The organism is Terrilactibacillus tamarindi (genome assembly GCF_009718825.1).
GTDB classification, from domain to species: Bacteria; Bacillota; Bacilli; order Bacillales; family Sporolactobacillaceae; genus Terrilactibacillus; species Terrilactibacillus tamarindi.
The window spans coordinates 57,672-112,416 of record NZ_WNHB01000010.1 but is presented as its reverse complement, the minus strand read 5'-3'; the positions used below and the strand labels follow the sequence as shown (position 1 = coordinate 112,416).

Below are 54,745 nucleotides of genomic sequence, written 5' to 3'. Positions count from 1 at the left end.
GTTTACCATCATTTCTTTTCATATTGATTCACCCATCATTCTTTCCTATTCATAATTTCAACAGAATAGTTAAATTTCTTCCTATTGTAAACTGGATAATGGACTTTCTATATTTTTTGATATAGATAATAAAATCTGCTTAAGTTCTGTTCGAAAAAGAGCGCTTGAACTTTCTAACAATTCCTTGTAAGATAGGGATACTAGTAGAGCTTAGTTGAGATGAGTTAGATAGAAGAGCTGAGAATTTTATGTATAGCATACTATAATGGCATAAGTATTTTTAATTTCGTCATTTTCCCTATACCATTCTTGCTCTTTCTGTAAGTTTAAAAATTGCAGAGAGGATGTTACGCATGAAGCTATTATTTGACACAAATGAGGATACTCCAATTTCTTTCACTACCCCAGATGGACTTCAAATTACTCAAGCCAAACAAACATTAGAATTTGATTATCCAGTAACCTATTTATTAGAAAAACTTGATACGTATAAAGGTGCGTTGTTTTCGAGTACGTATGAATATCCTGGGCGTTATTCAAGATGGGATATTGGGTTTATTAATCCTCCAATTGAAATTATCGTTAAACAAAATACATTTACCATACATGCCTTGAATGATCGTGGAATTGTATTGATCAACTATATGATTAATACAATAGACCACCCTGCGGTCATATTTAATGATGTCACTCCTGAAACGATTGAAGGTACAATCAAATCAGAGAATTTCGTCGTAACAAAAGAAGAAGAACGAACCAAGCAGCCATCCATCTTTGAATTATTAAGACAAATTCAAGCGAAATTCTACTCTAATGATGAATTTCTTGGTTTATACGGGGCATTTGGCTATGATCTTATCCTACAATTTGAAAAATTAAACTTAAAAAAAGAGCGTGCAAAAGATCAATCTGATTTGCATTTATATTTGCCAGATGAATTTTATATTGCGGATCATGAAATTAAGCAAGCTTACAAACTAAGTTATGACTTTAAATACCGTGACCTTTCAACGCATGATTTACCGCGTACTGGTGTTGAAAAGCCTTATAAAATAAATCCTAACAGAGAAGAGGAGCCTTATAATAAAGGCTACTATGCAAGCCTAGTCAACGAGGCAAAAAAATCTTTCGCTGTAGGCGATTTATTTGAAGTTGTTCCAACGCAAGTCTTATCAAAGAAATGTGACATCAAACCGACAGAAGTTTTCCGCAACTTAAGAAGAATCAATCCGAGTCCCTATGGATTTCTTATTCATTTTGATGATGAATATTTAGTCGGTTGTTCACCAGAAATGTTTGTTCGAGTGGAAGATCATATTGTTGAAACTTGCCCCATTTCCGGAACGATTGCACGTGGAGCTTCTAGTATTGAAGATGCTGAACAAATTAAAACTTTGTTAAATTCAACGAAAGAAGAATCCGAATTGACCATGTGCACGGATGTTGATCGAAATGACAAATCACGCGTCTGTGTTCCTGGCACAGTTGAAGTCATTGGGCGGCGACAAATTGAAACCTATTCTCACCTCTTTCATACGGTCGACCATATTAAAGGTAAATTAAAAAAAGGATTCGACGCTTTTGATGCTTTCATGACACATATGTGGGCTGTTACGGTTACCGGCGCACCAAAGCTTGAAGCCATGTCTTGGATTGAAGAACATGAGGCAACACCACGTGGATGGTATGGTGGCGCCATCGGTTATTTCTGTTTCAATGGCAGCTTAAATACAGGTCTCACATTAAGAACAGTGAAACTTAATAGTGGCCTCGCTCAAATTCGTGTCGGAGCCACATTGCTATATGATTCCATTCCAGAAAGTGAGGAACAGGAAACATTAACGAAAGCTCAAGCTTTAATGGAAGCTTTACGTCCTGCACAAGAAAAAAGTGATCTTTTAGACCATAATCCTTTGAAAAAAGCGATTAAACATCAACATGTTTTACTTATCGATCATGAAGACTCATTTGTTCACACGTTATCCAGCTATATCCAAAGCTTAGGTGCCGAAGTCACTGTTATGCGAAGCGTTCATGCTCGCGAGTTATTAAAACGTATGGATGAACCGGTTGATCTCGTTATCTTATCACCAGGACCTGGTGATCCAGATCGATTTAACATGAAAGAAACGATTCAAATTTGCCTTGAAAAAGGATTGCCTTTATTTGGAATATGTCTTGGCTTGCAAGGACTAGTAGAATATTTTGGCGGAGAACTTGACTTCTTATCTTATCCGTCCCATGGTAAAAAGTCGCTTGTAAAACAAACAGGAGATTCAAAAGTATTTCAGGAAATTCCTAAATTCTTTTATGCTGGGCGGTATCATTCCATCTATGCTAAAAATCTTCCAGATGACTTAACGGTCACAGCTTGCACTGAAGACGATTATGTCATGGCGATAGAACACAAAACATTACCAATCGCAGCCGTGCAATTTCATCCTGAATCCATTATGACAATGAACGGAAATGCAGGTCTTCAAATGCTCGAGAATGTCTTAACGAAGTTATAAAATTTAGATTGCAAATAAATATCAAAACAAACACGTTTCAAGGACGTACCATCTTTGAAACGTGTTTATTTTATCCTCGTTAGATAAGTTAGTTTTATCTGCTGGAGTGATTATTCCATTTTACTTTTACTAAATACTCCTAACCTTAACCTTCCTTTTCCAATAATCCCCTATTTACTATTTCAGCAAAAATAGATATAATATGTTTTTCACCTTTCCTCACAATATTAAATATAGGAGGATTAGAATTATGGCAAAAAAATCATTACTCATTAAGCATAGCAGAGAACAAAAATTTAATGTAAGAGAATATACACGCTGCGAACGTTGTGGACGTCCACATTCTGTTATTCGCAAATTTAAACTTTGCCGTATTTGTTTCCGAGAATTAGCCTACAAGGGTCAGATTCCTGGAGTTAAAAAGGCAAGTTGGTAAAAATCCCTCAAATATTTTGAGGGATTTTTTTATGCATCGTGCTCAAATGGCACTACCTCGTATCCGAATTGCACAACATCTAATTTCCATGCATCCATCTGAATTCGCATATTAGATGGCACCTCTTAATAATGTAATAATGTAAAAAACACTCAATTCCACATAGAAATTGAGTGTTTCTAATTTTATAATTTACTTTCAGCTAACTGAATTTGTATCTTAATTTGATCAGGACCTGTTCCGCCCTGACTATGTCTTGCACGCATGACATTTTCAGGAGCTAGGATATCAAAGATATCTTCTTCAAAAAGTGAGCTAAATTCTCTAAACTCATCTAATGTTAAATCTAATAAGTACTTGCCATGTTCAATCGCATATAAAACAACTTTTCCTGTTACTTCGTGCGCTTGTCTAAATGGCAAACCTTTTGTAGCAAGGTAATCAGCCATATCCGTTGCATTAGAATAGTCCTGAGTGACAGCTTTACGCATGTTGTCTTTTTTGACAGTTAACGTTTCAAGGATTGGTGCAAGGAGATCAAGAGCACCTTCTAAAGTATTAACCGTATCAAAAATGCCTTCTTTGTCTTCTTGCATATCTTTGTTATAGGCAAGAGGAAGGCCTTTTAAAACGGTTAACATGCCCACTAAATGACCAAATACACGGCCCGTTTTCCCTCTTAATAGTTCAGGTACATCTGGGTTTTTTTTCTGCGGCATAATACTTGAACCGGTGCAAAACGCGTCATCAAGTTCAACAAATTGAAACTCCTGGCTGCTCCAAGTAACCAATTCTTCAGATAAACGTGACATGTGAACCATCATCAAAGAACAAATGGATAAGGCTTCGACAACAAAATCACGATCACTTACGGCATCCATGCTGTTTGGATAAACGAAATCAAAATCCAAGAGCTCTGCTACACGTTTACGGTTAATTGGGAACGTGGTACCTGCCAAAGCACCGGCACCAAGTGGCAGCCAATTGATTCGTTTTAAGCTGTCTCTTAGACGATCTTTGTCTCGTTCAAACATCCAAAAATAAGCCATTAAATGATGGGCAAAAGAAATAGGTTGAGCACGCTGGAGGTGCGTATATCCCGGAAGAATCGTTTCGATGTTTTCTTTTGCTTGACTAAGTAAGGCATATTGCACGTGTTCAACTAACTCAATTAGTCGTTTTGTTTTTTTCCGCATATATAAATGCATATCCGTTGCAACCTGGTCGTTTCGGCTTCGTCCTGTATGCAGTTTCCCACCTACAGCTCCTATCTCATCAATTAACATTTTCTCAATGTTCATATGGATGTCTTCATGCTCGGTTAAAAATTCAACGTTCCCAGATTCAATTTTTGCTAATATCGTTTTCAATCCATTTTGAATCGTTTCAGCTTCTTCAGTTGATACAATCCCGCATTCACCTAGCATTTGCACGTGAGCGAGACTTCCTTCAATATCTTCTTTAGCTAGTTGTCTGTCAAAACCAATGGATGCGGTGAACGCATCCACTTGTTTATTTGTTTCCTTCGTAAACCGGCCGCCCCATAGTTTTGCCATTGCCATCCTCCTGTTGATTCTCTTTATGAACTTCTGCATAGACTTTTGTTGGAAGGCCCCAAAGTTTAATGAACCCTACTGCTGCATTATGGTCAAAGGCATCACCTTTTGTATACGTCGCAAGTTCTTCATTATAAAGACTTTTATCTGCTTTACGTCCCACAACAACATGTGTGCTTTTGTGTAATTTCACACGCACTGTTCCTGTAACATGTTTTTGCGTATCATCGATGAAGGCTTGCAGTGCTGTACGGATTGGTGAATACCAAAGTCCATCATAGACGATTTGTGCCATTTGTTGTTCAATGATTGGTTTGAAGTGAGCCACTTCACGAGTCAACGTTAAGGCTTCAAGTTCTTTGTGTGCGTTGATCAAAATAAGCGCCGCTGGATTTTCATAAACTTCACGTGATTTAATCCCAACCAAACGATTTTCAATATGATCAATACGTCCGATACCATGTAAGCCACCTTTGTCGTTGAGTGCTTCGATGATTTCAACAAAGCTTAAAGACTCACCGTTCAATGACACGGGCTTACCTTTTTCAAAACCGATTTCAATATATTCTGCCACGTCAGGTGTATTTTGAATAGGATTTGTCCATTCATAAGCTTCTTCTGGCGCTTCGTTCCATGGATTTTCCAAGACACCAGCTTCACATGCACGTCCCCAGATATTGGCATCGATGGAGAAAGGATTATCTAAATCAATAGGAATTGGAATACCATTTTCCTCGGCGTATTTAATTTCTTCATCACGTGTCATTCCCCATTCACGAACAGGTGCAACAACTTTTAATTTAGGATTAAGCGCTTGGATAGATACCTCAAAACGAACTTGGTCATTTCCTTTACCGGTACATCCATGAGCGACAGCTGTTGCCCCTTCTTTTTCAGCAACATCAACGAGAAGTTTAGAAATAAGCGGACGAGAAAGTGCTGAAGATAATGGGTATTTGCCTTCATATAATGTGTTCGCTTTAAGAGCTGGCAGAAGATAGTCTTCAGCTAACAAATCTTTAGCATCCACAACATAAGAACTTATAGCCCCTACGTCCAAAGCTTTTTGTTTTACCGTTTGGAGATCTTTACCTTCACCTACGTTAATACTGAGGGCAACAACATCATAATTGTATTTATCTTGCAACCATTTAATGCAAACAGATGTATCCAATCCTCCTGAATAAGCGAGAACAATTTTTTCTTTTGCCATCACAAATTCCTCCTTTTATTATCCTTAGTCGATTCTATTAGTTTACCTTATTAGTGTAAAAAAGTCTTTGGTATTTCAATAAAAATATATTAAATTAGTTGCTTTCCATCAATACTTTAAGAATGGCTTTTTGTGCATGTACACGATTTTCAGCTTCATCAAAAACAACTGAATGCGGGCCATCAATGATGCTTGCCGTCACTTCTTCTTCCCGATGAGCAGGTAGGCAATGAAGGAAAATAAAGTCTTGTTTTGCATAAGAACATAGTTCGTCATTGACTTGGTAAGCCTTGAATTGTTTTATGCGTTCTTCTGCTTCAGCCTCTTGGCCCATACTCGTCCAGACATCCGTCACAATCACATCTGCATCTTTTGCTGCTTCAATTGGATCATGTCCGCATGAGACAATGCTTCCTGTTTTCTCAGCGATTTGGTTTGCTCCCTGAACAATACTGTCTAATGGTTCAAACCCTTCCGGAGAAGCCGTTGAGATATGCATGCCAACGCTTGCTGCTCCTTCAAGAAGTGAATGACACATATTGTTATTGCCATCTCCAACATAACACAGCTTGAGTCCTTTTAAGTCTCCCTTATGCTCATAGATCGTAAGTAAATCCGCCAAAACTTGAGCGGGATGATGCGTGTCTGTTAAACCATTGATAATCGGAATATCGGCATTATCTGCAAACTCTTCAACAATATTGTGTCCAAATGTCCTGATCATTAGGCCATCAACATAGCGAGAGAGGACCTTTGCTGTATCAGCAATCGTTTCACCCCGACCGAGCTGTATATCCTTATTACTTAAGAAAATCGCTTGGCCGCCAAGTTGAATCATCCCTACTTCAAAAGAAACACGTGTCCGGGTGGATGATTTTTCAAAAATCATCCCCAGGACCTTTCCGCTTAAATAAGGATGTGGAATCCCTTTTTTCTGCAAAGCCTTCATTTGAACCGCTTCATTTAATAAATGTTGAATTTCTTCTGGTGAATATTCTGCTATTGTTAGAAAATCCTTCTTTTTCACTTCTTTTATCTCATTCACTTTTAGCATCTGTTTCACTCTCCATGATTAATCATCATTTTTTCTTTTTTATATTCTTCTAACGATAAGACGCTGATGTCTTCATTCGTATTCGTTAAGGATAAAATTTGGTTGAGCGTATCTATAGCCGTGTACAAAGGAACTTGGTACCTTACCGCCATCTCCCTAAGTTTAAACCCAAAGGTTGAAAGGTTTCTTCCTTGGACAGGGAGATTACAAACAGTCGCAATTTGTCCTTGTACGAAGCTTTGTTTCAGCTCCTCTAAATCTTGTGGAATCTGTGTAACCTGTATGCCATGTGCCTCTAGGTATTTCGCTGTTCCTTTGGTAGATGCAATTTTAAAACCTTTATTTACGAGTAGTTGAACATACGGTAAACACTCATCTTTGTCTCGGTCATTTATAGAGAATATGACGACTTTCCCATCGCTTTTACCGTCTAATAAAGGATGACCTTTTCCTAATAGTAGGGCTTTATTCAATGCTTCATTCGGAGTTTTTCCGAGCCCGAGCAATTCACCTGTTGATTTCATTTCAGGCCCTAAAACAGGATCAACACCTTTGAGTTTTGAGAATGAAAAGACCGGAGCTTTAACAGCATAAAGGGCAGGTGGTTCTAATAGCCCTAATTCATTGTATTGTCCTTTCAGTGTTTCACCTAATTGAACGCCAACAGCTAATTCAACCATTGGAATACCTGTCACTTTACTCATGATAGGAACCGTTCTTGATGCTCGCGGGTTCACTTCTAGAACATATACAACGCTACCCGAGATAACAAATTGAATATTGATAAGTCCATTTATTTGTGCTTTTTTACAAATACGCATCGTATAGTCAACTAATGTTTCTTTTTGTTCTTTCGTTAACGTCATGGATGGGAAAATGGCGATGCTATCACCAGAGTGAACACCTGCTCTTTCAATATGTTCAAAGATGCCAGGGATGATGACGTCCTGTCCGTCGCTAATGGCATCAACTTCACATTCAAGTCCTGGCTCATAACGGTCAACAAGAAGTGGGAAAGAAGAAGCACTGATTCCTTCCTTATTCTCCTGAATATACCGTTTTAGCTCCATTTCATTATAGAAGATCACCATGGATTGGCCACCAATAACATAAGATGGGCGAACAAGAACTGGGTAGCCGAGTTTTTTAGCTGCTGGAATCAATCCTTGGAGCTCATGAACCGTATCTCCTTTAATATGAGGAATATCAAGTGAGCTTAATAGATCATAAAATTGCTCCCGATCCTCTACTTGATCAATACCAGACAATGATGTTCCTAAGATTTTGACCCCTGCCTCTTCTAATCCCTTGGCTATATTTATGGCCGTCTGGCCGCCAAATTGAACAAGGACACCCTCTACCTTTTCTTTTTCGACAACGTTCAGAATATCTTCAAGAGCCAACGGTTCAAAATATAGTCGATCCGCAATTGAATAATCCGTACTCACGGTTTCTGGGTTATTATTCATGACAATCGCTTGATAGCCTTTTTCTTTAACTGCAAGAGCAGCTTGAACGGAACAATAATCGAATTCAATTCCTTGCCCTATTCGGATTGGGCCAGAACCTACGACTAATATTTTTGGAACCTGGCTTACTTCAGCTTCATCTTCACCAAGCCAAGTTGAATAATAGTATGGCGTTTGGGCTTCAAACTCTGCCGCGCAAGTATCAACGAGTTTGTAACTCGGAGTAATGCCTAAGTCGATTCTTTTTTTACGGATCTCCATTTCACTTACTTTAAAAATTCGGGCAAGCGTGGCATCACTTACATTGTATTGCTTGGCTATTTGCCAATGCTCTTTTGTTAATTCATCTATTGATTTATTTGAAAGCGTCTTTTCAAACTCAACCATGTCTTTGATTTTATTTAAAAACCAAAAGTCGATTTGCGTTTCTTTATGAACCATTTCGACCTTGTATCCTTTTTTCATTAACGCAGCAATCGCAAAGATTCTTAAATCCGTTGCTTCTTTTAAATGATAAATAAGTTCATCTTCTGGTGCTTTTTCGAACGGAGAATAAGTCAAATCCTTGATGCCGGACTCAAGAGATCTGAGGCCTTTATTTAGAGCACCTTGAAAGGTTCGATCGATCGCCATGACTTCTCCCGTCGCCTTCATTTGTGTTCCTAAGCTTCTTTCTGCTTCAGTGAATTTATCAAATGGGAATCGTGGAAGTTTCACAACGATATAGTCGATCGCAGGTTCAAAGGACGCATAGGTTGTTCCTGTAATCGGATTAATGATTTCATCCAAATGATAGCCAATCGCACATTTAGTCGCGATACGGGCGATCGGATAACCTGTCGCTTTCGAGGCAAGGGCTGATGAACGACTAACCCTTGGATTAACTTCGATAATCACATAATCATTTGAGTCTGGGTTTAAAGCAAATTGAATGTTACAACCACCGACAATTTTTAGTGATCGAATGATTTTTAATGAAGCATGACGTAGCATTTGATATTGGACATCTGTTAATGTTTGAGATGGAGCGACAACAATGGAATCCCCTGTATGAACACCCACTGGATCTAAATTCTCCATATTACATACAATGATGCATGTATCGTTTGCATCCCGCATCACTTCATATTCAATTTCTTTCCAGCCTTTGATGCTTTTTTCAATTAAAACTTGATGAATGGGACTGAGCTTAAGACCTCTTTTTAGGACAAGCTCTAATTCCTTATCGTTATTAGCAAATCCGCCACCTGATCCACCAAGTGTATAGGCCGGACGAATAATCACAGGATAGCCAATTTCTTGGACGAACTCATACCCCTCTTCAAAAGTATGAATGATCTTTGAGTCAGGAATCGGTTCATGAATATCGATCATCAATTGTCTGAATAACTCGCGGTCTTCCCCGTGTTGGATCGAATCAACCGATGTGCCTAAAAGTTCAACCTGATATTTTTCAAGAATATGATGTTGATATAGCTCAACAGCTAAATTCAATCCTGTTTGCCCACCTAATGTTCCAATCACACCATCTGGTCTTTCTTTTTTTATAATGGCTTCGATTGCTTCAATCGTAAGTGGTTCAATATATATTTTGTCAGCAATTTTCTCATCCGTCATAATGGTCGCAGGATTGTTATTGATCAGGATAACTTCGATACCTTCTTCTTTAAGAGCAAGACAAGCCTGCGTTCCCGCATAGTCAAACTCGGCTGCTTGCCCAATGACAATCGGACCCGAGCCAATAACAAGGATTTTTTTTATGTCAGTACGTAATGGCATTGGTCCGGTCTCCCTTGCATGCTTTCATTGATTCAACAAATCGATTAAAAATATGTTGTGTATCATCTGGTCCTGGATGAGCCTCAGGATGAAATTGAACCGTTTCAATCGGTAATTGATTATGCTTTAACCCTTCAATTGATTTATCATTTACATTTCGATACGTCACTGTAAAAATCTCTTCATTAATACTATCCTCAGTCACCACGTAACTGTGATTTTGCGAGGTCATCCATACCTTCCCGGTTAAAACTTCCTTAACAGGATGGTTCGCTCCTCGGTGCCCGAAGAGTAGTTTATCTGTTTTAGATCCATAGCTTAATGCAATCATTTGGTGTCCGAGGCAAATCCCTAAAGACGGATAATGTTCTGTCATCGCCTTGACTTCTTTAAATAAATAAGCGAGTTTCACGGGATCATCTGGGCCGTTACTAAACATGACACCATCAGGATTTAATGATTTGACCTTATCATAGGTTGTATCATATGGAACGACCGTCACCTTACATCCTGCATTGGTTAAAGCCGTTAGCATGGATTTTTTAAAACCATAATCGACTAGTACAACATGTAGACCGTCATTTTCAATCGTATAAGATTGTTTGGTAGATACTGTTTGTACTAATGAAGCGGAGTCATCCACAGATGTATCGAATTGTACATCCGGTGTTTTCGATATAATAGCTTTCATTGTTCCTTGCTTACGAATTTTCTTCACAATTGCTCGTGTATCTACGCCACAAAGGCCGGGAATACCTTCGCTTTCAAGGTGATCAGAGAACCCTTTAATTGATAAATAATGACTTGGCATAGTGCACAAATCACTAATGATGACGGCTTCAGGATGCAAAGCTGCACTCTCATTATCCAATGAATTAACGCCATAATTGCCAATCAAAGGATAACAAAATGTCATAATTTGTCCGGCATAGGATGGATCTGTTAATATCTCTTGATAGCCTGTCATACTTGTGTTAAAGACCAATTCTCCAGAAGCTTTAGCCTGAGAACCAATCCAAGTTCCCTCATAAATATCTCCTGTTTCCAATACCAGATAACCTTTATCCATTAGGATTCACCTCTTTTCATAATTGACTTAAAACTAGATCCATCGTTTGAATGAATGTATCAATTTCCTCTTTATTTGTTGTCAAAGGGGGTAAAATACGAGCAACCTTCTCACCAGCTGTTAAAATGAGTACTTGATGTTCTCTCATTTTAGTGACCACATCAGCGGCTGGTATCGCTGTTTCTAAACCGAGTAAAAGACCTTTGCCTCTTACGCTTATAATAAGTTTTTTATATTTATCTTTTAACTCACTCAATTGTTCACTTAGATAGTTTCCATTTTCGATACTTTTGGATAAGATATCTTCTTTATCAAATGTCTCAAGTGTTGCTACCCCTGCCGTAGTTGCAAGTGGGTTGCCCCCAAAAGTACTCCCATGGCTTCCAGGTTCGAAACCTTTAGCAGCTGCTGACTTAGCAAGCATCGCCCCAATCGGAAATCCTGAACCTAGTCCTTTGGCTGAAGTTAAAACGTCTGGCTCGATTCCGTATTGTTCATATGCATAGAGTGTTCCTGTTCTCCCAACACCCGATTGAACCTCATCGACCATAAAGAGAATGTCATTGTCTTTACAAATCTGATGCAACTCATTAACCCACTCTTGATCTGCTGGAATGACGCCTCCTTCACCTTGAACGAGTTCGAGTAACACAGCCGCACAGTGATTGTTGTGTGCAAGATAGGAAAGAGCATCTAAATCGTTATATGGCAAGTACGTGAATCCTGGCATTAAAGGTGAGAAACCATCTTGTATTTTCTTTTGGGCTGTTGCAGTCAACGTTCCAAGTGTTCTCCCATGAAATGAATGAGTAAACGTCACGATGGTGGGATCTTTGATTCCTTTAATTTTATTCGCATAGCGTCTGGCTAATTTAATAGCTGCTTCATTCGCTTCTGCCCCGCTATTACAGAAAAACACTTGATCAAAACATGTTTTTTCCGTTAACAGATGGGCCAGCTTTTCTTGGCTCGGAATATGATATAAATTGGAACAATGCCATAGGTTTTCAAGTTGTTCAGAAACGGCTTCCTTTACTGAATCCGGAACATGACCAAGATTGCATGTTGCAATCCCTGAAGTAAAATCTAAATATTTTGTGCCATCTGCGTCCCACACATAACTTCCTTTTCCTTTTTTCATTTCAATTGGAAACCGTTTGTACGTCGGCATAACCGATGATAAAAGTGATGTTTGACTATCCAACATATGTTACTCCCTCCTCAAGGAAAATTTTTGTTCCAACATTTTCACCGCTGGTTAAGGCTTTAATGCTTTCTTCCTCATGACCACTAATAATAGAAACTTCTTTCACATCATTTTGTAAACTCTCAATAGCAGAAATGACCTTCGGGACCATGCCGCCACTAATGATCTTCTTCTTTATAAGCTCTTTTATCTCAAGATCCGATACCTCTGAAAGGATCGTACGTTCACCGTCTTTGTCAATCCAAATGCCAGGAACGTTACTGACAAAGCAAAGTTTTGCACCTAAGGCTCCAGCAATGGCTGCAGCAGCCATATCACCATTGATGTTGTAATGCTGACCGTCATTGTCACTTGCAATCGGTGAGATAACGGGGATGAATCCTTGTTCCGCAACCTGAGCGATGATTGAAGCATGAACTTCCTTCACTTCACCAACAAAGCCGAGATTTCCGTCTTTAAGCGGTTCTGCCATTAAGAGATGACCATCCAAACCACTAAGGCCAATAGCTTTACCACCTTCATTGTGGATTTTTGTCACAATTTCTTTATTAATCGATCCATTTAGAACCATTTCTGCTACTTCTAGAACTTCTTGTGATGTCACACGTAGTCCATTATAAAAAGTTGACTCTATATTTAATTGTTCACATAGCTTTGATATTTTAGGTCCGCCTCCATGTACGATGATTGGGGTCCATTCACTATCTTTGGCTACTTGTATAATGCTTTTATAAAAAGATGCTGGTAATTTTTCAAACACGCTTCCACCGCATTTGATGACCAAATATTTCATGTTTCTTTCCCCTCTCATGTACGATATGAGGCATTGATTTTGACATAGTCATAGGTTAAATCACAGCCCCATGCAGTCGCTTTTCCTGTTCCGTCAGCGAGATCGACTTTGATGACCACATTTTCTTGCTCTAAGTAAGTTTTGGCTTCAGCGTCACTATAAGAAGTTGGAGTCCCTTTCTCGAAAATGGAGATGTCACCAAGGGCAACACTCACTTTACTCGGATCTAGTGGTTCCCCGCTATATCCAATCGCACAGACGATCCGTCCCCAGTTTGGATCAGTTCCGTAAATGGCTGTTTTCACTAAACTAGAACCAACGATTGTTTTACTAATCGCTTTCGCAGAAGTATCATCTTTTGCACCTGTAACTTGAACTTCGACTAACTTTGTTGCTCCTTCACCGTCACGTGCGATCTTTTTTGCTAATTGTTCAGACACATAAGTTAATCCCTTGATAAAAGTAGGCCATTCAGGATGTTCTTTTGATAACACTTTATTTTGAGCTGCGCCATTAGCCATAAGAACAACCGTATCATTTGTGCTTGTATCACCATCTACGGTAATCATATTAAATGTTTGATTGGTGATTTCTTTTAATGCGAAATCTAATGAAGCAGCGTCAATATTTGCATCAGTTGTTATAAAACCAAGCATGGTTGCCATGTTTGGATGAATCATCCCTGATCCTTTTGCAGCACCACCAATGGTGACGGTCTTGCCGTCAATCTCCATTTGAACTGCTAAATGCTTTGTCATTGTATCAGTCGTTATAATGGCTTTTTCGAAAGAGCCTGCGTCACTATCTTCAAGTTTAATCGATTCAATGCCTTGCTCAATTTTATCCATTGGAAGCTGAACACCGATGACACCAGTAGATAATACACCGACGTGATTTTCAGAAAGATGAACATGATCTGCAAAAAGTTTACGCATCGCATAAGCGTCTGACAGGCCTTTTTCACCAGTACATGCATTGGCATTTCCTGAATTGACAATAACCCCCTGTAACAAGTGGCCATTTTGTATACTATCTTTTGTTACCACAAGAGGTGCTGCTTGGAATGCATTCGTTGTAAAAACAGCTGTAGCAACTGCTGGATATTCAGAGTAGATCCAACCTAGATCTAGATTTTTATATTTTAATCCGCAGTGTAAACCTCCTGATTGAAAACCTTTTGGCGTGCCGACACTTCCCTCATTTACATACTTAAGGGCTTCTGTTTTTTCTGGAATCATGTTCAATCCTCCTAATCTCTTATCTTTTTAGTATCACCAAGCAAATCTAACACGTTATTAAACCTTTAGTACAACCTCTTATTTTATGGATACATAGGAACTTGTTTAAGACCCATCTGCTGATCTAAACCATTCATCAAATTGAAGTTTTGAATCGCTTGACCAGCTGCGCCTTTAACCAAATTGTCAATAACCGATACAATGGTAACTTGGCCCGTTCGTTCATCCACATTAAAACCAATGTCACAATAGTTTGAACCAGATACATCTTTTGTTGTTGGCCATTGACCCGCCTCTCGAATGCGAACGAAGGGTGAATTTTTATAAAAGGTTTTATATTCTTTAATGAAGTCTTCAGTTGTTTGGCTACCCATCACTTTTGCATAAATCGTACACATAATTCCTCGGGTCATCGGAACAAGATGTGTTGAAAAGGTCACCCTAGTTTCCAATTGTGTTACCTTTTTAAGTGTTTGCTCTATTTCGGGTATATGTTGATGGCTACCCAAATTATATGCTTTTAGGTTGTCATTAGTTTCTGCGAAATGGGTCATCAAAGAAGTCCCTCTTCCAGCTCCTGATAAACCGGATTTTGCATCAATAATAATTGAATCTTTGTTTATGAATCCTTTTTTTAATGCTGGCAAGATACCAAGTAAGGTTGCAGTTGGGTAACACCCTGGATTCGCAATCAATTGAGCATCTTTTATTTCTGTTTGGAAAAATTCTGACAATCCATAGACAGCTTGATTAAGAGCTTTTATTGGTGCTGGTTCCTTGTGATACCACGCTTGGTAGGTTGCAGGGTCTAATAATCGATGATCCCCTGATAAGTCAATACAAGGTATTCCTTTATCAATAAGTGATGCAATATAATGTGAACTTACACCAGAAGGCGTTGCGAAAAATAAAAGTTCAACGCGCCCTGCTACCTCATCTATCGTAAGATCTTCTAAATCCATCTCACAAATGTCCTTTAAATGAGGATAAATTGTTTTAATAGATTGGCCACTTGTTGAATGAGAGATTAGCATCTCAATTTCAGCAACTGGATGGTTTGTCAGTAACCGAATAAGTTCCAATCCGCTGTAACCATTAGCCCCTACAATTCCTACTTTCACGTTTTATTCCTCCACTCTTTCTGTACGTCCATTGTCTCTAAAATCTTCTTTTTTCTCTTTTAACGGGTAAAAAAATACCCGTCCCTCTAAAGAGACGAGTATTCACCCGCGGTACCACTCTTGTTGTTCCAAATCGGAACCAACTTACAAGCTATAACGGGAGCAACCCGGCTAAACTCTACTTGAATATGTTCTTTCAAGTTAGCATCTCCAAAGTGCGTTTCACCGCAATACACGTACTGGCTTACACCGACCCAGCTCGCTGAAAACGAAATATTGCGATTACTCTCTTTGTCGTCGATTTTAATCAATCTATTGTATTGTTTTGTTTATTTGAATATTCAATCCCTATAGAATTAAAAAACGCCCGTCTCTATATAAAACAGAGACGAGCGTTATTGACATAACCCGCGGTACCACTCTAATTATCCCAAATATATGAGATCAACTTTAAGCTATTAACGGGTGCGACCCGATTATCCCTATAAAAACATGGTTTTCTTTAGGATAACATCTCCAAAGTGCGGTTCATTACCATCTTTGTACCGGCTCTCACCATCCCGGCTCGCTAATCACAAACGAGTGTAATTACTCTCTTTATCATTGATTTTATACTCTTATATGTGTTGTTAATACTGCTTTGTGTAGCTAATTATACAGAATATTATAGTTAAGTCAACAGCTTTCATTAAATTTTTTTACTATTTAATTATATCCATAACATTTCGTCTTTTCAAAATATTAAGTATTGATTAACGTATAACTATTAGTCAAGCAATATGATATAATGAAGGTGTTTTTTTGGAAGAAAGTTTTCACTATTATAGAAAACATGATTCTGATGATAAATAGTATAATTAATTAGGATATTGTAAGTCATTTAGTCATAGTCATGACTTATAGAGGTTGTTCAAAAAGTCACCAAACGATAAGCTACGAATCTCCGACGCTATCCAAGAGGATCTTCATCTAAAATCGCTCACGTCCTGTGAGCAATGTTGAAGCCACCACATCCTGTGGAAGGCCGGTCCTCATGTAGTAAAAACCTACATTCCGGTCCTCAAAACGGCGCCGCCTTGATCTTCTTGCTTCTGATTTGTCACCTTTTTGAACACGTATTATAATAGGTTGTTCAAAAAGTCACCAAATGATAAGCTACGAATCTCGGCGCTATCCAAGAGGATCTTCAACTAAAATCGCTCACGTCCTGTGAGCAATGTTGAAGCCACCACATCCTGTGGAAGGCCGGTCCTCATGTAGTAAAAACCTACATTCCGGTCCTCAGGAACTGCTCGCTCTTATCTTCTTGCTTCTGATTTGTCACCTTTTTGAACACGTACTTATATAAGGTCATGGTTACATTTATAGAAAAGGTTGGTGAATAATTTGCACGACATCCTGATTGCTATTATTCTTGGTGCTGTTGAAGGTTTAACAGAATTCGCACCCGTGTCCTCTACTGGACACCTCATTTTAGTAGGAAGCCTGCTTCATTTTACTGGTGATAAAGCCAAGACATTTGAAATTGTGATTCAACTCGGCTCCATACTAGCCGTCGTCGTTATCTATTGGAAACGTCTGTGGAGTTTATTTGGTCTCTATCGTGACCATCGTGAAAAATACACAAGTAATTTGAACTTAATACATATTATTGTGGCAATGATACCAGCAGTAATCCTCGGATTGCTCCTTCACGATTTCATCAAAAGTCATTTATTTTCACCAATAACAGTTGTTATTGCCTTAGTTGCTGGTGGTATTTTAATGATTTATGCTGAGAAAAAATCAAAACACGTCGAAAGCACAACATTAGACCAAATGACCTATCGTCAAGCTTTTGTTGTGGGGCTTTTCCAATGTCTATCCTTATGGTCTGGTTTCTCACGTTCAGGATCCACAATTTCTGGTGGTATTATCTCTGGACTTAACCACAAAACAGCAGCCGAATTTTCATTTCTTGTTGCGGTACCTATGATGATCGCCGCAAGTGGACTCGATCTTTATAAAAGTCTCGACTTGTTATCGATGTCCGACTTACCTCTTTTTGTTGTTGGATTTGTGACGGCCTTTATCGTTGCTCTATTAGCGATTGTTTTCTTCTTAAAACTATTGCAACGTGTGAAGTTAATTCCTTTTGCTATCTATCGTTTTATTTTGGCAGCCGTCTTTGCTATCTATCTTTTATTCTAATCATAAGAAACTCCTCTGTTAAACTTCCAGAGGAGTTTCTTAGGTTATAGGCTGTTTTTTGTGGATTGGGCTAATCTTAGATACAACCGTTCATCTTGTTTATCTAAATGCACAGGTCTCTCATAGAAAGCAGATAACGATTCAGCGTTCATTAATTCTTCTGTTCTCCCAGAATCAAAAACTGTGCCATTCTTTAATAATAGGGTGTGGGTAAAACAAGGCAATATTTCTTCTACATGGTGTGTAACGTAGATTAAAGTTGGAGCGTCTTGTTTCTCTGCCAGCTCTTCAATGATAGAAAGCAAGGTTTCTCTTGCTAAAATATCAAGTCCTGTACACGGTTCGTCTAGGATGAGCAGTTTCGGATTTGCCATGAGCGCCCGTGCAATAATAACCCTTTGTTTCTCCCCCTGTGAAAGGGTATCGTAGCTTCGTTTAGCCAAGTGGTGACAATGAAGTTCGTCCATCAATTCATAAGCTTTTTCCCTATCTCTATCTTCAATATCGTCATATAATCCGATCGTGGCAAACTTACCACTTAAAACGATATTTTCTACAATTTCATTATCATGAAGTTGCTGCTGCAAGGAAGAGCTCACCCATCCAATTGATTGTCGTAAATTTCGTAAATCAACTTGTCCAAATGTTTGGTTAAGTACAGTCATAGAACCTTCAGTTGGCCAAATATAACCATTCACCATATTTAATAAAGTTGATTTCCCCGCTCCATTCAAACCGACAAGGCACCAATGCTCTCCTTCTTTGACTTGCCATGAAATATTTTTTAAGACGTCCTTATTTACACGCTTATAGGATACATTTTCTGCTTGAATCATCAACTTTTCTTCACCCCTCTATTTTCTGAATAATTATACACTCAAAAGACGAAAATATCATATATGACGTTCCTATTAAAAGATTTGAAAAAAGTTTAGGTAGATAACTGATTGAACTATTTTTTGATTAAGTTGTCCATCTTAGACTGGTATCTGTTCATCTCGTTTTCATCAAGTTTCTGTCTAGAATTAAAGGATATCGCTTGACTCCCCATTTGTTTCCACCCTTGTATAAAAGCTGATTTCCTTACTTTTTTATTTTTTGTATTTGTAAGTGGATCATTGAAATAAACATAATCTTGATCATACCCGGTTACCAACACAGAGTGCTCTTTATATGTAATCTTTATATTGCCTTGCTTGGTATGCCATGTGATAAATTGACTTTCAGGAAGCTCATTAAAGTTTACATTGTTAATAACCCAAATTGAAGAGCCGCTTGCAAGTTGCTCCTCTATTTGCCTCCACTCCTTGCCGGTTAGATCGACAGCACGATCTCCTAGATAACGCTCAGCTAATTGAAAAACAGGCCCATGATAAGCAGCATATCCCGGCCCTCCATGATATAAATTCCCAACAAACCCTTCATTTGGATTTCCATTATAGTTGCCTTCTTTGAACGGAACTTTTTTTATTTGGCTGGCTAGTGTCATTTTATTAACCTTTAATCCAGCTTGGTTTAAGAGCATCGTCAAACTTGTTACTTCGCACCCATTGGGGAGTTCAGGTAATTGACGGATGAGAGGAGCATCAATCCTCGCTTCATTTTTCGTTTCCTCTTCTTCAGACTTTACTTGTGAATGGTTTGCCTTAGTTTCTATTTGGGTTGATGACGTTTCTGGCTTAGCTGACGTTTTAGATTGCTTCTTTTCATCAATTGCCGCATTCTTTTGGGGTGTTACTGTATTCGTATCCGTGGTTTTCTTATCAATATACAATGCAGTCATAATTACGAGTATTAAGGCAATGATGATGGTAGAAAGCGTGTATTTTATTTTAAACATCCTTTCATTCCCCATCCTCTATGTATAACATTTAGACTCTACACATTTTAATATAGCTGAAAAACGATTGATTCTCCAATAATTCAGCAGGTTTATGGTAAACGAAAGACTTAGTAACACCTTAAATTCTAACTCAAGTTATCGTTTAGTGCTCAGTACACCATAGTTTATTAAATAATGACCAAATAAAAAGGACATCCTCTCATGAGATAGATGTCCATTCAAATTTAACTTGATACCGCATTTTTAAATTAACAAGATTGCCGCTTGGTTCGTTCGGAATATATAGTGGTGCACCAGTCCTTGGATCAGGCACACTATCCGCTTCAATATCTTTTATCAGATTGGAACCTGGTCACTTCTTGAACGTCCCCGCTTTTAATGGCAATTAATGTTAGGCACACGCGGGTATGATTCAAATCGGAAACGATGCAATGGTATGTTACATATTATATTAGTTCTTATTCGCCTCATTTTCGGCAAACCTTAATAGATGATAGATGGTTTCGATTGTCGCAACCGGTATATCTTTCTCATGTGCAAGTTTTATAACATAACCCATGATAGCGTCTAATTCCATTTTCTTTCCAGATTCAAAATCTTGTAACATCGACGTTTTGTGATTTCCAGCATCTTCATTTTCTTCAAAGATCCAGTCCGCTTTTTCAGGATCAAAATGAATATTATAAGCTTTAGCGACGGCCAAGTATTCAGACTGAATCCGTTTCATAATAGGATAAATATCCTGATTTTTTAACGCAACCCCTACTTTAGTTTGAGTTAAAGCTGTAATTGGATTAAAACAAATGTTCCACAGTAATTTTTCCCATTTTGCTTGTCGGATGTTGTCAGAGACTTCGATCTCAACGCCTGCTTTTGTCAAGACTTCCGCAAGTTGATCAACCAATTTTGATCTTTCCTTCGTCCAATCACCCATGACAATTTTACCTTCTGCGACATGTTGAATAAGGCCCGGTTTTTCAAAAATGGTAGATACAAAGGCAGACCCCCCGATCACTCGTTCAGCCCCAAACTCTTCAGCTAAGACTTCTTCATTACCAATACCGTTTAGCAAACATAAAATCTTCGTATTTTCTGCGAGAAGTTCTTTTAATTGAGGCATAACATTCATAAGTGCGGTCGATTTAACGGCAAGTATAACAACATCACAAGGGTCTAAACTTGGAATATCATCAGCTGGAACAGCTTTTACGGGAACAGAGAAGTCTCCCCAAATGCTTTCGATATGTAAATCGTGTTTTTGTAAGTGTTCGAGGTTCTTTCCTCTTGCTATAAAAGTGACATTTTCACCTTGTCTTGTAAGTACTGCACCATAAAAACCTCCTATGGCCCCAGCACCCAATACAACAATATTCATGTTATCCCTCTTTTCATTCTCTTGATGTTAAAAATATTTTTTAAAATTATCATCATTTTGTGATTTTTTAATCTTCTTTTCTATTTTACCATAAAACACCCGCTTTCCAACCATTACATCTCTTTTTTGAATGTTTAGAGAAAATAATTACCAAACTAAAAATCGCTTTAATAAGCATGTTATGCTAATTAAAGCGACTTTGTTTATAACAAAATTTTATATTTAACGACTAACCTTTATAAGGGACAACCTGTTCACTTTCAATTGATTTTTGCACGTCTATGATACGTTGATTCGAGGACCCACGAAATTTAAGTCGTAGATCTCTTTTATCTAGCTCAAACTTTCCATCGATAAGGACATGAAGGTGCCCCAGCATCTTTCGTTTTTCCGTATCCAATAAAATCTCTTCAAAAGTGAATCCAGTCCAACACCAAACATTTTTATTTTGACATTCCTTTTCGATACGACTTAAAAGATGCGTTAAGACGGTTGGATGTTCAAATGGTTCACCACCAAGTAACGATAAACCTGAAATAGGAATTTCTTTCATATTTAAATCATCTATTATTCTATCCTCAGTTTCTGTCGTGTAAGGAAAGCCAAAATCAAAGTTCCAAGCGATAGCATTCCAACAACCTTTACATCGATGATGACATCCGCTGACAAACAAGGAATGACGCACTCCTGGTCCATTCAGCATATCAAAACGTTTATAATCTGCATAATTCATAACTTGTGACCGCCTAAACATGTTTTGTCCGACTGTTGATCTCTTTAAGACGTCCTTTAATAGGCTTTCGTTGTATCACGGAACCGAGATATCCGCATAATCGCCGAATACACGAAGTGGTTTCCGGGTTGTCATTATGACAATTAGGACATTCAAAGCCATGTGTCGTTGATTCAAACTCTCCTTCAAAGCCGCACTCATAACATTTATCGATGGGCGTATTTGTACCAAAGTAACCAATCCGATCATAAGCATAATCCCAAACTACTTCCAAACCTTCAAGATTATGAACTAAAGATGGAAATTCACAATAGTGAATGAAACCACCTGTCGTGTAGGGCTCATACTCTTTTTCAAAATCTATTTTCTCAAACGGATTCACTTTTTTTCGAGTATCATAATGAAAACTATTCGTATAATAGCCTTTATCTGTAATGTCTTTAATTTCACCAAAACTTTGAGTATCCAACCGGCAAAAACGATCCGTAAGGGATTCAGATGGCGTCGCATAGACACTGAATCCGTAGCCTGTTTCCCTTTTCCATCCATCAGCCGTATCTTTTAATGCCTTCATTATATCTATAGTAAATGTTTTGGCGTCTTTATTACCTTCCCATTCTGCTCCATAAAAAACAGTCGCTACTTCATATAAACCAATATATCCAATGGATATCGTAGCCCGACCATTCTTAAACATATCCACAACATGTTCGTCGGCATGGAGTCTATTTCCTGTTGCTCCATATTGATAAAGGATGGGGGCATTTTTCGCTAATGTACGATGTAAACTTTCAATACGGAACATGAGAGCTTCATAGACAATGTCTAATCTCTCATAAAGTAGTGACCAGAATACAGCCCTATCCCCATTCGACTCGATGGCAATTCGAGGTAGATTTAACGTACACACCCCGAGGTTATTTCTACCGTCTGTGATATACTTGCCATTTTCTTGATAAGAAGAAAGAAACGAACGACACCCCATGGGACTTTTAAAATCCCCCGTCATTTCTACGATTTTATCGTAACTTAAAATATCCGGATACATTCGTTTTGCCGAACACTCTAATGCTAGTTTCTTAATATCATAATTGGGATCACTGCTATCTAAGTTAATACCTCGTTTCAGTGTGAAGATTAACTTAGGAAAAACAGCCGTTTTCTTATCCCTTCCAAGTCCCTCAATTCGAACCTTCAAGATTGCTTTTTGAATTTCTCGTGCAAACCAAGAGGTACCAAGACCGAAATTAAAACTAAAAAAAGGGGTTTGTCCATTCGAACTAAATAGCGTATTTATTTCGTATTCAAGAGATTGCATCGCATCGTAAATTTCTTTCTCGGTCATTTTATATGCATAGTCTTCTTGTTCCTTTTCACCAGGAATCCACACCATACCATTTCTTAAATGTTTTTTAAAACTTCGTATCGCATAGGGCTCTAATACTTCGTCCGCACGATTAAAAGTCGTTCCACCATAAATATTGGAGGATACATTAGCTACGATTTGTGCGACAAGGGCAGCTGCTGTTTTTATTGATTTAGGTTCTTCAATATCCGCATGACCGATCGAAAAGCCATTTTCGAACATGCCTTTAAAATCAATTAGCATGCAATTAAACATCGGAAAAAAAGGAGAATAATCAAGATCATGAAAATGAATTTCGCCTCTTTCATGCGATTCTGCCACTCTTTTAGGTAGTAAATAACGCATTGAATAATCTTTAGCCGTAATTCCTGCTAGGAGGTCTCTCTGTGTATTAAATACATTTCCGTCTTTATTTGCATTTTCATTTGCTATTGATTCATCAAGTATGATTAAGTCACGTATTTTTTCATCTAATGTTTTATTAACGAAAGCTTCAACCATTTCTTCACCTCAACATATCATTTTAAAAATACCTTACCACAATATGTAGTATGACGAAGTGATAGAAAGCACATATATTGTGTATCGATTCATCAACTGAATGCGTTTAGCTATATTTGTTCACTGTTAAAGTATCCTTTTAGAATACTTGTTAATTTTTCTAATATCATATATTCATCAGTCGCATATTTTTTTACCATGGCAGCTAAACTGTCTCGATATTTATGTGCCCTCTCTATTTTTGTTTTAAAACTGTAATAATTAATGTCGACATTAAGGGAGTATCCATTACGAAACACCACCTGTGTGGTACCTCCATCAACATTATGATAATGATCAATTTGGGTTAGTGATAACCATATACACTTTCGAATTTGTTTTGGTGAGTAAAGAGGAAATAAATAGACATCCAATTCTTTACAAATACATACAGGAACCATTTTTATCTTGCCCATCACTCGATTCACATGTTCTTTGTTGCTTTTATAACTAGAGCCAAAGTTATGGCATGATTTATCGACAATTTTTAAAGAATGGGATTGGATTCTGTATTGTTTATTCGTTTCTAAAACCAATGTCCATGGATATCCATATGGACCGTCTGTTGGTAATAAAGCCATTGTACTAGGATTAACGATATATTGTTCTAACGTAATAGTAGGTTTGTCATGATTCAATTTGATCTCCTCCTTAATATTCACCTAGTTAATTTATCGTCTCGTTCGTATTTGGTATTTTTTTAAAAAGTATCATCTCCTGACTCACTTTAAAGTCTTCTTCCATTAGAGAATTCATGTCGTTATACAAAAATGAGAGTTTACAATAAACAAAGAAGTGGTTAACTAGGATGCTAATCAAGAAGGAATACCGAAGTATGTCGGAAAATCTGAATGTTAGAGGACTTCATAGTTGGTGTTCGTGAACAGAATGTAGTTAGAATCCGACTTAAGAGTAAAAAACGGGCCTATAGACTAAAATACTTCGGAATATCGTTGAATGGTTTAAGCAAAAGAGGAAAAAACTACTTTTGACTTAATCCTTTTTACCTTATTGTTAATATTATAACAGGCAAAATAATAGAATATTGAGACTTTTTAATATATTTTTTGACAAAATTCAAAACTTTTAAATATTGAACGACTGAAAAATAGAATGTCAATGCAAAAGTGTTATTTATTTCAGTTAAAAAATCCGTAATTATGAAATGGATGATTGGAACGGGAGAATAGGAAGTAACAGGGGTATGGTATTAAAGTTTTCAGCAACGGGGATGGGTGGTTAACAGGGTTATCAATGAAAAAACATGGTGTATAGCAATAAGACTTGCAACGTTTTTTCATTGATGAGTCTCATGTTTAAATAATCACAGTAAAAAGCATAGGTTACCGGAATGGTTTTAAAAACATAATCAAAGCCTCAAGAAAACCGACATAGGTGCCAGCTATCAACTAATAGCGCCAATATTTTTACTTTTTTGACTATACCTAATTGATTTAAGTTCAGGAAACTTGAATCGATTTACTTATGACATAATGAATAAACAAATGGACAAGCTCTTTATCATAATAAACATCTACAAATTGTGTTAACTCTCTTAAAGCTTCTTCTTGAGTGTATTTATTCTTTGTATATCTTGGGTGTATCATCAAATCATAATCCTTAATAATCCTTAACATGCGACAGTAATAGGGTATTTTATCCTTTTTGTAATAAAATGGATATCCAGATCCGTTGATGTTCTCGTGATGTAATAAAATAATGCTCCTATCGATAGGTACATCATTTAAATACGTGTTAATAATCTCTTCACCATATAAAACATGATTCGATACTTCCTCTTCCTCTTTAGGAGTTAATCGATCTGTTTTTACAAGCAAATCAGCATCCACATATAAATATCCAATATCATGGAGTAAAAATGCATCAACAATAGACAACCTTGTTTCCATAGATATATTTAAATATCGACAGAAATCTGTACATAGGTTAGCTACATTTACAGAGTGACTAAATGTATAAAAATCATGTTCTCTTAGCTGGTTTAATAATAGATCAAAACGCTCGTCACGAGATAAGGTTTCCATTTTGTTCAACATAAGGTTTACTTCCATTGCGTCATCCCCATTTCTTTTTGATTTGAACTTGCGAAAGAAGCAATAATCGGTAAAATTCACTTACCTTCATCGTTACTTTTTATATGGGCATGGGTCTCGTTTCCTATTTTAAATAAATATCGGTGTGAAGTCCACTTTTTATATAGGTAATATTTACTATTTATTTTGACGTATTATTGACTATATCCCTTTTAACATTTGTGTATATAATAATGAGCATTAACCCATTGGCTAATGCTCGTTATTCCCTATAAATCTTTATTATAAACCTTACATTATTCATTCACTGCCATTTTTGAATCAAGGTTATATTTTTTAGTTGCATTTTTATCTATTGATTTTCCAATACTATTTTTATAATAGCTAATGATGGCTGAAGTGACGATGACTGATAGAATGGAGAAGATACCACTCCATATTCCCACAGTAAAGAAACTAATCAATACAACGCAAAAATCGAAAAGAAAATTTACAATTCCCGGATTATAACGAAACCGCTTCTGTAAAAATAGAGCCAAAATATTTGCTCCCCCAAGAGAAGAACCATGACTAAATAAAACAACGAGTCCTAAACCGATGATGCAACCTCCCAAAATAGAACCTACCCAAACTGGAAGTGAAAATGGTATAATATAATAATCTAAACTGGACATTAACGTTAAAGCCGTTACAGAAATAACCGTATTTAGGGTAAATTTAAATCCCATTCGAATCATAGAGAAAACATAAAACGGCAGATTTATAACGAAAAAGACGATCGAAAAAGGTAAGTCAGTTAAATAAGACAAGCTTAGTGATAATCCCGCTGTCCCGCCAGTTACAACATGACTATGTCTCAATATAATAAGTCCTATGGTTGTCATTAAGCAGCCAAGCAAAATGGCTAATCCTTTTTTCACTAATAAAACACTCCAATCATTTGAAAAGATGTTTAAACTCTCTAATATTCATGATAAAATACATTTACGATCTTTTACATAGACTAATGAAGTTGTTTCCTATCATAATCATGTAATATGTATGAATTTGCAGTATAGTTACTTCATTTTGAAAGGAAGTTATTTATGGACAAATTGGACATACGTTTACTTGAGCTTTTGCAAAAAGATGGTCGTATGACAATTAGTGAACTATCAAAGCAATTAGCCCTTAGCAGACCTAGCATCTCAGAACGTATACATCGACTAATTGAGAAAGGGATTATTGAAGGTTTTACGGCAAGAATATCACCCAGTGCTGTAGGCCGTGATATCCTGTTATTCATACAAATTAGTGGCTTAAAAGTTTCTTCAGAGGAATTTGAAGAATTAGTAAAAAAAGAAGATGACATTCTGGAATGTCATCGAATTACAGGCGATGCGAGTTATTTATTGGGAGCAGCCGTTGATGGGATGAAAGGAATGAGAGCCCTGATTGATCGCTTAATGCCGTATGCCATCGTCAATACATCGACGGTTTTATCTTCACCAGTTCCCTATCGCTCCATTTTACCACCCAAAGGTTCTAGTTAATCATTCATTCTTCAATCTTTAATATAAAGTTCCACACTCTTCTGATAAAATAAAAAGGTAAGAGACCTCCTACCTTTTTTAGGTATGGAGTCTCTCACCTTTTTTCTCTTCACCCTTACATAAAGTTAGATCAAGAGCTCATATAGCTTCCGCCATCGACGTGAATGGTTTGTCCCGTCATATAAGAACCGTCGTTTGATGCAAGAAGGACATATGGACCAACTAATTCGACAGGTTGTCCAGGACGTTTCATCGGTGTCGATTTACCAAAACTTTTAACTTGTTCTGGAGGGAAAGTTGTTGGAATAAGTGGTGTCCAAATAGGTCCTGGAGCAACCGCATTAACCCTGATACCTTTTGAAGCTAATTCCTTCGCAATACTTCTAGTGTATGCAATAATCGCTCCTTTTGTACTTGTATAATCCACTAACATTGGATTACCAACAAAGGCATTGATTGATGCCGTATTGACAATGGCACTTCCAGGTTTCATATATTCCAACGCTTTTTTGGAAAAGTAATAGAATGAAAAGAAGTTTGTTTTAAATGTTCTTTCCATTTGATCAGATGGAATTTCAGTGACATTTTGTTTTGGTGTTTGTTCACCAGCGTTATTGACAAGAACATCAAGACCGCCGAGTTCTGCCACTGTTTCTTCAACGGCTTGATTAGCAAATGCTTCGTCACCAGCATCCCCTTTGAGTAAAAGACAGCGTTGACCTTGTGCTTCAACTCTCTCTTTCGTCAACAAAGCATCTTCATCATTGATATTATAGATAATAGCCACATCGGCGCCTTCTTTTGCATAGGCAATGGCTACAGCTCGTCCAATTCCACTGCTTCCCCCTGTTACTAGTGCCACTTTACCATTAAGTTTTCCCGTTCCAATATAATTATCATCTTCATATATTGGATTCGGCGTCATTTCCTCTTCTACACCTTGATCTCTGACCAAAGTTTGAGCAGGTTGTCCATTGACTTGTTTGTTTTGTAAATCCATACTGACATCCTTTCTTTAGCGTATTTAATGGTTATAGTATTTTCTACCTCATATGCGCTTCTTTTAAACATGAATGAAAACAAAAAAGAGTAGACCGCAAAAATATACGGGTCTACTCTATTAATATTAAATAGATTAGTTTTTTCTAAGTTTTCGTGCAAGTAGATTTCCAATTGATTGAATGGCTTGAACCATAATAATAAGAATAATAATAGTTGTATACATCACATCTGGTTGGAATCTAAGATGCCCATATTGATATGCAATATCACCAAGACCACCTGCTCCAACTAGACCTGCCATAGCTGTTGCACCAATGAGACCAATTGTTGCAATGGTTAAACCCAAGACAATCGATGCTCTAGCTTCACGAACAATAACATACCAAATAATTTTAGACGTCGATATACCCATGGATTGATAGGCTTCAACGACCCCGCGATCGACTTCAAGTAAGGCAGATTCAATAAGTCTCGCAATATATGGGGCTGTAAAGACGACCAATGGGACAATAACCCCTTGAACTCCGATCGTCGTTTGTGCAACAAGTTTTGTAAAAGGTAGTATAAAGAATAGCAAGATAATGAAAGGAATAGAACGAATAATATTAATTACTGTATTCAATATTGCATTTACGATTCGATTTTCAGCTTCTCCGCCTTTTCTCGTTAACACAAGTAAAAGTGCAAGAGGCAACCCAATAATAACAGAAATGATTAAAGAGATTGATGTCATTTTTAGTGTATCGATAAACCCCTGCCAAATGGTATCTCCCCATTCATTTAGAAACGTACTCATTGGTTACTCACCTCTTCTACAAGAACTTCTTCAGCTTGAAGATAGGAAATAGCTTTTTGAATTTCTGGTTCTGTGCCTTTCAAATGAACCAATAAATTACCTACAGATTGATCTTTTAATTGATCGATTCCACCCGCAATAATGCTTGGTAAGATATCAAATTTTTTAGCAATTGTAGCTAAAAATGGATCTTTTGATGATTCACCAAGGAAAGTAAGAGCGACCAGTTTACCTGATTTTTCAAGCTGTTGTTTTATCGCTTCAGGGACATGAAAGACGTCTTTGTTTCTGACAAAACTTTTTGTCCTAGGATGTTCGGGCTTTGTAAAGACATCCACCACTTTTCCTTGTTCTACAATACGCCCTTGTTCCATGACAGCTACTCGGTCACAAATCCGTTGAATGACATCAAGCTCGTGTGTAATAAGAAAAATTGTAATTCCGAGTTCTTTATTAATCGTTAATAGAAGCTCCAAAATTTGTTCGGTCGTTGTCGGATCAAGTGCACTCGTGGCTTCATCACTAAGTAAAACCTCAGGTTCATGAGCCAAGGCACGTGCAATAGCGACACGCTGTCTTTGCCCACCAGAAAGTTCACCAGGATAGGACTTTGCTTTATCGGCGAGTCCAACAATCTCTAAATATTTCTTCACCCGTTCTCTAATCTCAGCTGCAGGTACCCCCTCCAATCGAAGCGGTATAGCGATATTCTGATAGACCGTTGCCGTCTTCAACAAATTATAACCTTGAAAAATCATACCGATTTTTTGGCGTACTTTCTGAAGATCTTTCTTGTTTAAGGTTAAAATATCCGTACCATCAATGATGACTTTTCCACTTGTTGGTCTTTCAAGTAAGTTGACGCAACGAATTAATGTACTTTTCCCTGCACCACTAAACCCAATGACACCGAAAATTTCGCCTTTATTAATCTCAACTGAAACATCTTTTAATGCTTCAACTTTCTTCTTACCGACTTCAAAAGTTTTTGATACATTTTGCAGACTGATCATAATTTACAAGTCCTCCTTACCAAGCAGGTGCAACCGAACCACCAAATTGTTTTGCGATATAAGCTTTAACTTCGTCTGAGCGATAATATTTTTCAATTGTTTTTACAACTTTATCTTTTTTATTTTCTGTACGAACCACAAAGTAGTTCGGATATGGATTGTTTTTAATAGGCTCATGATAAATAGCATCTTTGTTAATCGTTAATCCAGCACCCATCGCAAAGTTTGTATTAATAGCTGCAGCTGTTACTTCATCAAGTTGTGCTGGTAGAGATTCAGCATTAAGTTCTTTAATTTGTAAGTTCAATTTATTTTCAACAACATCTTTTTTAGTTGCTTTTTGTGAAGCACCGTCTTTTAATTTGATAACCCCAGCTGCTTCAAATAATTGCAAGGCACGTAATTCATTTGCCGGATCGTTCGGTACCGCAATTGAATCACCTTTTTTAAGATCTTTTAAGCTTTTGATTTTGTTAGAATATACGCCCATTGGAAAAGCAACTGTTTTAAAAACATCGGTAATTTTGTAGCCCTTGTCTTCTATTTGTCCTTTTAAGAATGGAAGTGTTTGATAGCTATTTGCATCTAAGCTACCTTCGCTTAAAGCTGTATTTGGTGTATTGTAATCGTTAAATACTTTCAAATTAATTTTCAAGCCGTCTTTTTTAGCTAATTTAGCAACTTGTTCCATGATTTGTTGGTGAGGACCACCAGTCACCCCAACTGTAATTTCTTTGGTGCTTAATTCTTTTGAACCACTATTCCCACATGCTGACAAACCAAATAATAAAATAATAGCTAAACCGATAGATAAAATTTTTGCTGATTTCTTCATTTCCTTTTCCCCCTGTTCTTAGTGCTTTACTATGAATTATGTCTGAAAATTAAAATATCTTCTATCCAGTTTTTGTTCTCAAAAAACCGCTTCTCAATAGAGAAGCGGTGTGAATGACTCAACTTCTCTTATCTTCCAAAACCACATAGGTTTTGTAGGAATTAGCACCTGAACCCCTAAAAAAGGTTGGTTGCCGGGTTTCATCGGGCCTTTCCCTCCACCGCTCTAGATAAGATGATATTCAATTCTTTTCAGTATGTCTACTATACATGTTTTCGTCGAATATTGTCAACAAATTTTTATTTTTCTCTATAAAGAAAAAATGACCAGTTTTAGTTATAACGAGTTAACTAAAGTTTAACAGATGCGATATTGTCTTTTATCACGTTAGCTGAGTTTTTAAATAACGTTTGTTCTTTTTCATCAAGATCGAGTTCAATGACTTGTTTCAAGCCTTCTCGGCAAAGAATTCCTGGTACACCTATGGCAAGATCATTTTGGCCATACTCGCCTTCAAGTACAGCAGAGACTGGAGATATTGTATAAGCATCGTTAAGAATGGCCTTCGCTATGAAGGCAAGGGCATTTCCTATTCCATATTCTGTTTTTCCTTTACGGTTAAAAACATTCCAGCCTTCACGTTTTGCGTGTTCCGAAAGATCATCAAAGTTGAAAGGCTCAATGTTCTCTTTATGATCCTCGATATAGTCACGAATGGGTTTCCCGCCAATAGAAACATGTGACCAAGCACCAAATTGTGATTCACCATGTTCTCCTAACATATAAGCGGTAATACTGCGTGAATCGACATTCAAATGTTCCGACAAAAGTTTTCTAAAACGACTGCTGTCTAGGGCCGTTCCCGTACCAATAACTTGATTGCGAGGTAACCCTGATAGTTTCCAAGTTAAATAGGTAATCACATCACATGGATTTGTCGCTACAACGTATATACCATTGAATCCTGCTTCTTTTAAAGGCGGGATAATATCCTTAATAATAGCAGATGTACCTTTTAACAAGTCTAGTCGAGTTTCTCCTGGTTTTAACGGTTCACCCGCCACACTAATTAAAATAACATCACAATTTTTTAAGTCCAATAGTTCACCAGATTTAACTTTTGTTCTAAAAGATAAAAATCCAATACTATCTGCAAAATCGATGGCTTCTCCAATCGATTTTTCTTTTTTGATGTCCACTAGTGTTAATTCCTCACAAATTCCTTGATGGATAACGGAAAAAGCCGCCGCGCTTCCAACATTACCAACTCCAATAATACCTATTCGTCTAATTGATCCTGTCATCTATCTATCCTCCTTGCTGGTGTTTAATACAAACCTTTTGATACTCTTATCATATCGTTTCTCCAGAGTTTAAACAATGTTTAGACTTTTAATAACATATTGAATTCATCTCTTGATCACAGTTTAATAATAAAAAAGCTTCAAAATTAATGGTAAACTCCAGTTTCGTATTGAATCCCTTGATGAAATCGCCAAATTGAATTGCTTATGGGTTTATTGAGCCGCTTCGGCACCGAATTGAGCTACCTCTAGATTTATTGAGCCACTTTGACACCGAATTGAGCTACTTCTAAATTTATTGAGCCACCTCGGCAGCCAATTGAGCTACTTCTAGATTTATTGAGCCGCTTTGACACCGAATTGAGCTGCTTCTAAATTTATTGAGCCACCTCGGCAGCCAATTGAGCTGCTTATGAATTTATTGAGCCGCTTCGGCGACGAATTGAGCTACCTCTGTATTTATATACAAACGTCAAACAAACTAATGCTAAACATTTAAGAACTTCACACAAACAGGATCATGAACTTCAAGTTCTCCATCCACCAACGTCAACTTTCCGGTTCCTTCATCTCGAATAAATAGAACAAGATTATTCGAGTTTTGGTTGGCGGCGATAAGGAATTTTTCGGTTGGATCTAAAGAAAAGTCCCTTGGGCCTTTTCCATGTGTTGAAGTAATTTCAACTAACGTCAATTTACCCGTTTTTTCGTCTACTTCAAATACACCAATACTATCGTGTCCGCGCGTTGCTGTATAGACAAAGCGTCCATCACTCGTGATATGAATAGCACTGCCGCTGCTAGTCTCTTTATAACCTTCTGGTAAGGTAGATAAGTATTCAATGATAGAAAAACTGCCATCTTCAGCATTAAATTTCAATGAAACTACTTCCGATGTTAATTCTGTCATGACGTAAGCATAGGGTTTTGTAGGATGAAAGACGAGGTGACGCACCCCACTATCTGGACTAAAATCAAGTGTTTGAACCTGTTTTAATGTATTTTCTTCGATTTTGTAGGTGACCAGTTGGTCTGTTCCAAGATCGACTACAACAACGAACTTTTGATCTGGAGTAAAATCAGAAAAATGGATATGTGGGGCTTCCTGTCTTTCTTCATAATGCCCTGACCCTTCATGTCTAACAATCGAAACTGCCGGACTAATGGAGCCATCGTCTTTTATTAAATAAAGACCAACCGTACCTTTATGGTAATTTGATGAAAGGAGATGACTATTTTCTTTATTTATACCAACGTAGCAAGGAGCAGCCCCTTCGAGCAGTTCGTGATTAAGTGGTTTTAAATCATTCGTCTCCGCATTAATCAAAAAGGATGCAACCCCTCCGGATGACCCCTCTTTTATGATTGAATAAAGATATTTATTATCTTCACTAATAGCTAAATATGTAGGATTGTCTAATGTAGCAGCAAGCCCAATATCTGTAACTTTAGGCTTGTCTATATCTAAGGTAAAACGATAAATACCTTCGCTTTTTCCATTGGTATATGTTCCAATGTAGCCAGTGAACTGTTTTGAATTAGCCATTCAAAACCCTCCTTCAATTTTATATGACATTATAGCACACTTGATTTCAAAACTTGTTTTGTGACCCTGTTACTTCCAGATTATCAAACGCTTTCAAAGTGACTCTTCTGGTATTAAATACACCATAAAAAGCAGAACATATCAAGTGTTTTGTTCTGCTTTTAAATGACTTATTCTTTATAGTTAAATCCCTACGCTTGCACCATTGCCTCTCGGATCAACCCCGCCTTTTAAAAATCCTTGTTCATCAATGAGAATGGCTTGAGCTTGGCCCATAACTTTATCAAATGAACCCACAATCTTTACTTGGTGCTTTGCTTGTTTTAATCCTTCAATGGATGTCTCACCTACTCGATCCTCAATATTGAGCTCTTGAGTCTCTTCGCCCCATGTTCTTCCCCACACGAATCTAGGTTCATTAAGAGCTTGCTGAGGATCCATACCGTAGTCAATCATACGGGTAATAATTGCTGTTTGTGTCTGAGGCTGTCCTTCTCCTCCTTGCGTTCCATATAAGATCCTCGGTTTACCATCTTTACAAGCCATAGCAGGCATCAGCGTGTGGAACGTCCGTTTATTAGGCTCCAACGTATTAACATGATCTGGATCTAAAGAAAAGAAAGATCCTCGATTCTGCATGATAATCCCTGTATTCCCTGCAACAACACCTGAACCATATTCAAAGTATAGACTTTGAATAAACGAAACCGCATTTCCCTCTTTATCAACGACCGCTGCATAAGCCGTGTCACTTCCCATGGATGGCGATTGAACTTCACTCGAACTGATATCTATAGAAGACGCAAGTTCTTTTGCAAAAGTTTTACTTAACAAATGGTCTAATGGGATATCAAAAAACTCTGGATCTGTAAGAACTTGATTTCGTTCATGAATCCCCTTTTTCAAAGCTTCAACTAACAGATGATAATACTCAAAAGAGCCATGCTTAATTTTTCCAAAGTCGTAATTCTCCAATATATTAAGGACTAATAGACCAATAAATCCCTGTGAGTTTGGGGGAACTTGATACATGGTATAATCACGATAAGTCGATGAAATAGGTGTGACCCATTCTCCATGATGAGAAGCAAAATCTTCTTCTGTCAACAAACTGCCCTGACCTTGTAAGTAAGAAACAATCGCCTGAGCAATTTCACCTTTGTAGAAAGCATCTCTACCATACTCGGATATAGTCGTTAATGTTCTTGCTAAGTCTTTCTGTATAAACCGTTCACCAATTTCAGGTATTTTTCCATTTGGCATATATATGTCCGACGTAATCGGGGTCTTTGAAAGTAATTCTGTATTTATCTTAGTATTATAATGTTGGTCCTCTGAAAACGGAAAGCCATGTTTAGCATAATCAATTGCAGGTTCTAGAACTTCTGCTAAAGTCATACTTCCATATTCGTTTAAGAGAGCATCCCAACTATCTACCATACCTGGAACAGTAATAATACTCTCTATTCCTCGGAAAGGAATACGGTCATTTCCAGCAAAGGTCTCTCTTGTCACTTTACCTCCTGATCGGCCACTTCCATTATAAGCCCGGATAGTCTTATCTTTGTTTCGATAGGCCAACCAAAATGAATCCCCGCCTAATCCAGTCATATGTGGATATACAACGGCAAGGCATCCACTCACCGCCACCGCCGCGTCAAAAGCATTTCCTCCTTTTTGCAAGATCTGATTTCCTGCCATTGAAGCTAGATAATGAGGACTAACAACCATCTGTTTCGTCCCAATAATGGATTGATTCACCGAAAAGACCCCTTTCTAACACGTAATATTTATCCCGCCTTAACGGTAAGTAAAGACCCCTACCTCAAGATTCTGAGTATTCAAAGAAGATTGGTGGGGGATCAATTGCCCGTAAAGGCCCGATTGGTTCAGCTAACCATCAGTGGGTGATGAAGAAAACCCCCACTGATGGAAGCTTCACTTTATAATTATTTGAATTATTTTAAGAGATAATATAAAACTTAAAATTTATGTTAGATGATCCTTTGAACTTAGTCAATACCATTCTACCAAATCGTTATCAATCACTCTTCAAGATATGTAATATGTAACCCTTCATAAAGATTACATTTCATAACGATGATATATTGCTAGCGTTTATTACGATATGTAATTTATCAATAAATTGATAATGCGACTACCCTTATTTTCCTTATTAAACTATTTGTAAACAAAAATAATATAAAATTACGCTAAATCCCATTTACTTCTTTTCGTTTATCGTTTATTCTAATAATTGATATAACGTAAGGTAATATTGTTAATTGCTAACGAATAGAAATAATATTGATTAATCCAATCACGATATGTTAGGTTGAATTCGGATAGAGAGGATGACGTAGAAATGAATCCTGCAGCATTTGAACTTCCTGAAACGAAGCTAGATGAAATCGATAAAAAAATACTAACGATTTTTCATGAAGATGGAAGGATCTCCTTTACGGATCTTGGTAAACAAGTTGGATTATCCCGTGTAGCTGTTGCTACCCGTGTCACAAACTTAATGGAAAAAGGAATTATAGAAAAATTCACTGCCGTCATTAATCCTTCTCAAATTGGGATGGATGTTTCAGCTTTTTACAATGTTGAAGTTGAACCCCAACACCTTCAATCCGTCGCTGAACAATTATCACTTGATCCTGCTGTGACAAGCCTTTATCACATGACTGGGCCAAGTAAACTACACATGCATGGGATCTTCACAAGCAACAAAGAGATGGAAAACTTCCTTGTTGAAAAATTGTATCCAATGGAAGGCGTTATTAGTGTCGATTGCCAAGTTCTAATTAAACGTTATAAAAGCCGTATGGGTATGAAACTATAATAAATGAAGAGGTGAATCACGATGAGTAATACATATAAAGATCTAGTGGCTGCTATGGTGCGTACCGGCATTCTCGGTTATGGTGGCGGGCCGTCTGTTATGCCTTTATTTAGGCATGAAGCTGTTAACCGTTATCATTGGATGGAAGATGATGAATTTGGTGAAGTCCTGGCATTAGCCAATGCTCTACCCGGACCCATTGCAACTAAAATTGCAGGCTATCTTGGTTATCGAACAAAAGGCTCCATCGGCGCTGCCGTTGCGATCATTGCACATATTCTCCCAACGTGTTTAGCGATGATTGCCCTTGCTTCCTTAATTAGTGTCCTAAAAAGTTCTCCAGTGGTTGAAGGGATGATTGCAGCCGTTTTACCTGTTATTGCCGTCATGCTTGGTCAAATGGCTTACAAATTTGGAAGTAAAGCCGTAAAAGGTTTAGGTTGGGTATTCGGGTTTGCTACCTTCATCATTGCTTTTGTCCTGCTACAAGTTATTCCAGTCCATCCTGCAATTGTTATTATCCTTTTTCTAGCTTATGGGACGGTTCATTATAAACTTAAAAACAAAATCAATAAACACCATGATAGAGACCGGGAGGCCATATAATGATGAGTTTAATTTCCGTTTTTCTAGGTTTTTTTGTTGCTAATATTCTGGGCTATGGTGGTGGTCCGTCGTCCATTCCTCTTATGTATCAAGAAGTGGTCACACACTATCATTGGCTAACAAATATTGACTTTTCTAATATGCTTGCTTTAGGTAATGCCCTGCCTGGACCAATATCCACCAAAATTGCTGCCTATGTTGGCTATAATGTTTCGGGCATTTTTGGAGCTATCATAGCTGTCATCGCTACAATCGCTCCTTCATCGATTGCTCTAATTCTTTTACTAAAGATACTTCAAAAACACCGTCAGTCTTCCGTTGTTAAAGGGATGACCTTACTTGTACAGCCTGTTATCGCCATTATGATGCTTGTACTAACTTGGCAAATGGGAAGAGACTCCATTCACTCACTGGGACCTATTCAAGCCATCGTGATTGCTGCCATATCATTTCTAGCTATGATAAAATTAAAAATTCATCCAGCTATCGTTATTATTATTGCCTTTATTTATGGTGGACTCGTTGTCCCTCATCTTCATATTTAGAAACAAAAGAACAGGCCATATAGGTCTGTTCTTATTTAATCATCTCCTTGAAGTAAACTTTTTCTAATTTTGATCTTTTCCTCATTCGAAAGATTATTTTTCCCATTATAGAGAGCTTTTTCCCAATTTCCATACATTGGATTTGGGAAAACAATCAACTTATTCCCAAAATCAAGCCTCATTTTATCCACTTTATTTGCTCGTTTTTTGATAGTTGGGTACTCAAATCCTTCAAAATCTGATAAGTTGTCGCCAAAATAAAGCAAAATGCGATGCGTCTTTGCAACGAGTTTACGTCGTCGATTCTTATTTTTCTCGCCATCTCTTTTTAAGAGTACATGATTCTTCGTAACCTGAGGTGCCCCTATATTTTTAAGATTTAGCATCGTTCGTTCTAACGTTTTATCCGAACGATCTGATATGTAATAGATGTCAACACCTCTTCGATCAGCTTCTTTTAAAAAATCAAGTGCACCTGGAAGTGGCTTTGCTTTTGCTTTCGCAATCCATTTGCGCCATTCCTTTTCATTCAAAGACCCTTGTCCTACTTTTGAAAATTTAGCGTCAAGTGGACTATTGTTAACAATCGTTTCATCTATATCTAGTACAACCGCTGGCTTCTTTTTGTATTTCTTTTTTAAAGCTTGATTCATTTTTTCTGTTCCAATATTATAACCTTGGTAATAGAGCGCTTTTGCTTCTCCTGACGTTTGAAACCATAAATCCGCCATTATGTTCTGTTCGTTAAATTTATCCTTTTGTGTCATCGAGACATCTTCAGCAGATGAACATTGAGTATTAAAAATGAATGACACACAAAAAAAGGATAAGATTAAGCAACTTAATTTTCTTCTCATTATAAGCATTCCTTTCACATAAATGATTTACCATCATTTATTAGTGTGACTAAATTCAATGCTATTATGTGAAGAACTTAAATCCATTAACCCTTCCTCGGATGGTCATAATAATTCCTTTATTCGTAACTTAATATTGATTTTCCCATGTGCCTAGCATGGTACAATAAAGGGGATTTTCCTCATCCCCTCCTGATGGAAGCCTGAACAATCGGGCTCATGCGGGGAGTTGTCCCCCATCTAGGAGCTCCCGTTTACAATCATTACCTTGAGGTGGGGACCAATACAATACTCGCCGTTAATACGGGATAAACACAAAATTTATCACTTGGGAAGGTAGCCGCTATATGGAGAACGTGATTAATAATTATAAAGAAGACAACGAATCTGTTTATCATACCTGGTTTATTAATAATGATGATCGTTTAAAGGCTTTTCGTTTTATACGTAAAAGTTTGTTAAAAGTCATTCAAGAAATTGAATCTGGTTCTTTCGGCAATGACTTCAAAGGGTCCAGTCTAGAGACCGTTGTATCGGCCATCTCGGAACAAAAACAAGTATTTGAAGGTGCAGCACATGCCTTCTTCTGGAAACCTAAATTACGTATTCCTGATATCTATGAAAATGAAACGAACAAACAAGCTTTTGGCCGATTTTTAAAAGCCTGTCATAAGTCTTCAAAATCAGAGCAAATATTAAAAGAAATTAATATCCTTGATAACTTAAAAATTAAAGGGCTTGGTCCTGCCGTTGCTAATATTTTGTATTTCTTGCACCCAACTTTATTTCCTCCTTTTAATACAGCTATTGTTAAAGGATTTAACACCTTATTCCATGAAAAGAAAAAACTTGGTTCATGGTCGAGTTATCTTGAAATGCGAGAAGTTATTATTGAGACAAATAATCGCTATCGACATCTATTTTCAAAAGATCTAGGGGCTATAGCAGGATTACTATTTGAAATAGGTAATAATCGACTTGTTATTGAGGAGAACGCTGAGCTTGTTATTGAAAAAGAGAAGCAAATAAAAACGAAGATGAAACGGCACAAAGCCATTCAACTTGATGCAAAGGAATCCCAAGCACATTCCGAGATGCAATATCTTTTAGCTAAATTAGGTCAGTCTCTCGGCTACCATGTATGGATTGCACGTAATGACCATAAACGTAAATGGAAAGACGAAACGATTGGTGATTACTCTCTAGAAACTTTAACACTGCCTCATTTTCCTTCTTCAGTGTATGACACGGTCTCTTTAATTGATGTATTATGGTTAACAGCTGATAATCAAATTGTTAGTGGATTTGAAGTAGAAAAGAGTACATCTATCTACTCAGGGATACTACGTTTAAATGATCTTTCAATAACATTAAACACGGAAAATCCCATTCCACTTTATCTAGTGGCACCAGAAAAAAGAGAAAAAGAGATCCAAGCCCAGTTACTAAGACCATCTTTCCATCAAATGACGACTTCTTCAATATTCTATATTCTATTTAAGGACCTTCGTAATGACTGTGCGGCCATGTGTAAATTTGGCCATGATGTTTCCGTTCTTAAAAAGATTTGTAAAATGGTATAGTACATCAAATAGAGTGAAATAAGCGGTGACAATCAAGTCACCGCTTAACGTCTTTCTATCTCGCCTCATCCATCCCTCGATTAGCAAGTTCGTCCGCACGTTCATTCAACTCAACACCATTATGTCCCTTTACTTTATTAAAACGTATGGTATCCTGCATTTTTGAAAGTTCATATAATCTCATCCATAACTCTTTATTCTTAACCGGTTTGTTTCCTGCTGTTTTCCAACCTTTTTTTATCCAGCCTTGAACCCAGCTTGTCATCCCGTTGACAACATAGGCACTGTCAGCGTGGACATCGACTGGAATGTGAGTTGTTTTAATCGCTTCAAGCGCCTTTATCGCCGCAGTCAGTTCCATCACGTTATTGGTTGTATTTAAGGCTCCTCCATAAAGTTCTTTCGTATTCCCTTTATATTGAAGAACCACACCCCATCCGCCAACATTATGATCACTCTGATTACCTCTACAGCCACCGTCACAATAAATAACTATGTTTTCCATTCTATCACCTCTTGCATTTTGGTCACTGTCCTTACTATACACTAATGTCTCGATTTTTTCTTTTATCCAATTAAGGATTAATTCCTACTATCTTAATGACAGCCACTAGCAAGGCAGCTGCTTGCTCTCTAGTTTAATAAGGTTCTTTACGGGTATATTTTGATTACATATTAAACCGCGAGAAAAATGGGCGCAACTTATAATGGCTTTTAGCCTATTTAACGGAGTAACAAATCACATTAATAAGGTGGAGGTGGCATTCACCAGATGTCCTAGATGTAATTGTTCGCATCCTCAGGTATATCTCAACGTTTTTTTGAATATATGGCTCGTCCATAAATATAACAGCTGGAGATGGTTTTCCTTTGATTACTCATAAAAAAGTGAAAAAACATCAATCAAAAATAACATTAAAAGAAAATTTGGGTTACGGTTTAGGAGACTTCGCAAGTAACCTTGTTTATGCTTCGATCAGTGCTTTCATCACCTATTTCTACACAGACATTGTTGGAGGAATATCCGCCGGTATCATCGGAACGATCATGTTTTTTTCACGTTTACTTGATGGATTTACGGATATTGGAATGGGAATTATTACCGATAAAACAAAATCAAAACGTGGGAAAGCTCGTTCTTGGATCTTTTGGTTAGCCCTTCCATTCGCCCTTTCCACAATTTTAGTCTTTACCGTCCCAGATATCGGGTTACTAGGTAAAATCATTTATATTGTGGTGACCTATAATTTGTTTAATCTTATTTATACAGGTATTAATGTTCCGTATGGTGTATTAAACTCATTAATTACTCGTCATCAATTTAGTCGGAGTATGTTAAATATTTATCGAATGGCTTGTGCCGTGATAAGTACTATACTCGTAACAGGATTGACGATCCCTATTACAAACCTTTTTGGAGGTAATCAAAGAGGTTGGATCATCACATATGTTTTTTATTCTGTCATAAGTATGCTCGCCTTTTATATCACATTTAAAACGACAAAAGAAAGAGTTAGACCACCAAAGCGAAAAAAGGACATCCCCCTACGTCAAGGATTTAAAGCGCTCTTCAGAAATAAATATTGGGTTATTTTGGTCATGTTCCTCGTTGTTTCATTTATATTGATCGGTTTAGCCGGTGCTATTAATGTATATTACGCGAATGTAATCTTAAAAGATTCATCACTCGTTGGAGTTCTTGGAGTAGCCTTAAATATTCCTCAACTGTTAGGATTATTCCTTATGCCGAAATTAATCGCCCATGTGGGAAAACGAAACACCATGATCATTGGGATCATCATTAGTATATTAGGATCCATCCCGATGATCATTGAACCAACGAGTATTGCATTCATCGTAATAGGACTACTTGTTCGTGGATTCGGATTTGCTAGCGTTGTTGGCTCTCAATTTGCCATGTTAGCGGATACCATTGAATATGGTGAATGGAAAACAGGGATTCGTACGGAGGGGTTAACTTATAGTGCAGGTAGCTTTGGAACAAAAGTAGGAAATGGCCTAGCTATTGCGATAGTTGGTTGGATTCTATCCTTAACGCACTACACCGGGGGCTCTTCACACCAACCAGATACCGCTGTGGCAGGTATTTGCTTTATGTTTATCTATTTACCTATTATCTTATCTTTCATACAAATCATTTTATTATTATTCTATAAAATTGACAAAATCTATCCACGTATAATCAATGATTTATTAAAACGACATGAAAAATTGAAGGTAAAAAATCCATCATAATTTGAAAGCAGCAAAGCCCAACAGGATGCATTTTAGGTCTTTTTCGCATAGAAGAATTTCAAAAAGGGAAAAATCACTTGACCGTGGTTTTTCCCTTTTTTCAAATAGCTGGCAAAATAAATCTATTCCTGTCTAAAGACGCTTAGAATGGATTATACTAGATCGAAAGAATAGTTTAATCAAGGAGACCAATCTAGATGCGAAACATCTATTTACATATCTTACTCAATAGTTTAATAGAATTATTCAGTCTCGTTGGCGTAATAATCATCGTTGGTTACCTACTCGGACTAATCGAGCGTTGGTCCAACTTCTTCATGGCGTTTGGAATGAAGGGTATCCTCTTTACAGCTTGGCTTGGAACCCCTATTCATGAAATAGGGCATGCCCTGATGTGCTTTGTTTTTCATCACCAAGTCGTGAAAATCAAACTTCTCCAAACCAAAAGTGAAGACGGGACATTAGGTTATGTTATTCACCGATTTAATCGAGGGAGTCTTTATCAAATGATTGGAAATTTCTTCATTGGGATTGCACCTGTCTTTAGTGGAATAGGATCCCTGCTCCTTCTCTTATATTTATTTATGCCTGATTGTTATCACCTATTCAAAGAATATGTACAAAATCAAACAATGGATCAGCCATCTCTTTCCGTTTTTATCTCAGCAAGTACGTTTCTTTTGGAGCATCTTTTTACTTTGAAAAATCTCATTAACCCGTTGTTTTATTTGTATCTCTTCTTGAGTACATGCATTGCTTCTCATATTGCATTAAGCCCTGCAGATATAAAAGGGGCAACAAGTGGTCTAATAACTTTATATATCGTTATTTTAATTGGAAATGGTATAGCCCAACCAAATCATTTTGCCAGTCGTTCACCTATTTCTTTTGTGACACAATACAACGTTTACCTTCTGGCATTTTCTAGTATTGCCATCCTTTTCTCCTTACTTAGTCTGCTAATGAGTTACACGTTTTATTTAATAAGAAGAAGTTAACGAAAAATAAGGCTCTCTATCCTCTAAAAAAATGCATGTTTTATCTATTAAGACGCATAATAAGAAAAACTAAAATAAAGGAGAGCTTAAATTGAAACATGTTATTCAAAAAGTAGTTTATGTTATTCCATTGACACTCATGCTGTTAGGAACAACATCGGTACATGCACAATCCCCACAAATGCCACAACAATACCAACAACCTAGCCCGGGAATCAAGCAAGTGAAACTTTCAGACCCACAAAAAGCTGAACTTGCCAAACTACATAAACAAATGATAAAAGATAAAACAAAAATAATTGAAAAATACGTGTCTTACGGCATACTTAGTAAAGCACAAGGACAAATGATGATAACCCATATGGAACGTCGGTATGAAAAACTCGAAAAAAATGGCTTCCTCCCTACTGGACTCCATCATGGTCACCAAATGCATCACTCTTGGAACGGACAAACACGTTAATGAAAAAGCTCAAAAGGGATCTTTTGGGCTTTTATTTTACCTTATTTAAGTCGTAAAAAAAGAGCTCACTCATTTTCAGCTAACCATCAGTGGGCGATGAAGAAAACCCTCACTGATGGAAGTTTCACTGATAAGAGCAAGCTCGTGTATATACTTTTTAATTTGCAGATGCCTTATCTAACAGTCGTTCACTCGAATGATTTAGTCCTTTTATTTTTACATCAATATGGTTTTCCTTGTATTTCCCAACAATTTTGTCTACACCAGCTACCCCCGATTCATCCCAGATATGGGCACGTGTGAAATCAATCACAATGCCTTTTATTCCACTAGGATTAAAATCAAAGGAAGCAACAAAGTCGGTGACAGAGGCAAAGAATAGTTGGCCTTCAACTTTATAAAAAAGAGTGTGTTTTTCTTCATCTATGGTTTTTGAAATATTAATTTTTGAAATTTTTGCCGCAAAGAAAATGGCACTTAAAATAATTCCTGTAATGACACCAAAGGCGAGGTTATGGGTGATCACAACAACGATGACGGTCACCACCATCACAGCGACATCCGTCTTTGGAAATTTATGAAGCCGTTTCAATGATGTCCAATCGAACGTACTTATGGCCACAACGAACATAACAGCGACTAACGCAGCAAGTGGTACTTGAACAACAATATCACGTAACACCATAATGAGAAGAAAAAGAAAGGCTCCTGCAACAAAGGTTGAAAGCCTGCCTCTGCCGCCAGACTTCAGATTGATGACGGATTGTCCAATCATGGCACACCCTGCCGTTCCACCGAATAATCCGTTAAACATATTGCCTATTCCTTGTCCAACGCATTCTCTGTTTTTTTGACTTTCTGTATTCGTTTCTTCATCAATCAATTGTGCTGTTAATAAGGTCTCTACTAACCCAACAATGGCCAGCGATGCGGAATAGGGTAAAATAATAAGCAATGTTTCCAAATTAAATGGGATATGAGGGATTAAAAAATGTGGCAACATACTTGATACCTTTCCCATGTCACCAATTGTTTTAACAGGACTCCCTAACCAAACCGAAACAATCGTAATCACAATGATAGCAACTAACGCAGATGGAACAACTTTGGTTATTTTAGGAAAAACGTAAATAATTATAAGACCACCTGCAACCATCGCATACATTATCCATGACTCACCTGAAAAAGAGGTAAATTGAGATGTGAAAATTAAAATGGCTAAGGCATTAACAAAGCCGATCATGACTGCATGAGGGATAAATTTTACTAACCTACCTACTTTCAATAAACCTAAAATAAATTGAATGATTCCTGTTAGAAAGGTAGCTGCTAACATATACTGAATCCCATGCTCTTTGACTAGACCAACAAGAACCAAAGCCATCGCTCCAGCCGCAGCGGAAATCATACCCGGTCTTCCACCTACAAATGCAAGAATCATAGCCGTACAAAAAGAAGCATACAAACCTACCATTGGACTGACGCCTGCTATAATTGAAAACCCGGTTACTTCAGGTATAAGGGCTAAAGAAACAACAATTCCGGCTAATATATCTCCTCGAATGTTTGAAAACCATTCCTTCTTTATATGATTTATCATTTTGCACCACTTTCATTTTTTTAAGTTAAACCTAGTATAATTTTTATTATAGGAAACATAGTCTATTTAGACAACTACACGACACTATTTCATATGTTTAAACTTATTGGTTAAACAGAAAAGAATCCAATCATTCTACTAAAAATAGTTTCAGATTACTTTAACATTTCTATAAGTTATGATATACTATCTTTTATGTAAACGTTTTCTTTCTTTGTCTCTGTCATTGAAAAACTTATTTTCAACAAAAGGAGATGGGCTCGTGTTTAACAAATTATTTAAAGGAAAGAACAAAGAGAAACATGCTGATATTAAAAGTAAGTCATTTCAGTTTATTTATCCATTAGAAGGAAAAGTCATTCCAATAGAAGATGTGCCAGATCCTGTTTTTTCTCAAAAAATGATGGGAGAAGGATTTGCCATTGAGCCCACGAATAACATGGTTAAATCGCCAGTGGACGGTGAAGTTATTAGTGTATTCCCAACCAAGCATGCCGTTAGTTTAAAAGACCATATAGGCAACGAAATTTTGATCCATGTTGGCCTTGATACCGTCACCTTGAAAGGTAAAGGGTTCAAATCCTTTGTAAAAAGTGGACAATCCGTTAAACAAGGAGATAAACTATTAGAAGTCGATTTTGAATTTTTGAAAGACAAGGTTCCTTCTATTGTTACACCAGTAATCATAACGAATCTTCAAGATGAACAAAAAGTCGTTACAAAAGAAGATCATGTTGAAATTGGATAATCCGACTATTTTAAAGAGAATGGACACTTGATTCATTCTCTTTTGCTTTTGTTTACCTTAAAAAAGGATCAAATGGGTAGGGTAAAAATGAGCTTTTTACTAAGGCTATAAATCAACATAAAGTGAAACTTCCATCAGTGGAGTTTTCTTCATCCCCACTGATGGTTAGTTGAACCAATCGGACCTTTACGGGCAGTTGGTCCCCCACCTATCTTCTTTGAGTACTCAGAATCTTGAGGTGGGGGTCTTTACTTGCCGTTAAGGTGGGATAAATGTCTAAATGGCTTTAACTGCACCACCATCAATAAGAAGTGTTTGTCCTGTCATATATGTGTTTCCACTAGAAACCAAAAAAGCCACGATGCGACCAAATTCTTCTGGTGTTCCGTATCGATTAAGCGGGATCTCTTCTTTAGACTTCTTCGCGATTTCGTCTACAGGGAGACCTGATTCATCAGCTTTTTTTCGATCAAGTGATTTCACTCGATCTGTGTCAATACGACCAGGAGCAACGGTATTAACTAAAATATTGTACGGTGCAAGTTCTTCTGCTAAAGTTTTCATTAAACCTATAACGCCAGTTCGAATGGTATTTGACAGAATGAGTCCAGGAATTGGTTGTTTAACTGATGAGGAAACCACAGACATAATATGACCGCCAGATTGTTTTAGATCTGGGAGAACAGCTCTTGTTAATCGGATATAACTTAAGAGGTTTAATTCGAATGCTTTCTGCCAATCTTCGTCCGAAAAGTCATCAAATGTTCCCGCGGGTGGTCCACCGCCGTTATTAATTAATATATCAATTTTTCCAAATGCCTGGTGCGTTTTTTCAATAAGGTTCGAAATATCCGATGCTTTTGTAATATCTGCTTTGCAATACGCCACTTGACCAGCCTCATTGGCAAGTAACTCTTTTTGAACAAGGGCAAGTTTGGTTTCATCTCGACTGGTCAACATGACATTAGCCCCTTCTTTCACTAACTCAGTAGCAATGGCTTTTCCAAGACCTTGACTTGAAGCAACGACAAGCGCGACTTTTCCTTGTAAATTTAGGTTCATAAATACATCCCCTTTGTATCGTATTTCTATAGATCGAACGCCTTTTTTATATCATAACTTAAAAATATCCATTTTTAAAAATAATTCACACATATGCCCTTATGTTAAAAAAACGAGACATTCTATCATTCAGAATGTCTCGTCTAAACTATTCATTTTCCATACTACATAACATTGGTCTTATTATCCTATGGGTGTTAATTCTTCTTTAGGTCCAAAAAATTCGTAGTGTATTTGCGATTCAGGAACGTTCCAGCCCGTTAATATTTGATTAATTTGATGCATAAACGTTGTTGGTCCACAGAAATAATAATCTGAATCTTTGTCCTCAATCAATTGTTTAAGCCACTCACTATCTATTCTGCCATATCTTTTTATATCTTCATATTCATTTTTATCTTGAGATAAGGCAATATGAACATTAAGTTGTGGTGCTTTGACTTTTAGTTTTGTTAATTCTTCTTTAAACGCTAGTTTGTCTGCATCTTTAGCAGAATGAATCCATGTTATATGGCGTTCTGGATTTTCATTAATGACTTGTTTAACCATTGACAATAAAGGAGTTTGTCCTATTCCAGCACTGATGAAAACAATCGGTTTATCGGATGTTTTCATTGTAAACTCTCCAGCGGGAGCGCTCACTTCAAGCGTATCACCAGGCTTTATTTGACTATGCAAGTAATTCGAAATCAAACCATCTGGATACTGTTCTCTTCCTTTTTCCCTTTTAACACTTATTCTAAAATAATCTTTATTTGGTACATCAGATAAACTATATTGTCGGATTTGAGTATAATCAGATCCTGGAATACGGACTCTTATGCTAATATATTGGCCTGGTTGATAAAGAGGAAGTGGCTGGCCAGATTCAGGTTTTAAGTAAAATGATTTTATAATTGAACTTTCTTGTTTTATGTCAGCTACTTTAAACGGTGCAAAATCATCCCAACCGCCTTTTTTCGTGACTTCTTCTCTTAATCCATTTTCAATGGATATAAAAACATCTGCTATTTGTCCGTATGCTTCTGCCCATGCATGGATAATTTCATCTGTTGCAGCATCTTTTAAAACATGCTTTATAGCCCATAAAAGGTTCTCACCAACAATAGGATATTGTTCTGGTTTAATACCTAAACTTCGGTGTTTTTCTGCTACTAATTTTACGGATGGTAAAAGGGCTTCTAATTGATCGATATTTTTTGCCGCTTGATAGACCATTTGTGCTAAAGCACGCGGTTGAGTTAACCGTTTTTGATTTGTTTGATTAAAAACATTTTTGAGCTCAGGATTTGTCTCTAATAAGTGCTTATAAAAAGCTATGATGATTTCTTCTCCCTTACTTTCTAATACAGGAACGGTTGATTTTATAATTGCAATAGTTTTTGCATCCATAAAGAATACCCTCTTTCTCAAAAATTTATTGTCTATGACTATTATCACATATAACATGTATTTAATATACATCTTTTTCGGTGACAATGTTATGAACATTTGTTTATGTATACAGCGCGTAGTAAAAAAAAGTATACTATGTAATATGAGGTGATTTTATGAAGTTAACACAATTCAGTGACTATTCATTACGTGTTCTCATTGCACTTGGAGCACTACCTAAAGAAAGGAAAGTTAATATTGAAGAATTATCTATTTCCTTCCATATATCTAAAAACCACTTGATGAAGGTTGTTCATCAGTTAGGAAAACTAGAGTTAATTACAACTGTACGAGGTAGAAACGGAGGAATTTACTTATCTAAAGCTCCTAAGGATATTAATATAGGCTGGGTCATCAGACATACGGAAGACCATTTTCATTTAGTTGAATGTTTTAATAGAGAAAATAACCAATGCTTTATTACCCCTGTTTGCGGCTATCAAGCCATTCTAAATGAAGCGGTGAATCAATTTCTAGCCACTTTAGATAAATATACATTGGAAGACGTATTAGGGGATCGTCAATTATTACAAAACATGATTGTAAGTTCACTTCATGGGTAAAATGATTCGAAATGCATCTCCACTTAATTCATTTATTTAAAAAATAAAATCACGTAAGTCCAATAACTAGACACTACGTGATTTTACTTATTCATGTATGATTTATATCTTCATCTACCCGATTGAGCCATTCTTCAACTAAAGCTTCAAATAACATACTCTGCTCAATTTGGAGATTATGTCCTGCTCGATCAAGAACGACTGTCGTTGCTCTCGTATATCTTTTTTCTATGCCTAAAGCATCCTTATAACCAACTGTTGAATCTTGCCTACCTAATAAGAATAACGTCGGTTTATCAAATGAACCGATAGCTTCATCAACTTGGAATGAGAAGGCATACTGACTTTTTAATCTTTTTAAAACAGATTTATCAGCAAGCAGACACCCGTCCAATATCTCAGCCTTTAATCGTTTCCAATTATATTCATCGAGTACAACGTTTGATGTTCTAAAGATGTCTTGTTGACGTTGTTTTAATGTTTGTAAAAAGGCATGATCTTCGTAAATAACCGTATGTGAAGGTAAATCTCTCTCATCCATACTAGGAATAATCATTGGACAAATAAAAACAGCACCTCGTATACGGTCCTTCATTTTAGAAATAATGCCGCGAGTCAAATAACCACCATAAGATTCTCCCGCAATTAAAAATGGTCCCTCGGGAATAACCGAATGAATAAATTCGATTAACACATCCAATACATCATCTGAACCATTTACCTTCTCACAATCCGTCGTCTTCCCCATACCAGGAAGATCTATGTATATACGTCTATAACCCGCTATCTTCTTAAAAATAGGCTCCATACAGCCTTTCATTAAATGATGGTCAGGATTAAAGCCATGAATCATTAATACAGGCATACCTTCACCAATTGTTTCATAATATACCCTTGCTTTAGTCGTCTGGCATTCCACTGGCCTATCATCCTTTCAAGAGGTAAGTGAATAGTAAGATCCCTAAGAGGTTGTTCAAAAAGTCACCAAATGATAAGCTACGAATCTCGGCGTTGGCTTGTTTTTCCGGTCCTCATGTAGTAGAAACCTACATTCCGGTCCTCAAAACGGCGCCGCCTTGATCTTCTTGCTTCTAATTTGTCACCTTTTTGAACACGCACTTATAGTTGTTCAAAAAGCTAAATTTCTCTTAATTATATCGTGATCATTTCTTGTATGTCTCTATTCAATCATGGTAAATTATAGCTATTCATTAGAGAAATAGGCTATCAATCATTTAAACTATCTTAATACTTAAATCTAGATATCTAGAATATATTCTATAAACAAATAGTTTAATTGACAAACTATATGATCAATCGGGGGTATGTATGTGTCAAAATCAAATAATATCACTCGATGGGTGCTTGCCATCGGTTGTGCCATTATCATAGCTCTTCTCCTTCGAAATCTTATTTTTACTAATTATGTTGTTGAAGGTCAATCTATGATGCCGACTTTACAAGATGGCAATCGACTGATTGTTAATAAAACGGATTATCATTTAAGTAAGCCAGAGCGATTTGATATTATCATTTTCCATGCCACAAAACATAAAGATTTTGTAAAACGCATCATTGGACTTCCAGGTGATCGAATTGATTACCGAAACGATGTCTTGCATGTAAATGGACACGCTGTCAAAGAGCCCTTTTTAAATGAAAACAAGAAGAAAATCCTTTCTGGTTTATTAACAAATGATTTCCCTGATAAGGGAACCATCGAAGTGCCGAAAGATAAATTGTTTGTTATGGGAGATAATCGCTTGTATAGTTTTGACAGCCGCCAGATTGGTTTTATTGATATGAAGAATGTTGTTGGAAAAGTGAATCTGCGCTACTTTCCTTATTCAAAATTCAAGATTATCCATTAGTGACTCATTCCTATTAACGAATACTTCATGTAATGCTAAGATACTATTGTGCGACTGGATCGTTTAAACACTGATCTAAAATCCATTGCCAAGGACCGAATCCGGATTCAATATTAATATGCCCTTTGTTCTTTAGAACAGTAGATATTGCACCGCAATCTAAATATTTTTTTGCGTCCTCTATCGGGCAATAGGGATCATTCGTAGAGACAATAAGCTGTGTTTTCTTGGCAACTAAGCAAACATCACTTAAATTGTCTGGTACGGGATAAAATGACTGGATTTCCTCAACTTTGCTATATGGTGATGGTGGAGCGACTAAAATAACACGGCTTACTTTCCGATTTGTTAAGACGGCATAATGGAACCATAATATGCAGCCTAAACTATGGGTAACGACGATAATTTCTTCATCTTTTGGTATTTCATCCATTAAGGCTTTCAATATTTGGAGCCACTTTTCTTTATTTGGATGCTGTTTTTCGGGAAATGAAGGATAATAGACTGTTTCTCCTTTATTCACCAATTGCTTATATAGCCAAGTCTGCCAGTGAGCAGTCCCACTCCCACCTAACCCATGTAAAATGACAAAACTTCTTCTCATAATAAATAACCTCCGGACTTAACTAACATGTATGTTGGATTCTATTATAAATTATATACTGAAAGTATGACGAAAAGTAAGTTAAAAATTTTATAATACCCATTTGTTTACTAGGAGTATTTTTTGGACGAGGAAATAATTGAAGGCATTCACCTTTAATCACATGTGTGGTTCTCCTAACTTTTGGATATATTATCTAATAAAAGATAATAATATTTCATTTTCTGGTTAGGTGGTGTTCTCTTTGTATCGATCCATTTTTATAGGTGTCGTCTTAGTGATTATATCGGTTTTTTATGCGATCTATAAAAGAAGCTTTGATTCGTTATTAAGTGCTTCTGGTGCTTTCTCCATATTTCTTCTCATTTTAGTGATATTATCATTATGCGTATCTGCAGTCATCCACTCTATAAAATCAAACTCTCAAGATGAGCATCCTGATATTGCTTGGGCTATGCATCTTTTTATGGCTGCTTTCCCTTGTATGTTAACAGGAATTGGCTTGTATGTTTTAATGTGTTTTTATAAGTTATTTTATATGTAGATTTCTTATCACAAGAAAAAGCTCCACTTCTGAAAAAAGGAGAGGAAACTCTCATTCAGATAAGTGGAGCTATATGAACTTACCACATATTATTTAACTTCCTCGCCTCTGTAGGTGGTCACTTTCATTGGTTCTAATAAAAATTCTCCAGACTTTTCGCCAAATGCCCTAAAGTGGGGTTCTTGATTGTGAATTTTAACTGCTTCTTCATTTTTCCATTCTTCAACTACAATAAACGTATTTGGGTTTGAGACATCTTCAAAAAGATTATAACTAATATTCCCTTCTTCTCCCTTAGATCCTGCTATTAAAGGTTTCGTTTCAACAAGAAAACCTTCACGTTGTTCAGGTTTTACTTTGAATAATGCATGAATAATAATCATCTTTTATTCCTCCCGAAAAAAGTGATAATGAATGATCTCACCCTTCTTATTTTAGCTTAAATTACCATTTAAAACGATTCATGTGCCTCATATAAATGGGGATAGTATGTCATATAACGTAAGAAAGGACGTTGCCCTCATGTGTCATAAATCAAAACAAAGAAGGCTTGTCTTGTGTATAACACTTTCAATGCTCTTCTTGTTTATGGTATTTTGTCCCCTTAATCAATCTAAGGCAGCTAGAACTAACGCTGTTGTGATAAAAATCAAAGAGTTGGCTAATGACATTCAATATCCTGTTATCACAGCAGGTATTAAAAATAAAAACGTTAAAAATAAGATCAATCAATCCTTTCTGAATCACGCAAAACGTATTAAAAAAGAAGATGAGAAGGTAAAAGAACAGTATGAACATGATAAATTAATCGGCATTCCTGGTCCGTACTATGCCATGACAAAACCAATTATAAGATACAACCAGGATCACCGTTTAAGTGTCTCATTCTTAGATTCCACATTCACAGGTGGAGCTCATGGCAATACGTATGAAGAAGTGTACAACTACAATACCAATAACGGAAAAAGATATCATCTTGATGATATTGTCCGGACACCAAAACAAGTCGATAAAGTGAATCGTTATATTAAAAAACAATTGATTGAGCTGAAAGAGTCTGGACGATACGATATATTTTTAGATGAATTTAAAGGGATCGATACAAAAAAAGATCAATTTTATTTTTATAAGGATGGGTTTGTAATGGTTTTTCAACTTTATCAAATTGCCCCTTACTCGAATGGGATTATTCACATGAAAGTACCGTATTCTGTGTTGCAAGATTAAAAGGCCAAATTTAAACCAATAGGAATTCCAATGGCATCACTGCCATGTCCTAGTCGTTCCGTTTTTGCAATAGGTAAATAATATTTTTCTGTGATGTGATGAACAAGTTCTTCAATGGTTGGCTTTTGTTCTGTTTGTTGCATCTCAGAAAAAGTACCTAACAAGATACCCTTGCATGCGGAAAAAGCCCCTATTTGCTCCAATTGAGATAGCATAGATGCCATCCGAGCAGTCTTGCCTCCCAATGCTTCTAAAAAAAGAATTTTATGATTTAATTCAGGAAAATAGCGTGTTCCGGATAATTTTAAGAAGCAACGTAAATTTCCACCAACAACGACCCCTTCCATGCTCTCTCCCCGTAGCCATTGATAGGAAAAATCAGTCTGTTTTAAGACGTCTGTTTCTTGCATAAAGGCGTTAATAAACCATTCTCTTTGTCCCTCAGCATGCTGACCAATTAACGTGGTAATGGCATAATGGACTGTAGGTAAGCCTGCACATGTGAGTAGGGCATTATTAACAACAGATAAATCACTCATACCAACAAACCATTTGGGATGCTTTCTAATTGCATCAAAATCCAAATAAGGTAAAATCTGATTTGCCGCATCTCCTCCAGAGATATCAAAAATAACTTTTACATGGTCTGAAGTAAACAACCGCATCAGTTCATCCGCTCTTTCTTTTGGCGTCCCACTAAATGGCGACTCCTTTTGTTGATAAATGGTGCTTGCCCATTCCACGCCGAGATCCATTTCTGACAGAACCGTTTCTAATTGCTTCAATTTATCTTTATATTTTAAAGGGCGACCGTCTGAACAAGCCATTAATCCAATCGTGTCTCCTCTTTTTAAGATCGACAATTCTTTCAATCCTTTCTAAGTTAATTAAATCTACCAGTCAGCAACTTTCTAGACTAAAAACCTGATTTCCTCAAAATTATGGTCTAACATATTTTTCTACGCGAAGATCTACCCATCGATATATATACCTTGCTTTTATTTTAGACAGATATCTTAATTTAGTAAAACGAGCAACAATTTTGTCGAAAACTTTACTTTTCCACAAGTCAGTCTTTAATCTTCATTAATAACGCATAGTTATCCACAAAACATACGTTTTTACTCTGTTAATATTGTTAATAATGTGTACAACTACTTTTTATCTGTGTACAATGTGGATAAATCAAAGAGTTTCTGTTAATAATTCATTTTTTTATTGTGGGTAATCTGTGGTCAATTTGTTTATAACCTGTTGATAACATATAATAAAGCATCCTAATGAACGAGAATTTTGACGAAAAATAGGTTTCAGGGAAAAAATATGTCTAAATGATCAATGGTTATTTTAAAAATATTTTCC

At 36.9% G+C, this 54,745-nt stretch carries 50 protein-coding genes, 1 riboswitch and 2 other annotated features; of the genes, 16 read left to right on the top strand and 34 right to left on the bottom strand.

Features of this window, described 5'->3' with window-relative positions:
• The first annotated feature begins 353 nt into the window (after positions 1–353).
• Both GMB86_RS07990 and GMB86_RS07985 read left to right on the top strand, forming a co-directional pair.
• Positions 354–2,513 carry an anthranilate synthase component I gene (locus GMB86_RS07990; protein WP_155218479.1) on the top strand — a complete coding sequence of 720 codons (2,160 nt, stop codon included), beginning with the start codon at positions 354–356 and terminating at the stop codon, positions 2,511–2,513.
• Positions 2,514–2,763: 250 nt separating this feature from the next.
• On the top strand, positions 2,764–2,949 hold the full coding sequence (locus tag GMB86_RS07985) for a type Z 30S ribosomal protein S14 (protein ID WP_155218477.1): 186 nt from the start codon (positions 2,764–2,766) through the stop codon (positions 2,947–2,949).
• A 185-nt stretch (positions 2,950–3,134) separates the two neighbouring features.
• On the opposite strand, the gene argH is transcribed toward GMB86_RS07985, so the two are convergent.
• From argH to argC, 9 genes are all read right to left on the bottom strand, one after another.
• Positions 3,135–4,505: an argininosuccinate lyase gene (argH, locus tag GMB86_RS07980; protein ID WP_155218475.1), complete on the bottom strand. Its 1,371-nt coding sequence runs from the start codon at positions 4,503–4,505 to the stop codon at positions 3,135–3,137.
• Positions 4,462–5,718, bottom strand: a complete 1,257-nt coding sequence (locus GMB86_RS07975) for an argininosuccinate synthase (RefSeq protein WP_155218473.1) — start codon at positions 5,716–5,718, stop codon at positions 4,462–4,464. Before GMB86_RS07975 ends, argH begins: the two co-directional genes overlap by 44 nt.
• 94 nt (positions 5,719–5,812) lie before the next feature.
• Positions 5,813–6,772, bottom strand: coding sequence for an ornithine carbamoyltransferase (gene argF, locus GMB86_RS07970; protein ID WP_155218471.1), 960 nt, complete (start codon positions 6,770–6,772; stop codon positions 5,813–5,815).
• Positions 6,773–6,777: 5 nt separating this feature from the next.
• The gene (gene carB, locus GMB86_RS07965; RefSeq protein ID WP_155218469.1) at positions 6,778–10,020 is read right to left on the bottom strand and encodes a carbamoyl-phosphate synthase (glutamine-hydrolyzing) large subunit; all 3,243 of its coding nucleotides are present in this window, start codon (positions 10,018–10,020) and stop codon (positions 6,778–6,780) included.
• Positions 10,004–11,089 (bottom strand): carbamoyl phosphate synthase small subunit, encoded by a 1,086-nt coding sequence (locus GMB86_RS07960; RefSeq protein ID WP_155218467.1) that lies wholly within the window; start codon positions 11,087–11,089, stop codon positions 10,004–10,006. The genes carB and GMB86_RS07960 overlap by 17 nt, the downstream gene beginning before the upstream one ends.
• 16 nt (positions 11,090–11,105) lie before the next feature.
• A complete protein-coding gene (locus GMB86_RS07955; protein WP_155218465.1) occupies positions 11,106–12,296 on the bottom strand; it encodes an acetylornithine transaminase in 1,191 nt (396 codons plus the stop codon).
• Positions 12,286–13,089, bottom strand: coding sequence for an acetylglutamate kinase (argB, locus tag GMB86_RS07950; protein WP_155218463.1), 804 nt, complete (start codon positions 13,087–13,089; stop codon positions 12,286–12,288). The genes GMB86_RS07955 and argB overlap by 11 nt, the downstream gene beginning before the upstream one ends.
• Positions 13,090–13,103: 14 nt before the next feature.
• Positions 13,104–14,327 carry a bifunctional ornithine acetyltransferase/N-acetylglutamate synthase gene (gene argJ / locus GMB86_RS07945; RefSeq protein ID WP_155218461.1) on the bottom strand — a complete coding sequence of 408 codons (1,224 nt, stop codon included), beginning with the start codon at positions 14,325–14,327 and terminating at the stop codon, positions 13,104–13,106.
• A gap of 83 nt (positions 14,328–14,410) precedes the next feature.
• Entirely contained in the window at positions 14,411–15,448 is a 1,038-nt protein-coding gene (argC, locus tag GMB86_RS07940; protein ID WP_329602821.1) for an N-acetyl-gamma-glutamyl-phosphate reductase, read from the bottom strand.
• 87 nt (positions 15,449–15,535) lie between these two features.
• Positions 15,536–15,755: a binding site (T-box leader), on the bottom strand.
• A 74-nt stretch (positions 15,756–15,829) separates the two neighbouring features.
• Positions 15,830–16,061: a binding site (T-box leader), on the bottom strand.
• Between the two features lie 773 nt (positions 16,062–16,834).
• Between argC and bacA the strand changes: the two genes are divergently transcribed.
• Entirely contained in the window at positions 16,835–17,638 is an 804-nt protein-coding gene (bacA, locus tag GMB86_RS07935; protein ID WP_155218459.1) for an undecaprenyl-diphosphate phosphatase, read from the top strand.
• Between the two features lie 44 nt (positions 17,639–17,682).
• Here bacA and GMB86_RS07930 read toward each other — a convergent pair whose 3' ends face one another.
• From GMB86_RS07930 to GMB86_RS07895, 8 genes are all read right to left on the bottom strand, one after another.
• Entirely contained in the window at positions 17,683–18,474 is a 792-nt protein-coding gene (locus tag GMB86_RS07930; protein WP_155218457.1) for an ABC transporter ATP-binding protein, read from the bottom strand.
• Between the two features lie 116 nt (positions 18,475–18,590).
• Positions 18,591–19,478, bottom strand: a complete 888-nt coding sequence (locus GMB86_RS07925; protein ID WP_196220162.1) for a C39 family peptidase — start codon at positions 19,476–19,478, stop codon at positions 18,591–18,593.
• 454 nt (positions 19,479–19,932) lie between these two features.
• Positions 19,933–20,856 carry a ketopantoate reductase family protein gene (locus GMB86_RS07920; RefSeq protein ID WP_155218453.1) on the bottom strand — a complete coding sequence of 308 codons (924 nt, stop codon included), beginning with the start codon at positions 20,854–20,856 and terminating at the stop codon, positions 19,933–19,935.
• 229 nt (positions 20,857–21,085) lie between these two features.
• Positions 21,086–21,589, bottom strand: a complete 504-nt coding sequence (gene nrdG / locus GMB86_RS07915; protein WP_155218451.1) for an anaerobic ribonucleoside-triphosphate reductase activating protein — start codon at positions 21,587–21,589, stop codon at positions 21,086–21,088.
• 13 nt (positions 21,590–21,602) lie between these two features.
• On the bottom strand, positions 21,603–23,456 hold the full coding sequence (nrdD, locus tag GMB86_RS07910) for an anaerobic ribonucleoside-triphosphate reductase (protein ID WP_155218449.1): 1,854 nt from the start codon (positions 23,454–23,456) through the stop codon (positions 21,603–21,605).
• A gap of 110 nt (positions 23,457–23,566) precedes the next feature.
• Positions 23,567–24,133, bottom strand: coding sequence for a competence protein ComK (locus GMB86_RS07905; protein WP_155218447.1), 567 nt, complete (start codon positions 24,131–24,133; stop codon positions 23,567–23,569).
• An 822-nt stretch (positions 24,134–24,955) separates the two neighbouring features.
• A complete protein-coding gene (locus tag GMB86_RS07900; protein ID WP_196220160.1) occupies positions 24,956–25,540 on the bottom strand; it encodes an HD-GYP domain-containing protein in 585 nt (194 codons plus the stop codon).
• 305 nt (positions 25,541–25,845) lie between these two features.
• Positions 25,846–26,469: a YitT family protein gene (locus GMB86_RS07895; protein ID WP_329602820.1), complete on the bottom strand. Its 624-nt coding sequence runs from the start codon at positions 26,467–26,469 to the stop codon at positions 25,846–25,848.
• A gap of 165 nt (positions 26,470–26,634) precedes the next feature.
• Here GMB86_RS07895 and GMB86_RS07890 point away from each other — a divergent pair, with 165 nt between their 5' ends.
• The gene (locus GMB86_RS07890; protein ID WP_155218443.1) at positions 26,635–27,081 is read left to right on the top strand and encodes an Lrp/AsnC family transcriptional regulator; all 447 of its coding nucleotides are present in this window, start codon (positions 26,635–26,637) and stop codon (positions 27,079–27,081) included.
• Between the two features lie 130 nt (positions 27,082–27,211).
• On the opposite strand, the gene GMB86_RS07885 is transcribed toward GMB86_RS07890, so the two are convergent.
• The 7 genes from GMB86_RS07885 to ggt form a co-directional block, all read right to left on the bottom strand.
• Positions 27,212–28,081: an SDR family oxidoreductase gene (locus tag GMB86_RS07885; RefSeq protein ID WP_155218441.1), complete on the bottom strand. Its 870-nt coding sequence runs from the start codon at positions 28,079–28,081 to the stop codon at positions 27,212–27,214.
• Positions 28,082–28,216: 135 nt separating this feature from the next.
• Positions 28,217–28,879: a methionine ABC transporter permease gene (locus GMB86_RS07880; protein WP_155218439.1), complete on the bottom strand. Its 663-nt coding sequence runs from the start codon at positions 28,877–28,879 to the stop codon at positions 28,217–28,219.
• On the bottom strand, positions 28,876–29,892 hold the full coding sequence (locus tag GMB86_RS07875; protein ID WP_155218436.1) for a methionine ABC transporter ATP-binding protein: 1,017 nt from the start codon (positions 29,890–29,892) through the stop codon (positions 28,876–28,878). The genes GMB86_RS07880 and GMB86_RS07875 overlap by 4 nt, the downstream gene beginning before the upstream one ends.
• Positions 29,893–29,908: 16 nt before the next feature.
• Positions 29,909–30,727, bottom strand: coding sequence for a MetQ/NlpA family ABC transporter substrate-binding protein (locus tag GMB86_RS07870; RefSeq protein WP_155218434.1), 819 nt, complete (start codon positions 30,725–30,727; stop codon positions 29,909–29,911).
• 125 nt (positions 30,728–30,852) lie between these two features.
• A riboswitch (SAM riboswitch) is annotated at positions 30,853–30,963 on the bottom strand.
• Positions 30,964–31,077: 114 nt separating this feature from the next.
• On the bottom strand, positions 31,078–32,031 hold the full coding sequence (locus tag GMB86_RS07865; RefSeq protein ID WP_155218432.1) for an L-lactate dehydrogenase: 954 nt from the start codon (positions 32,029–32,031) through the stop codon (positions 31,078–31,080).
• Positions 32,032–32,518: 487 nt separating this feature from the next.
• Positions 32,519–33,577, bottom strand: a complete 1,059-nt coding sequence (locus GMB86_RS07860; RefSeq protein WP_155218430.1) for a lactonase family protein — start codon at positions 33,575–33,577, stop codon at positions 32,519–32,521.
• 183 nt (positions 33,578–33,760) lie between these two features.
• Positions 33,761–35,338: a gamma-glutamyltransferase gene (gene ggt / locus GMB86_RS07855; RefSeq protein WP_329602819.1), complete on the bottom strand. Its 1,578-nt coding sequence runs from the start codon at positions 35,336–35,338 to the stop codon at positions 33,761–33,763.
• A 604-nt stretch (positions 35,339–35,942) separates the two neighbouring features.
• Here ggt and GMB86_RS07850 point away from each other — a divergent pair.
• From GMB86_RS07850 to GMB86_RS07840, 3 genes are read left to right on the top strand one after another with little or no spacing between them, the layout of a single operon-like run.
• Entirely contained in the window at positions 35,943–36,422 is a 480-nt protein-coding gene (locus GMB86_RS07850) for an Lrp/AsnC family transcriptional regulator (RefSeq protein WP_155218428.1), read from the top strand.
• Positions 36,423–36,443: 21 nt separating this feature from the next.
• Positions 36,444–37,028 carry a chromate transporter gene (locus GMB86_RS07845; protein ID WP_155218426.1) on the top strand — a complete coding sequence of 195 codons (585 nt, stop codon included), beginning with the start codon at positions 36,444–36,446 and terminating at the stop codon, positions 37,026–37,028.
• A 2-nt stretch (positions 37,029–37,030) separates the two neighbouring features.
• The gene (locus GMB86_RS07840; RefSeq protein ID WP_155218499.1) at positions 37,031–37,573 is read left to right on the top strand and encodes a chromate transporter; all 543 of its coding nucleotides are present in this window, start codon (positions 37,031–37,033) and stop codon (positions 37,571–37,573) included.
• Positions 37,574–37,608: 35 nt separating this feature from the next.
• On the opposite strand, the gene GMB86_RS07835 is transcribed toward GMB86_RS07840, so the two are convergent.
• Positions 37,609–38,430 carry a 5'-nucleotidase, lipoprotein e(P4) family gene (locus tag GMB86_RS07835; RefSeq protein ID WP_155218424.1) on the bottom strand — a complete coding sequence of 274 codons (822 nt, stop codon included), beginning with the start codon at positions 38,428–38,430 and terminating at the stop codon, positions 37,609–37,611.
• A 347-nt stretch (positions 38,431–38,777) separates the two neighbouring features.
• Between GMB86_RS07835 and GMB86_RS07830 the strand changes: the two genes are divergently transcribed.
• Positions 38,778–40,013: a hypothetical protein gene (locus GMB86_RS07830; RefSeq protein WP_155218422.1), complete on the top strand. Its 1,236-nt coding sequence runs from the start codon at positions 38,778–38,780 to the stop codon at positions 40,011–40,013.
• A 55-nt stretch (positions 40,014–40,068) separates the two neighbouring features.
• On the opposite strand, the gene rnhA is transcribed toward GMB86_RS07830, so the two are convergent.
• Positions 40,069–40,518, bottom strand: a complete 450-nt coding sequence (gene rnhA, locus GMB86_RS07825; RefSeq protein WP_155218420.1) for a ribonuclease HI — start codon at positions 40,516–40,518, stop codon at positions 40,069–40,071.
• A 383-nt stretch (positions 40,519–40,901) separates the two neighbouring features.
• On the opposite strand from rnhA, the gene GMB86_RS07820 reads away from it, so the two are divergent.
• The 3 genes from GMB86_RS07820 (at position 40,902) to GMB86_RS07810 (ending at position 43,730) form a co-directional block, all read left to right on the top strand.
• On the top strand, positions 40,902–42,269 hold the full coding sequence (locus tag GMB86_RS07820) for an MFS transporter (protein ID WP_329602818.1): 1,368 nt from the start codon (positions 40,902–40,904) through the stop codon (positions 42,267–42,269).
• A gap of 197 nt (positions 42,270–42,466) precedes the next feature.
• Positions 42,467–43,267, top strand: a complete 801-nt coding sequence (locus GMB86_RS07815; protein ID WP_155218416.1) for a hypothetical protein — start codon at positions 42,467–42,469, stop codon at positions 43,265–43,267.
• A gap of 91 nt (positions 43,268–43,358) precedes the next feature.
• Complete coding sequence (locus GMB86_RS07810; RefSeq protein WP_155218414.1) at positions 43,359–43,730, top strand: YckD family protein; 372 nt, start codon at positions 43,359–43,361, stop codon at positions 43,728–43,730.
• 157 nt (positions 43,731–43,887) lie between these two features.
• Here the strand turns inward: GMB86_RS07810 and GMB86_RS07805 are convergent, their stop codons facing one another.
• A complete protein-coding gene (locus tag GMB86_RS07805; protein ID WP_155218412.1) occupies positions 43,888–45,330 on the bottom strand; it encodes a SulP family inorganic anion transporter in 1,443 nt (480 codons plus the stop codon).
• A 262-nt stretch (positions 45,331–45,592) separates the two neighbouring features.
• On the opposite strand from GMB86_RS07805, the gene GMB86_RS07800 reads away from it, so the two are divergent.
• Complete coding sequence (locus GMB86_RS07800) at positions 45,593–46,078, top strand: PTS sugar transporter subunit IIA (protein ID WP_329602817.1); 486 nt, start codon at positions 45,593–45,595, stop codon at positions 46,076–46,078.
• Positions 46,079–46,354: 276 nt separating this feature from the next.
• On the opposite strand, the gene GMB86_RS07795 is transcribed toward GMB86_RS07800, so the two are convergent.
• Entirely contained in the window at positions 46,355–47,140 is a 786-nt protein-coding gene (locus GMB86_RS07795; RefSeq protein ID WP_155218408.1) for an SDR family oxidoreductase, read from the bottom strand.
• A 183-nt stretch (positions 47,141–47,323) separates the two neighbouring features.
• The gene (hmpA, locus tag GMB86_RS07790; RefSeq protein ID WP_155218406.1) at positions 47,324–48,532 is read right to left on the bottom strand and encodes an NO-inducible flavohemoprotein; all 1,209 of its coding nucleotides are present in this window, start codon (positions 48,530–48,532) and stop codon (positions 47,324–47,326) included.
• Between the two features lie 158 nt (positions 48,533–48,690).
• Between hmpA and GMB86_RS07785 the strand changes: the two genes are divergently transcribed.
• Positions 48,691–49,137, top strand: a complete 447-nt coding sequence (locus tag GMB86_RS07785) for an RrF2 family transcriptional regulator (protein WP_155218404.1) — start codon at positions 48,691–48,693, stop codon at positions 49,135–49,137.
• Positions 49,138–49,228: 91 nt separating this feature from the next.
• Here GMB86_RS07785 and GMB86_RS07780 read toward each other — a convergent pair whose 3' ends face one another.
• Together GMB86_RS07780 and GMB86_RS15980 are read right to left on the bottom strand one after the other, a co-directional pair.
• On the bottom strand, positions 49,229–50,002 hold the full coding sequence (locus GMB86_RS07780; protein WP_155218497.1) for an alpha/beta fold hydrolase: 774 nt from the start codon (positions 50,000–50,002) through the stop codon (positions 49,229–49,231).
• 131 nt (positions 50,003–50,133) lie between these two features.
• On the bottom strand, positions 50,134–50,256 hold the full coding sequence (locus tag GMB86_RS15980; protein WP_268987298.1) for a hypothetical protein: 123 nt from the start codon (positions 50,254–50,256) through the stop codon (positions 50,134–50,136).
• Between the two features lie 206 nt (positions 50,257–50,462).
• Here GMB86_RS15980 and lepB point away from each other — a divergent pair, with 206 nt between their 5' ends.
• The gene (gene lepB / locus GMB86_RS07775) at positions 50,463–51,008 is read left to right on the top strand and encodes a signal peptidase I (RefSeq protein WP_155218402.1); all 546 of its coding nucleotides are present in this window, start codon (positions 50,463–50,465) and stop codon (positions 51,006–51,008) included.
• Positions 51,009–51,051: 43 nt separating this feature from the next.
• On the opposite strand, the gene GMB86_RS07770 is transcribed toward lepB, so the two are convergent.
• Positions 51,052–51,612, bottom strand: a complete 561-nt coding sequence (locus GMB86_RS07770) for an RBBP9/YdeN family alpha/beta hydrolase (RefSeq protein ID WP_155218400.1) — start codon at positions 51,610–51,612, stop codon at positions 51,052–51,054.
• A gap of 244 nt (positions 51,613–51,856) precedes the next feature.
• Here GMB86_RS07770 and GMB86_RS07765 point away from each other — a divergent pair, with 244 nt between their 5' ends.
• On the top strand, positions 51,857–52,156 hold the full coding sequence (locus GMB86_RS07765; protein WP_155218398.1) for a hypothetical protein: 300 nt from the start codon (positions 51,857–51,859) through the stop codon (positions 52,154–52,156).
• 89 nt (positions 52,157–52,245) lie between these two features.
• Here the strand turns inward: GMB86_RS07765 and GMB86_RS07760 are convergent, their stop codons facing one another.
• Positions 52,246–52,539, bottom strand: coding sequence for a putative quinol monooxygenase (locus GMB86_RS07760; protein WP_155218396.1), 294 nt, complete (start codon positions 52,537–52,539; stop codon positions 52,246–52,248).
• Positions 52,540–52,678: 139 nt separating this feature from the next.
• On the opposite strand from GMB86_RS07760, the gene GMB86_RS07755 reads away from it, so the two are divergent.
• Positions 52,679–53,383: a DUF3298 and DUF4163 domain-containing protein gene (locus GMB86_RS07755; RefSeq protein WP_196220159.1), complete on the top strand. Its 705-nt coding sequence runs from the start codon at positions 52,679–52,681 to the stop codon at positions 53,381–53,383.
• Here the strand turns inward: GMB86_RS07755 and GMB86_RS07750 are convergent.
• On the bottom strand, positions 53,380–54,255 hold the full coding sequence (locus GMB86_RS07750) for a S66 peptidase family protein (RefSeq protein ID WP_230459044.1): 876 nt from the start codon (positions 54,253–54,255) through the stop codon (positions 53,380–53,382). The genes GMB86_RS07755 and GMB86_RS07750 overlap by 4 nt on opposite strands.
• Between the last annotated feature and the right edge of the window lie 490 nt (positions 54,256–54,745).

Bases quoted from the DNA above. Each gene is read 5' to 3' on its own strand.
- GMB86_RS07865 (WP_155218432.1), bottom strand. From the start codon at position 32,031: ATGACAGGATCAATTAGACGAATAGGTATTATTGGAGTTGGTAATGTT.
- nrdG (WP_155218451.1), bottom strand. From the start codon at position 21,589: ATGAATTATGCAGATTATAAACGTTTTGATATGCTGAATGGACCAGGA.
- GMB86_RS07840 (WP_155218499.1), top strand. From the start codon at position 37,031: ATGAGTTTAATTTCCGTTTTTCTAGGTTTTTTTGTTGCTAATATTCTG.
- GMB86_RS07830 (WP_155218422.1), top strand. From the start codon at position 38,778: ATGGAGAACGTGATTAATAATTATAAAGAAGACAACGAATCTGTTTAT.
- GMB86_RS07845 (WP_155218426.1), top strand. From the start codon at position 36,444: ATGAGTAATACATATAAAGATCTAGTGGCTGCTATGGTGCGTACCGGC.
- rnhA (WP_155218420.1), bottom strand. From the start codon at position 40,518: ATGGAAAACATAGTTATTTATTGTGACGGTGGCTGTAGAGGTAATCAG.
- GMB86_RS07985 (WP_155218477.1), top strand. From the start codon at position 2,764: ATGGCAAAAAAATCATTACTCATTAAGCATAGCAGAGAACAAAAATTT.
- GMB86_RS07850 (WP_155218428.1), top strand. From the start codon at position 35,943: ATGAATCCTGCAGCATTTGAACTTCCTGAAACGAAGCTAGATGAAATC.
- GMB86_RS07755 (WP_196220159.1), top strand. From the start codon at position 52,679: ATGTGTCATAAATCAAAACAAAGAAGGCTTGTCTTGTGTATAACACTT.
- GMB86_RS07900 (WP_196220160.1), bottom strand. From the start codon at position 25,540: ATGGAAACCTTATCTCGTGACGAGCGTTTTGATCTATTATTAAACCAG.
- GMB86_RS07920 (WP_155218453.1), bottom strand. From the start codon at position 20,856: ATGAATATTGTTGTATTGGGTGCTGGGGCCATAGGAGGTTTTTATGGT.
- hmpA (WP_155218406.1), bottom strand. From the start codon at position 48,532: ATGGATGCAAAAACTATTGCAATTATAAAATCAACCGTTCCTGTATTA.
- GMB86_RS07795 (WP_155218408.1), bottom strand. From the start codon at position 47,140: ATGAACCTAAATTTACAAGGAAAAGTCGCGCTTGTCGTTGCTTCAAGT.
- lepB (WP_155218402.1), top strand. From the start codon at position 50,463: ATGTATGTGTCAAAATCAAATAATATCACTCGATGGGTGCTTGCCATC.
- GMB86_RS07780 (WP_155218497.1), bottom strand. From the start codon at position 50,002: ATGCCTGTATTAATGATTCATGGCTTTAATCCTGACCATCATTTAATG.
- GMB86_RS07760 (WP_155218396.1), bottom strand. From the start codon at position 52,539: ATGATTATTATTCATGCATTATTCAAAGTAAAACCTGAACAACGTGAA.
- GMB86_RS07975 (WP_155218473.1), bottom strand. From the start codon at position 5,718: ATGGCAAAAGAAAAAATTGTTCTCGCTTATTCAGGAGGATTGGATACA.
- GMB86_RS07860 (WP_155218430.1), bottom strand. From the start codon at position 33,577: ATGGCTAATTCAAAACAGTTCACTGGCTACATTGGAACATATACCAAT.
- argJ (WP_155218461.1), bottom strand. From the start codon at position 14,327: ATGATTCCAGAAAAAACAGAAGCCCTTAAGTATGTAAATGAGGGAAGT.
- GMB86_RS07930 (WP_155218457.1), bottom strand. From the start codon at position 18,474: ATGATTCAAGCAGAAAATGTATCCTATAAGCGTGTAAATAAGGACGTC.
- GMB86_RS07925 (WP_196220162.1), bottom strand. From the start codon at position 19,478: ATGTTTAAAATAAAATACACGCTTTCTACCATCATCATTGCCTTAATA.
- GMB86_RS07770 (WP_155218400.1), bottom strand. From the start codon at position 51,612: ATGAGAAGAAGTTTTGTCATTTTACATGGGTTAGGTGGGAGTGGGACT.
- GMB86_RS07885 (WP_155218441.1), bottom strand. From the start codon at position 28,081: ATGGATTTACAAAACAAACAAGTCAATGGACAACCTGCTCAAACTTTG.
- argF (WP_155218471.1), bottom strand. From the start codon at position 6,772: ATGCTAAAAGTGAATGAGATAAAAGAAGTGAAAAAGAAGGATTTTCTA.
- GMB86_RS07960 (WP_155218467.1), bottom strand. From the start codon at position 11,089: ATGGATAAAGGTTATCTGGTATTGGAAACAGGAGATATTTATGAGGGA.
- GMB86_RS07835 (WP_155218424.1), bottom strand. From the start codon at position 38,430: ATGAGAAGAAAATTAAGTTGCTTAATCTTATCCTTTTTTTGTGTGTCA.
- GMB86_RS07805 (WP_155218412.1), bottom strand. From the start codon at position 45,330: ATGATAAATCATATAAAGAAGGAATGGTTTTCAAACATTCGAGGAGAT.
- GMB86_RS07880 (WP_155218439.1), bottom strand. From the start codon at position 28,879: ATGAGTACGTTTCTAAATGAATGGGGAGATACCATTTGGCAGGGGTTT.
- argB (WP_155218463.1), bottom strand. From the start codon at position 13,089: ATGAAATATTTGGTCATCAAATGCGGTGGAAGCGTGTTTGAAAAATTA.
- GMB86_RS07990 (WP_155218479.1), top strand. From the start codon at position 354: ATGAAGCTATTATTTGACACAAATGAGGATACTCCAATTTCTTTCACT.
- GMB86_RS07815 (WP_155218416.1), top strand. From the start codon at position 42,467: ATGCGAAACATCTATTTACATATCTTACTCAATAGTTTAATAGAATTA.
- GMB86_RS07875 (WP_155218436.1), bottom strand. From the start codon at position 29,892: ATGATCAGTCTGCAAAATGTATCAAAAACTTTTGAAGTCGGTAAGAAG.
- GMB86_RS07870 (WP_155218434.1), bottom strand. From the start codon at position 30,727: ATGAAGAAATCAGCAAAAATTTTATCTATCGGTTTAGCTATTATTTTA.
- GMB86_RS07955 (WP_155218465.1), bottom strand. From the start codon at position 12,296: ATGTTGGATAGTCAAACATCACTTTTATCATCGGTTATGCCGACGTAC.
- GMB86_RS07890 (WP_155218443.1), top strand. From the start codon at position 26,635: ATGGACAAATTGGACATACGTTTACTTGAGCTTTTGCAAAAAGATGGT.
- carB (WP_155218469.1), bottom strand. From the start codon at position 10,020: ATGCCATTACGTACTGACATAAAAAAAATCCTTGTTATTGGCTCGGGT.
- argH (WP_155218475.1), bottom strand. From the start codon at position 4,505: ATGGCAAAACTATGGGGCGGCCGGTTTACGAAGGAAACAAATAAACAA.
- nrdD (WP_155218449.1), bottom strand. From the start codon at position 23,456: ATGGTTGAAGCTTTCGTTAATAAAACATTAGATGAAAAAATACGTGAC.
- GMB86_RS07785 (WP_155218404.1), top strand. From the start codon at position 48,691: ATGAAGTTAACACAATTCAGTGACTATTCATTACGTGTTCTCATTGCA.